This is a genomic window from Clostridium hominis (genome assembly GCF_014287825.1).
Taxonomy (GTDB): domain Bacteria; phylum Bacillota; class Clostridia; order Clostridiales; family Clostridiaceae; genus Clostridium; species Clostridium hominis.
The window spans coordinates 57,672-115,342 of record NZ_JACOOO010000004.1; the positions used below are offsets into that span (position 1 = coordinate 57,672).

The following is a 57,671-nucleotide window of genomic DNA, read 5'->3' on the forward strand; positions in this document are numbered from 1 at the left end:
TCTTAACTTTTCATCAAGTAATATTCTTGTGCCTGATCCCTTTTCCCTATTTATAATAGATACATTCTTATTAATTAAGTCTTCCCAAGTCTTTATATTATGAGGATTCCCTTTTGCTACATAAAATCCCTGCATTCTATAAGCTAAGTTTATAAGTACACAAGATATTCCCGGTAATAACCTTCTAACATACTCATAATTGTAAGTATTGCTATCTCCATCCCATAGATGTGATGAACATAAAGAAATTCTATCGTTATATAGATCATATAGATTTGTATAGCTACCTACATTATTTCTTAGTACTCTTATATCACTTATATTGGCCTTAATATATTCACTTAAAATATCTAATATTTGATCTTGCCCTGCTATAATTATATCTTTGCTACTACTAATTACATTTTCCGATTTTACTTGGACTATCTCCTTAACTCTCCTTACAGCCTTATTGTTATACCCTGTCTTTTGACTTTCTATATATTGATTTACATCAGCTTTATCTATTCTTAATTTTTTACCTACTTTATATCCAGGTAATTCTCCTCTTTTAACTAACTCATATACAGTGTTTTTAGTTATATTTAGAAGTTCTGCTACCTCCATAGCATTTAGAGATTCCTTAGAATTCATACAATCACTCCTCACTTCTATAATATTTTACCATCAAAACTACAACTGATACAATTACTTAACTCCTTATTTATCCATTTAAAAACCAAACATAACAAAACAATACAAAACATTATAAAACATATCATTATTAATTGTATTTAGCTTTATTAAATGATAAAATACTACTTGTACACATTTTATAAATAAGTAAAGCTTTCTAACTCTTTATAATAAATGTAAATAATTAAAATACTATAAAGAAAATATAGATATAAAGGAGATTCTATTATGAAAAAATTCACCAAAATCTTATCTTTACTACTAACATCATCTTTAGTATTATCATCAGTAGGATGTAGTTCTACATCAAGAGATTCTAACAATGATAATAAAACACCTGTTGAGCTTACTATCTCAGCAGCAGCAAGCTTAAAAGAAGCAATGTCCGAACTTGAACCACTATTTACAGAAAAAAATCCTAATATTTCATTAACATTCAACTTTGGAGCATCAGGGTCACTACAACAGCAAATAGAGCAAGGAGCTCCATGTGATTTATTTATATCTGCAGGTAAAAAACAAATGACTGCACTTACTGATAAAGATTTATTAGTTTCTGATACAAACAAAGACTTAGTAAAAAATAGATTAGTTTTAATCAGTACTGATAACACTGAAGTTACTACTTTAGATGATTTAACTACAGACAAGGTTAAAACAATAGCTGTAGGTGAACCTAGTTCAGTTCCCGCTGGTAAATATGCTGATGAAGTTTTAGAAAACTTAAAAATAAAATCTGAAATAGAATCAAAGCTTGTTTTTGCTAAGGATGTAAAAGAAGTTCTAGCTTGGTCTACTTCAGAAAATGCTGATGTAGGTTTTGTATATTTAAGCGATGCTTTAAGCAATGATACTGCTAAAATAATAGAAACAATTCGAGAAGATCTTCATTCTCCTATCACTTATCCAGTTGCTGTAATAAAGAATAGCAAAAATGTTGATGCTGCAAAAACTTTTGAAGACTTTTTATTCTCAGATCAAGCTCAACAAGTATTTGAAAAATACGGATATAATAAAGTTCAATAAATCAACCTTGGAGGAATTAATATGAGTACAAACCTTTCCCCTTTATGGATATCAATTAAAACAGCCTTTTTAGCAACAATAATAACATTTATACTTGGTGTAGCTGCAGCTTACTGGATCGCTAACTCCAAGAATAAACTTAAAGGACTAATTGATGGTTTGTTTACTCTTCCATTAATTCTTCCTCCAACTGTTATAGGATTTTTCTTATTGCTTTTATGCGGTAAAAATGGTCCTGTAGGTAAATTTTTATTAAACTTTGACGTTACTTTAATATTTTCATGGACTGCTACAGTTATTGCAGCTACAGTAGTTTCATTTCCAATGATGTATAGGACTAGTCGGGCTGCTTTTGAGCAAATTGATATAAATGTAGTTTCTGCCGCTAGAACCTTAGGTTTAAGTGAAATGAAGATATTCTTTAAAATTGCTCTTCCATTAGCTTGGCCTGGAATTATAGGGGGACTAGTCCTTTCCTTTGCAAGAGCTATGGGAGAATTTGGAGCTACATTAATGTTAGCAGGAAATATCCCTGGTAGGACGCAAACTATGCCTCTTGCAATATTCTTTGCCGTTGAAGGTGGAGATATGAAAACTGCTATGCTTTGGGTTCTTATAATAGTTGCGATTTCACTATTTATGATAATAATATTAAATTACTGGTCTGATATCCAATTAAAGCTTATGGGAAGGAGAAAGAGATAATATGTCATTATTAATAGATATTGAAAAACACCTTCCTACCTTTGATTTAAAAGTTAAAGTAAATCAAGATAAAGGAGTTATTGGTTTCTTAGGGGCTTCCGGTTCAGGAAAGAGTCTTACCTTAAAAACTATGGCCGGATTAGATAAGCCCACCAAAGGTAAAATCATAGTTGATGGTACTGAATTTTATAATTCTGGCTCAAAAATAAACTTATCTCCTCAAAAAAGACAAGTAGGATTTTTATTTCAAAACTATGCATTATTCCCTAACATGAGTGTGTCAGAAAATATTCAAATAGGATTAGGAAGCTTAAATAAATCTGAAAAAATTAAATTATCTAAAGAATATATAGAACGACTTGACTTAGGTGGTTTAGAAAAGCATTATCCATGGCAATTATCTGGTGGTCAACAACAACGAGTTGCTTTAGCTAGAGCATTAGTAATATCACCAAAAATATTACTATTAGATGAACCTTTCTCTGCTTTAGATCATCATCTAAGACATTCTATGGAAAAAGAACTTATGTCTATATTAAAAGACTATAGTGGAAATGTAATCTTTGTTACTCATGACATAGAAGAGGCCTTTAGGGTATGTGATAATATAGTAGTTTTTGATAAAGGAACTGCTTTAAACAATAGAAATAAAATAGATTTATTTAAATCGCCTAAATCTTATGCAGAAGCTAAATTAACAGGCTGCAAAAATATATCTCCTGCAAAACTTAGTTCTTCTAATAAGATTTATGCAGAAAGCTGGGGATATGAATATACTATTAACGCTTTACATACTGATAATATTAATTACGTAGGTATAAGAGCTCATCATATTAAATTAGCTAATTCTGATGACGAAATTAATTCTTACTCATTCATTGTAGAAAATATAATTGAAAACCCCTTCGATTATACAATTTACATAAAGAACCCTATTCTACCTAATGGAGACTTAATAGGATTTTCACTTGATAAAAAGAAGCTTACCTTTAAAATATCTGATACTATAAATGTAAAGTTCCCAATTGAAAGTTTATTTTGTTTTTAATAAATTTAAGCCAATGATATTTAAGTTGTCATTGGCTTATTTAAATATCTATTTAAATCCAACATTAATTATATAGTTATTTCTATTTAATTATTATACTTGTTACTATGACTAAAATAATCTTTTTTTGATATAATATTACAAGGAAATATATAAGGAGGAAAACTATGAATATAATTGTTTGTTTAGATGATAAAAATGGAATGATGTTTAATAAACGACGTCAAAGTCAAGATAAGCTTTTAAGAGCTGATATAAGTGACTCTATTGGCAATTCAAATCTTTTTATGAACCACTATTCTTATAAATTATATAAAGATATTGATAACGGAAAAGTTCAAGTTTGTGATGACTTTTTAAACAAATGCGGGTCTAATGATTTTTGTTTAATAGAAGATAAATCATTATTTAATTATGCAAATAATATTGATACTTTAATAGTTTACAAATGGAATAGAGTTTATCCAGCTGATTTATACTTTGATATAGATTTACAAAATTCAAATTGGAAGCTAATTGAAAGCACTGAATTTCAAGGATCTTCACACGATAAAATAACAAAAGAAATTTATAGGAGAATACACTAATGAAAACCTTATTTAAACTTAAAAATTCACTAATCATTTCGCTAGGAATTTTACTATGTTTAAGTGGATTTATCAGTTGCTCTACAACTGATCCTACTTCTAGCAAGAATAACAGACAAGTAGTTGAAGATTCTGGCTCTAATAATATAGTTTTAACTAATCCCGACTCTAATAATAACAAAGATTCAAATAATACTAATATTACTACAACTAATGATATTCCAAAATATTCTGGTGAAGACTACATCATTTTAAATGATAATATTCCAAACTTTACTGCATCAGATCTTACAACTAATTCTTTTGAAGAATATAGCCCACTAGATAGCTTAGGCAGATGTGGAGTTGCATATGCAAATATAGGTTCTGATATAATGCCAACTGAAAAAAGAGAATCTATAAGTTCTGTTAAACCAAGTGGTTGGCAATCAATTAAATACGATATAGTTGAAGGGAAATACTTATATAACAGATCACACTTAATTGGTTATCAATTAACTGCTGAAAATGCAAATGAGAAAAATTTAATTACTGGAACAAGATATTTTAATGCTACTTTAATGCTTCCATACGAAAATATGGTTGCCGACTATATAAAAGAAACAAATAACCATGTTTTATATAGAGTAACTCCAGTATATGAAGGTGATAATCTTGTGGCAACTGGCGTTCAAATGGAAGCAAAATCAGTAGAAGATGATGGCGAAGGTATTGAATTTAATGTATTTGTTTATAATGTACAGCCTGGTATTGCGATAGATTATTCAAATGGAAATAGTGCCCTTTCTGGTGAAGAAATCAAAAATAATACTACTAACAATAATACTAGTAGTGATAATAATAGTTCTAATGATGGTAACAATAATAATACCTCTACTAATACTAATGATAATACCAATACAGGTAATACCCCTAAAGAGGAAACAGTAATAAGAGGAAATTCAAAATCAAAAATTTATCATTGCCCTGGTCAAAGAGATTATGAAAATATGTCAGACTCTGAACATCTTGTTAACTTCAATAGCGAATCAGATGCTATAGCTGCAGGATACAGAAAAGCTAAACGATAAATTTAAGGCAATACACAGTATTTACACATTACTGTATATTGCCTTTTTTATATTATTAAATAATTATCTTTAAAACTACGCTCATCAACACTATTTTTTCTTTACTGGAATCCAAATTTCGCTATAATAATTTTTATCCAATATTCCTTTTTCATAGTTACTTGGATCATTATACATTTCTATATTATATCCTGCTGAGATAGTATATTCCCTTTCATTTGGTAACCACTCTGAAAATATTTTTTTATTAATTTCTTGAATCGCTTGTGGACTTGGCCCATAACAAGGAAAAATAGCCCATGTATACTTAGGAATTGTCTTAACTATATATCCTTCCATTCCATCTTTCTCTTTAGAGTAATCCTCAGCAATAAGATATTCGAACTCATTACCACCCATTTCTTCATCAATGTTTATACCATACATTCCACAAATATCTTTTAATTTTCCTTGTGAAATATGCTCATTCCAGAATGAAGGAACCTCCATAAACGCAGACTCATACTTAAACTTTTTAGATGCTCCTATAACCTTAAATTCATCTTTTTCAACAATTTTATAATCCATAACATATCCACCTTCCAATGAAAATTTAATTCTAAGGGCAACAAATGACTTTATCATTGCTCCCTCTTTACGAACAGCAGACGGTGTAACTCCATGAAATCCTGACTTTTTCAGCTTTCTTTTGTCTTATTATTCTTTATAGTAAAAAGTGAATCTTTTATTTATCTTCTCTACATATAAGATTAATTTTCTACAATTCTATAGCTAACTTACAAGTTCACTTTCTCCTTCTATAGTATATAAATCATAAAATTCCTTTTTATTATTTATAAGCTCATCAAATGATCCTTTTTCAACAACATTACCATTATCCATAACTATAATCTCATCATATCTTTTTAAAATACTATCAATTAACTTATGTGTTACAGTAATTACAGTTAAATCTTCAATATTTAACAATGTATCCTCAATTTCAAAGGCTGTTTTACTATCAAGCGCTGATGTACCTTCATCAAGTAAAAGTATTGGTGTATTTTGAATCAGCGATCTAGCTATTGCAACTCTTTGCTTTTGTCCACCTGATAAATTATTGCCATTTTCACCAATTTCAGAATCTACACCTTTAGGTAAAACCCTTAAAAACTCGCTAACTCCACTATTTTCTAGTGCTTTTTCTAATACTTTATCATTAAAATCTTTACCTAAAATAATATTTTCCTTTAAGGTCTTATCAAACATATAAACATTTTGATGAATTATAGACATATGATTATTTATAGAATTTTTATCTAGCTTATCATAATTATATCCATCTAAAGCTATCTCTCCATCAAAATCATCATAATAACCTAGTAACAATTTTAATAAGGTTGATTTACCACTACCACTACGACCAACAATTGCATATTTTTTATCTTTTTCAAAGCTTACTGATAATCCATCTAATGCATTCCTATCTTCATTGTAAGCAAAAGTAATATCTTTTAGCTCTATTTCTTTTTTAAAACTTTCAAGTTTTACAGTATCTATCTTTTTTTTACTTTCATTGATTATTGATAAAAGTTTAAAATTTACTTCTTTCATACCTTTAACTAAAGTAACCTTACTTACTATCCAAGTTATTGGCCAACATATTCCATTAGCTAATTGCACTACAGCAAATAATGTCCCTACAGTTAGTTGTCCCTTTATTAAGAAATATCCACCTAGTGCTATAGTTGAAATCTGAGACATTACACCTAAGAACATTGACAAAGCTTGCGATATACCTTGAATATGATTAGATTTAAACTTTAAGTTTTCTACTGTACTATTTTCATCAAGAAATTCTTCTGTCATATTATCAACAATATTATAGGATTTAATTACTTCATACCCTGAAAAAATGTCTTTAATTCTGGTTGTGAATATACTATTTTGTTTACTTACGTCATCTTGTCTTTTAGCAGTTGGTGCTCCAAGTATTGCTGGTATTAAAAATAATAATGCTGAAGTTGCACATACAACTAAAGTCACCCATGGATTGATCCATAAAAGAAGAGCTGTAGTTCCTACGAAAATTACTACATCGCCAATCATCTCAAGATATGGAACTAAGTATTTAGTTTCAACCATATTAATATCATTAGTTAGTTGTGATATATACTCTGCTGTATTTTCACTATTAAAATCTTTATAATTTTTTCTTAATATACCCCTAAAAATATCTTCCTTGAAATCTGTTAAAGTCTTCTTAATATAAATAAATTGAGTTGTCTTATTTAAATAATCATTAATACCCATTATCATAAAGAAAATAATTGAAAATATTATCATATCAATAAATCCATTAACATCCTTATTCATAGCAGTATCTACTATCTGTTGAATTATTAGTGCAATTAAAACTTGCATAATAGCTCCAAAAGCTCTAAATAATACAGTGGTTGCAAGCCACCCTTTATACCTTAAAATATACTTCGTCATAAACTTCCTACTCCTTCTTATAAATATAATCATTCTTTTAATAATTAAAAGTTCTTGTTCTTTATATTGTCATTATATCAACTTAACCCTCATTATAAACCCAATTATTGTAAGTGGTTAATATACTATTGTAAGTGGTTAATATAATTAGCTAAAATGCTTGAAATAAAAAAAACTAAATACTAATTTCTTAGTATCTAGCTCTTTATTTGACCTACTATTTTCCTACGTTTCCCTTTACTAACTCCAATTAATTCTAATCGAATTTTCTTTTATACTTTGCTAGTATATTTTAAGCATCTTCCTTTTCTATGCCACTACTCTGATCATTAGTTGGTATATTTTCACTTGGAGACATATTATTCATATTAGGAGGAAACATTTGATTATTTCCACCATTCATTTCACCTGGTATATTGTTCATATCAAACTTTCCATCTTTATTTCCACCCATGCCCATTTGCTCTTGACCACCTAATATAGATAAATCTACAGCTGTTTCAACAGTTCCATATTCTGTAGAAGATTGTTCTCCATTAAGTTGTGATATCACACTTGATGATCTATCTTGCATAAATGCTCTCAACTCAGAAACTGCACTTTCGTACTCATCATAAGTATAAAAAGCCGTAACATCCTCTTTAACATACACATCCCCTTCTTTTTCTCTTTTAATTCTAGTACTTAATCCTTAACATTTACTTAACAATAATTAACAACAAAAAAAAATCTCTACATAGAAAACTGTAGAGATTTTTCATTTATTATTTTATAATTCTAGGGATTAACAAATTAAATTCTGTTCCTTCAGCAATTTTTGAAGTCAACTTAACTTTTATATCTAAAGTCTTTGCAATAGATTTTAATAAACTTAAACCTATCCCACTTCCACTAATACTCTTAACTCTTACGTCAGCACTTCTAAAGAATCTATCAAAAATACGCTCTTGTTCTTCTTCTTTTATTCCAATTCCATTATCTTTCACTGTTACTTTTATATTTTTACCTAGATCTTCAAATATAAGCTGTATATTTCCATCTTCCTTCGTATATTTAAATGCATTTTCGATTAATATTATAATCATTCTCTTAATTTTATTATAATCCCAATTTACCTTTGTATTATCATCTAATTTTCTTATAATATCAAAAGATTTTTCTTGTATTTCTGCTAAATCCACATAAAACTCACTTACATCTGTTATAAATTCATCTAAAGAAAACTCTGTAATATTAACACTTCCATCTACATCTTCTTTGGATAACAATAATAAGTCACTATTTAACTTCTCTAATCCTCTTACTTCACTCATCATCTTAGATATATGATCAAAGTTATTATCTATTGTATCTCCCCACTTATTAGCTAAAAGTTCAAGCTTTCCTCTTATAACAGCTAATGGCGTCCTCATCTCATGAGATGCATCTTGAACAAAAAATACTTGCTTATCATAAGCTTCCTTTACAGGCTTCATTATTTTTGATGAAAGATAATAAGATAATATAAGAGCTATAATAATTAAAATAATAAAACTTAAAACTATAGAGCTCATAAGTTGATTTACTGATTGTATCTCTGAGTCCACATTTATTATGAGAGATATTTTCAAGTCATTGAAGTGAAATTTTATTCCCCTAAAAGTATAATCTCCAGATGTGAAAGTAACTATCTTATCTTCTGTGTTTTCCGGAAAATCTGGTAAATTTTCCGAATCAAAATAGTAATTTTGATTCACTAAAGCAACACCATTTCCACCTTGTACCACCATAATAATATTAGGTGGTAGCTTAGGTATTCCTCTCCAATCCCGGCCATCTATACCCCTACTTAACACATTTGTATATACATTTCTTTCGTCCATAAGCTGCTTATCTATATGACTAAATACTATAGAAGTATATAAAGTTTTAGTTATTATTGCGAAGATTAAAAGACATAGAAAAACTATAACTGTACTTAAAACTGTTACTTTTCTTTTAGTCTTAAAAAATATATCCTTTTTCCTCATAATTAATCCTCAATACTTTCGTCCATTAAATACCCCATACCTCTTTTAGTTACTATATATTTATCATAATCATACTTGCTTAAATTCTTTCTAAGTCTACTCATATAAACCTCTATTATCTCGGTAGAAGCATCGCTATTATATCCACAAATATTATCAAAAATTTGTTCTTTAAATAGAAGAACACCTTTATTCATAATTAGATATTCTAAAAGATTATATAATTTTTCATTTAATTCTATTTCAACATCTTTAATATATACTCTTTTAGTTTTCATATTAACTTCCATATCTTTAAACTGAAGTAAGTTAGAGCTTTTAATTTTTCCTATACTTTTTAAAATAGCTATAATTCTAGCTTTTAGTTCCTCCATATAAAAAGGTTTTGTAAGGTAATCATTTGCTCCTAAATTAAAAGCCTTAAGCTTATCTCCCAGTTCTTCTTTTGCTGTTAAAACTATTACAGCTGTATCTATTCCCTTCTTTGACATATGATTAAGTACGCCCATTCCATCAATTTCAGGAAGCATTAAATCCAAAATGATAATATCAAAATCATACAACTCTAAATAATCTATAGCATCTCTTCCATTATATACATTTTTAATATCCATCTCATTTTCAAAATACTCTAATATATTCTCACTAATCTTTTCATTATCTTCTACTAATAATACCTTTATCATCGCTAATTCCTCCATAATAAGCTATAGTTTTCCTTATTATTTTTTATAAGAGTAATTATAGCTTACATTTCTGTACACTACCTTAACTAATATGTACAGAAATTTTTTCTAAAGTCTACCTAAATTCTAAATGAATATTTTTTTATATTCATCCTCAAGTATGGACATTATATATACATCTTTATACTCATTTTCTATAAAGATGCCGTCTCTTTTTAATCCTTCAACCTTAAAACCTGCCTTTTCATACATCCTTTTAGCTCTTGGATTATAATCAAAAACTTCTAACTCTACTCTATGTAGCTTCAACTCTTCAAATGCAACTCTTAATACTTCTAAAGTTGCCTTATATCCTATTCCTTGACCACATAAATCTTTATTGAATATAGCTATTCTAAAACCACAACTCCTATTATCATAATCTATATCATTTAATACTACTTCCCCTAAAATATTATTATCTAAATCACAAATAATAAAATCTTCTCTTGAATCATCTTCTACTATTCTTTCAATATAGCTATATACTTGTTCTTTTATCGGATTGTTTATTGTCCCTGTATAGTACATAACCTCTTTATCAGGGTTTTTAAAGCCACTATTCCAATACTTTTCTTTATCTTCTATTGATAATTTTCCTAATTTTATCTCCATAATAATCTCCACCATTTTTATATTTGGTTTTATTTTACCATATAAAGTAATCTAAACAAATAAATAAAGGATGTCCAATTATATCTTTTCTAATATCTCATCAACTATTTCTCTTATAGTTTTCCTTCTATCCATAGCCTGTTTTTGAATATATCTAAAAGCTTCTTCTTCACTAAAAGATTCTCTTTCCATTAATTTACCTTTTGCTTTATCTATAAATTTCCTATCTGCAATCTTCTGCTCTAAAGTGTTAATTTTTTTCTTATATAACCCAAATCTTCTTTCACTTTGTATAATCATATCTATAGAATTAAGAAGTATTAAATTATTTATAGGGCTTGTTATGCAAAAAATATCAGTTTGTTCCTGTATATAAGCTTTATGTTGCTCATTAACTATAGCTAAAAAACTAGTTAATTCTCCTATATTATTGTAGACATCCATAATTGTCATATCTATTAGCTTATATCCAATTAAAACAATGCTTATATCATTAATTCTAACTATTCTTATAAGCTCATTTCCCGATTTTGTAGTAGCAACTATATAATATCCTTCGTTAGCTAAAATATTTCTCAATTTTTCTGAAACCTCTAAATTATTAATGGCTATTACAATTCTTTCTTGCATATTTCCCCTCCAATCAAACAGATATTAGAAATAATATTAAGTAAAAATTCTTTCAGCTTAAATATATGTTATACCTTTAGTTGATAGACGTTAAGTATTCGCTACACTCATAAGAGAAATGTGCACTTTATGCAGAGAAATATAAGTCTTTGACATAGTCAAACATTTCTCTGTGTGCTAACACGTATTTCTCTTTAGAGCGTAGCTCCAACTCTAATATTGTTCTAAATAATTATCGATTTCCCATGGAGTTACTTTAGTTCTATACTCATCCCATTCTATCTTTTTAGCTTTAATATAGTTGTAAAAAGTATGATCACCTAAAGTTTTTCTTATTAATTCGCTTTCTTCCATATATTTAACAGATTCTTCTAAGCTTCCTGGTAAATTCTCTATACCATCTTCATGTCTTTCTTCAACACTCATACCAAATATATTCTTTTCTATTGATGCTGGTGGTGTTAAATTATTTTTAATACCATCTAATCCTGCTGCTAAAAGACAAGCTAAAGCTAAATACGGGTTTGCACTTGGATCTGGACATCTTAATTCTATTCTTGTACCTGCTCCCCTAGTTGCTGGAACTCTTATAAGTGGACTTCTATTTTTAGCAGACCATGCAATATAAACTGGAGCTTCATAATCAGGTACTAATCTCTTATAAGAATTAACTAATGGATTGGTTATAGCAGCTAATTCTTTTACATGCTTCATAAGTCCAGCTATAAAGCTATATGCATCTTTGCTTAAAGCTAATCTATCACCTTCATCATAAAATGCATTCTTACCACCTTTCATAAGCGACATATTTACATGCATTCCTGATCCATTTATTCCAAAGAAAGGCTTAGGCATAAATGTTGCATATACTCCATGTCTTTGAGCTACTGATTTAACTACTAACTTAAATGTCATAATACTATCTGCTGTAGTTAATGCATCAGCATATTTAAAATCTATTTCATTTTGTCCATAAGCTACTTCATGGTGAGAAGCTTCTATTTCAAAGCCCATATCTTCTAACATCATACACATATCTCTTCTTGCATTTTCTGCACCTTCTAATGGACTTAAATCAAAATATCCTGTTTTATCTTGAGTTTCTAACTTTGGTCTTCCCTTTTCATCAGTTTCTAATAAGAAGAATTCACATTCTGGACCTACATTAAAGCTATATCCCATATCCGCTGCTTCTTTTAATACTTTCTTTAAGATATTTCTTGGATCCCCTTCAAAAGCATGTCCTTCTGGAGTATAAATATCACAAATTAATCTAGCTACTCTTCCATGTTGTGGTCTCCATGGTAATATAGAAAATGTATCTAAGTCTGGTCTTAAATACATGTCTGATTCTTCAATTCTTACAAATCCTGAAATAGATGAACCATCAAACATTATATTATTATCTAAAGCCTTCTCTAATTGTCTATCGGTAATAGCTACATTTTTTAAAAATCCAAATATATCTGTGAATTGTAGTCTTATAAACTTAACATCATTCTCCTCTACTAATCTTAAAATATCTTTCCTTGTATACTTTGCCATAATATCTTCCCCCTTTATAATAAAAAAGACGCCAATAGAATAGGGCTTATCCCTCTATCGAACGTCTTTGTTCACTCAAAATATTAATTTAATATATTGATATTATATAACCATTTTATAGAAAACGGAACAATTTTTTATAATTTTTATTTAAAGTTTTTTATTTTTATAGAACCATTCAACTAATCTCACCCTTATATTATTTAATAATTAAATAATTATCTTATTAAATAGATTCATTTCGTGAAAGTCATGAACCACTTTGTGAGCATAGTGAACAACTTATTTATTATTTTCCCTTTTCTATAAACTCTTCTATTTTCTTCTTAGGATTAAAGCCTATCATTCTACGAATGAATTCTCCATCCTTCAATAAAACTAAAGTTGGTATTGATTGTATTTGATAATATGATGCTATCCTTCTTGAATCATCTATATTTACTTTAACAACCTTAACATCTTTATTTTCTTTATTTATTTGCTCTAAAACTGGAGAAAGCATCTTGCATGGACCACACCATTCTGCATAAAAATCTACTAAAACTAAACCATATTTAACTTCATTTACAAATTCGGATTCATTTATAACCTTCATCATTTACACTCCTATTAATTATTAACATGATAAATTGATTATCACTTAATAAATTATATTCACGCTAGCATTAATTGTTATACTTTATAGAACCCTCATGTGATTTTGTCACATAAAAAAGCTAGTTTAATTGGAATAGACCTATATCCTACCTTAAACTAGCTTTAAATTTACTTTATCTTTCTAAATATTCCTCTAAAGTGATTCCTTTACTCATTATTTCTTCTGCTACATCAACACCAACATATCTTAAATGCCATGGTTCATAGTCATATCCAGTTATATCTTCCTTCCCTTTAGGATATCTAAGTATAAATCCATAATTAGTCATATTATCCATAATCCATTGGAAGGCCATTGTATTTTCAAAACCTTCATCTAGACTTAAATATTCATCAGATAGCAAGTCCATTACTAACCCTGTCTGATGTTCACTTGTTCCTGGTATAGCAACATAATTATTAGTATATTCTTGCCCTTCTGTTGCTACACTTCTATCATATACAACCTTTTGATAATCATATGATCTATATCCAGAGATTGCAATTAAGTTTATTCCATCTTCCTCAGCATCATTAAACATATTTTCTAAAGCATTTGCTGCATCTAATCTCATTTCTCTACACATATCATCAGCTACTCTAAATTTCACATTTGGTATTACTAAATCTGGTGGAATATAATTTTCATTTATACCACTATTTTTATTAATAAGCATTAAATAATCATTTGATTCTTCTTTAATATTATCAGATTTTACTTTCGTATTTTCTGAAGTATTATTTTCTTGTGTATTACTATTGCTTCTAGTGTTATCTTCACTATTACTTAAACCGTTTTTCTCCTCAATTATTGCACCTGCTACAGTCTGTTGTTTACATAAATTATCTATTTTATAAATTCCAAAAGTTGTTATAATAATTGTGCCTATTATTATATAACTTCTATTTCTTTTTCTAATTTTATTTTTTTTAATTCTATTACCAACCTTATCCTTAGTCTCTATCGGCATCTAATTAGTTCTCCTCCATATTTACTTTTCTGATTTTTTAAAGTATAAACTTTCATATTGATTTTATAATATAATTATTACAAATAGATGTCAAAGCCAATTTATTGTTAATACTCTAACTCGTTTGCAATCTCTGGTACAATAATTGCCAGTTCTAAAACCGCTATACATAATCCAACCCATAGAGTCGCAAATAAATATGCGGCAATTACTCCACTAGCGTTTTGAATTTTTAAATATATATCACTTATCCCTACGAATGCACAAACTGTTATAAGTATAGTAATAGTTATAGCCTTAATAAATTTATTCTCACTTTGCCTTAATATATAATATGTAATAATCCCTAACAAAATAGAAACTATAAATACATCTTTACTGGGAAAACTATTATTTATATTACCTATAACTACAATAGCCGAACTCCTCTTTAATATATAATTTGAAATATTAACAAATATTTCTCCTCCTAGGATTGTGAAAATTATAAATAATACATTTTTAACTTTATGATTTTTCTTTAATGTTATCCATCTGACTATTAATACACTTATCAATATTACAATATAATCAGACGAAATATATTTAAAGCCACTTATAGATTCTATAAAAGTCCTATACATAGTATTCTCTAACACTATATATACAAAATTATCAAAGATACTCATTTCATTTGATAAAAATTCGCCTATTAATTTGAAAGTAAATATTACTAATGCTATATAGGTCATAGCTACAATAAATATACCAACTTCAATTCTCCTAATTGAATTATAAATTAGGACCGCATTATTTATAACTAAATATAAATGTTTCTTTATACTTTCTTTATATTTTTTATAGATATATATTGATATGGCTACAATTCCTAATAATATTGCTCCTATAATTAAATATTTAGTAGCATATTTATGAAGGGAATCCCAACTTGACCCTAACGCTTTTCCTATAGTAATAAATGTTGCTGACCAAATAAGTGCACCTATATACCCATGAGCTGCAAATTTTACATATGATACATTAGTTATTCCTGAAACATAACCTGTTATATGTCTTACCCCTGGTATAAAATAAGCTATAGTTAATAACTTATTTCCAAATCTATCAAACCATCCAGATATTTTTTCTAACTTTTCTGGTGTTAGTCCAACATACTTACCATACTTATGAAAAAATGGCATCCCTAAAGATTTCCCAATAAAATAAGATGTTGTTATTCCAGAAACAACTCCTAATGTTGCTACTAGGATAGTAAAAAAATAATTTAACCTTCCTTGATAAATTAGAAATCCACAATATCCCATCATTATCTCCCCCGGCAATGGTAACGCTATTAACTCTAAAAATAATGATATAAAAATAATGATATAGCCATAGCTATTTAATAGCTCTTTAAACTTATCCATTAATAATCTCCTAAATAATATATTTATCTCTATATTATCTTCTCTTTATTTAAATAATTAATTCTAGATTGCATAAAAAAGAAGATGCCTTTAAATTGACATCTTCTTCATTATAAATTAACTATAAATTTGAATCTTTATTCTTCCGGTAAAGTTATTGTAAACTTACTTCCTTTGTTCTCTTCACTTTCTAATGAAACCCTACCATTATGAAGTTCTACTATATACTTAACTAACGTTAATCCTATACCACTACTACTTACTTTAGTTGAATCAGACCCTTTTCCTTGCTCAAATCTCTTAAATATAAACTCTTGGTCATCTTTTGATATGCCAAGCCCAGTATCTTCAACAGAAATGCTTACAAGGTTATCATCTTCATTAATTAAAACTTTAATAGTTCCACCACTTTCAGTGAATTTAACCGCATTTCCAATAAGATTAATAATACACCTTTCTATTTCTTTGGGATCGCAGCATATTATTTTTTCTTCTATTTCTGGGTCAATTATTAATTCAATCCCTTTTTCTTTTATATAATCGCTCATATTAAGAGCTGTTTCTTCTACTAAATAAACTATATCTACATTGTCTTGTTTCTTTATTTTATACGCTCCAGACTCTATCTTTGAACTATCTATAATATCATTTATAATTTTTAATAAATTATTTGAACTTTTCTTTATTACTTCCATATAATGTTTTGTTTTCTCTTTAGTAACATTCCCACTATCCTCTAAAGAATTTAATAACTGTAAAACAGATAATATTATATTTATAGGAGTTCTTAACTCGTGAGAAAGATTTACAAAGTAATCATTTTTAAATTTCTCATTTTTTAGACTTCTCTCATATAATTTTTCATTTTTCTCCATCTGACGATTTATTTCCTTAGTCTGTTTTTTAACTAGAGCCTTTAATAATTTGACTCTATTCCATATAAAATAGATTATAACTAAAATAATAAATATATAGAAACAATATGCCATTTTAGTTTTCCAAAAAGGGCTATTAATTGTAAACTTTAAAGTACTCTCTTCAGTAATATCACCACTATTATTCATTGCTTTTACTTTAAAAGCATAACTACCTGGTTCTAACAATGTATAGTTTGCTCCTATGCCTCTATTAGCATATTTCCACTCATCATCCACTCCCTCAAGTTTATATAAGTAGGTTACCTCTCTCACTCCCCCGTATTCCGGAAGGAAATATTGGAACATTATGTTGTTTTCATTATAATCTAAATCTATTTCTTCATCTCCAAATTCAATTAATTCACCATTTACTCTTACCTTCCCTATCACAACATTTTTACTTTCATAAACTACTTCATTAATGTCTTTAGGATCAAATGATACAACTCCCGTAGATGTACCAAATAGTATTTGACCACACTCCATCTTTACACTTGTATTTCTATTAAAATGGTTTCCTTGAATTCCATCTATTTCAGAAAAATTCATAAATTTATTGTCTTCAACATTAAATTTACTTAATCCATTATTTGTTCCTAACCATAAGTTACCATAATCATCTATTTCAATTGAATTTATATAATCACTAGCCAATCCATCTTTTTCCGAATACCTTACAAATCTTTCAGTTTCTATATCAAATTTATTTAATCCTGATTTTGTTCCTATCCATAAAGCTCCATTACCATTACCTTTTATACAATTTACAAAATCATAGCTAATGGAATTAGCTTCTTCAGCTGTTGTATAATTTTTTATAACGCCATAAGTTTTATGAAATTTTATAAGTCCACTATATCTTTCTCCAGCTAACCATAATATATCTTTATCTCTCTCATCTTGAAAGATATCTACAATCCTATAATTGTCAATTCCTTTCTCTTTGAAATTCTCATTATAATTTACTAATTCATATGTTTCATTTTCACTTTTATAAAATCCTTCATTAGTTCCTATCCACAAAGAATCTCCATCATTAAAAATAGTTAATATTTCATGAGCATACTTTTCTCTTAGTTCCTTAGCTACGTTACGTTCTATTTCTCCTGTATCTTTATATAAAACATCTACCCCTCTATCTGTAGATATTACAAATTCATTTTTTTTAATCTCGAAGATATTATTTACCTTATTGCTAGATAATGAGTTACTATCATTCTCATCATATATATACCTAACACTCTCTTCAGTCTCTACAATAAAATTGATTACTCCGTTACTCTTAGTCCCTATCCATAAGTCATTATTACTATCCTCAACTATAGATGTTATACTACTATCTGGTATGTCTATTCTCCTTAAAACGTCATTTATTATATTATTAAACTGTTGAGTTGTATTTAATATACTTATCCCATTATCAGTTCCTATCCATAAAACTCCATTTCTATCTTGAAGTAAACAAGTGATAGAATTACTAATTAGGCTATTATTAAATGATACATCTTTTTTATAAGTGTTGACGGTATTGTTTTTTTCATTATATTTTATCAATCCATCTGATGTTCCAAACCATACACTTCCTTCGTTATCACATAATATTGTAACAATACTATTTTCTATACTTTTGTCAAAGTTAACTTTATAAATATCCGTATCTTTATTAAATACATTATGCTTAAATACCCCACTTTTAGTTGCAATCAACATATCTCCATTTATATCTCTATCAATTGAATATATTTGATTAGAATTTTCCTTATTAAAATTCTTTTTATAGTGATCTAACTCATTTAAATTTTTTCCACCTATCCCATGCTTAGTACCTATCCATAAAAATCCATTTTTATCTTCATTTATATCAGTGATGTAATTATCAGCAACTTCATTCTCACCATTATACCAGTAATATTTAACAAATTTATCACTTTTCGAATCATATCTATTTAACCCTGAAGCTGTTCCTACCCACATAATATTATTACTATCTTTGTAAATATCTGTTATATAAGGGTTGCTTAAGTTATTTTTATCACTATATTTAATTATCTTTTCTGTTTCACTATCAATGATATTTAAACCTCCATAAGTTCCAACCCATATATCTCCATCCTCATCCTCTGCAATACTTGTTATATATGTAGAACTTAAGCTATCTTCAGTACTATTTTTATAGTTGTACCCTTTTACCATATTACCATCATATTGATTTAATCCATCTTCAGTTCCTATCCATATATACCCCTTAGAGTCTTGAAAGATACAAGTTATAACATTACTAGACAAACCATTTTTCATAGTTATATTTTGAAAGTTAATTTTATCACTTTCCAAACTTTCTTTATTTGAAAAATTAATTTCATCAGCAAATGCTATTTGGTTATTACAAATTGTCATAAAAAATATTGTTAACATTATCGCAGTTTTTCTTATATATTTAGTCATTTTTCTCCTCACCCATTATAATAATCTTATTATTCCACACTACGATTTTAACATTTTTTACTATTTTTCTCAATATTTCCTGATTCGTTTTTCTCTAATATCTTTAATTTTCAGTATCTAAATTTATCTAAATCCTAAAATAGCTTGTAAGCTATCTCTATCATATAACCCATTTGCGGCTTTAATGCAGTATATTCCTGCAGTTATATTTAAAATATTGGCAGTAAGTAAGTCTATATTAGGTTGAATTGAATAATTAGACCCATTCCTTATATCTTCGTATGATATGTTATAATTTATTATTGCAAGTTGAGCTGATATCAATCCTGCTATGAAAAATATATTAACTGCTTGTTTTACCAAACCGTCTGCTTGTACTATAAGTTCATTATTAGTAAAATGTGTCTTAACAAACTCAACCCCTAATAACGTTGATTTATATAACAATACTTGCCCATATATATTAAGTATTATTGTTAATTGTTGTGCAGCAAGGAGCTGTAACTTATTACTTTCTTTATCATTATAATAAGACGACTTTTTTTTATTATTTCTATTATTTTTTTTATATTTAGAATGTTTTTTCCTCATAATATAAGTCCTTAATCTATGCTCATATTCTATACTATTTAATATATTTTTTATTTGCGCCTAATTTTATAGATAATAAAAAAAGACCATATTAAAATAATTCTTTTATATGAGTTATTTTTAATATGGTCTTATTTTACCTATTTTGAATTTTTAACTATTCCTTTATATCCTGTATATGTTACATAGAAATATCCACCATAAACTACTATAAGAATTCCTAATGTCAATAATGATGTAGGCACTATATTAGACTTACCATACATACTTAAGAATTTATTTACTACATTTATTCCAACTACAGAACTTATTATTGCTAATATAAGTGGCATAGCAAAATAAATTACTGTCTGCTTAAATATAGTTTTATTTATCATCTTTTCTGTCGCACCAATTTTTTTTAACGCTTTATATCTATCAGAACTATCACTTGCTTCTGATAACTGCTGAAGTGCAAGTACAGCTGCACTTGAAATTAAGAATACTATTCCTAAATATAAAGCTACATAAAGTATTATTGTAGTCATTCCTTTATTATCTGCATATACTGACTGTTTTGTAGTATTAATCGAAGGTAGCATGCTAAGGTCTTCACTATCTCTATCTGAATTAAAGTTTCCCATTTGACTTGCTCTACCATTTATAGCATCGAATGTAGCAATCATATTTGCTTCCTCTTTAGGATCATTTGGATTACTGTAGTTTACATCCATATATGCACAGGCTAGCTCCATATTTTCTTTTAGATTATCTGGCACTATAAGTGTTAATGTATTATTTGCAATAGATGAATTATAAATTGCTTCGCTTAAATATTCAGTATTTGCTACTTTATACTCTTTTCCATTTATATCTACAATTCCTTGAGCCTTTATTAAGTTTTTTACTGACTCCTTAGCACCCTCATAATTAGAAAGAACTAATACTTCATCATCATTTATAGTTAACGGTCTCTCTCCATATAAATCTCTTATTTTGTTATAATCAGAAATTTTAATAGCATCAACATAACCCCATCTTTCCTTACCAGCATCTATTCTTTTTTTCATCTCGCCAACTGCATAAGGTTTTAATATATCTGCAATCTCTACTCCATTTAAATTATATCCATTAAAAAATATATATTTATCATCGTTAAAATTATGATTTACCTTCTTCATAATATCTTCTACACTTTGATACTTGCTACTTTCATCAGTAAAAAGCTTTGTTGATGCATCAAAAGGTGCTACAATACCGGCTTCCACTGCATTTTTGAATCCAAGTCCTGTTGATAATGTAACTATAGTAACAAATAGCATAAGTGAAATTACAGCCATTGAAATAAAGTTAGTATTTACTTTGCTACTTAGCTGTCTAGTAACAAAAATATTCAACTTCTTAAAGTATATACTTTTGCTCTTTTGGATAATACCTAATAAGAATCCTGATACTCCAAAGAAAACTCCTACTGTTCCTATTATCCCCAATACTATAGATGCTTTAAATTTAAAATCTGTTGGATTTAATCCACTCTTCGTTACTAAATAATAAGCTATTATTAAGATTGATGCTGAAAAAACAAATATTATTGATGATACTATCGGGCTCTTAATTTTAATTTCTTCATTTTTACGTCCTGCATTTAGCATATCTATAAGCTTGTATTTAGAAACAATTCTTGTATTAAATATCATTAAAATACCAAAAATTAATGTGAAATATAAAATTGTTTTTAAAATTGCAGCTCCTGATACTATAAACTTAAACTCTGCCATATCAGCCTCAAATAGCTTAGCTGTAAATACTGATAAGCCTTGAGACGCTAAAAGTCCTAATAATAAACCAACAACTAAAGATAAAATTCCAACTATTAAAGTTTCAAATAACAATATCTTAGATATTTTACCTTTGCTCATCCCTAGAGTCATGTAAATACCAAGTTCTTTTTTTCTCTTCTTTATTAGAAAATTATTAGCATAAAGTATTAATCCACCTAAAATAAATGATACAAATACTGATAATACTGACATTAACGTCTGTATCAAACCTATATAATCTTCTGTACTATTATTAATTTTTATTACTGCCTGTTGAGCCCCTATTGAATTAAAGCTATAAAATATACTTACTGCAAAAGCTATAGTCAAAAAGTATATAGTATAATCTTTAAAGCTCTTTTTTACGTTATTTATAGCTATCTTAGAATACATTTTCTACATCCCCTCCAAGCAATGTCACAACTTCGATTATTCTATTAAAAAATTCTCTTCTTGAATCATTTCCTCTTACCAATTCATTAAACACCTTACCATCTTTAATAAATAAAATTCTGTGAGCATAGCTCGCTGTAAAGGCATCATGAGTAACCATTAATATAGTAGCTTCTAATTCCCTGTTCAATTTTTCAAAGGAATCTAAAAGAAGTCTTGATGACTTGGAATCTAAAGCCCCTGTAGGTTCATCAGCTAAAATAAGAGAAGGATTAGTAACTATAGCTCTTGCTGATGCTACTCTTTGCTTTTGACCTCCTGACATTTGGTATGGATATTTATTTAATACTTCAATTATCCCAAGATTCTCGGCTACATTTTTGATTTTGCTATCTACCTCACTTGGCTTAACCCCTTGTATAGTCAATGCTAATGCTATATTTTCATAAGCAGTTAATGTATCTAAAAGATTAAAATCTTGAAATATAAATCCAAGCTCATCTTTTCTAAAGTCTTCTAGTTGCTTTGATTTCATTTTAGTAATATCTTTATTATTTATTATTATGTTACCTGTTGTTACAGTATCTATAGTTGAGATACAATTAAGCAGTGTAGTTTTTCCACTACCTGATGGTCCCATTATTCCAACAAACTCACCTTTATCAACTCTGAAACTAATATTATCTATAGCCTTTGTTATATTATCTTTATTTCCATAATATTTTTCTATTTTTTCAACCTTTAATATATTTTTCATTCAAATTTACCTCCATCTATTCTATTTATTAAAAATTCTAAACTCAACTTATTATTAATTTGAATTTTACTTAAGTTTTTTATTATGGCTTTCATCATTATTTATTTTATCCTGTTATGAACAAAGTACATATTGAATTACATTTCACTATTCTTACAAAATTGTAACTTTATAAAACTAATAAATTCTAAATTAAAAAACGTCTTTTTTACTAAAAGACGTTTTTTTATAATAATCTTATTTTGTTGCTAAAAATCAGTAAATCTTCCTTGCGGAAATATTATATTTACTTTTGTTCCTTCATTTTCTTTAGAATCTAAGCTTATTCCAATTCCTAATTTTTCACAAAGCTTTTTGCATAAATAAAGACCAATTCCTGTTGATTTTCCAAACTTTCTCCCGTTATCTCCTGTGAACCCTTTTTCAAAAACTCTATCAATATCTTTCTCATTAATTCCAACTCCGTTATCTTCAATAGTTAAAATTATATTATTTTCATTTACCTTTGAATATATTGAAACTTCTCCGCTTCCAGATTTTGAAAACTTAACTGCATTTATTATAATCTGATTTACTATAAACTCTACCCATTTTGCATCACTAAATATAGTACCATCAATATCTTTAATATTTAATTTAATTTTTCTATTTATAAAATCTCTACTATTTGATTTTACAGCTTTCATAACTACACTTCTTAAGTCAAACTCCTTTATTATGTAATCCTTACTTACATCATTACTTCTAGCATAATATAATGCCTGCTCAATAAATCCCTCTACTCTCTTCATTTCATAACTAATTTTTTCGCCTGAATTACTATCGTCATTATCTAAAATAAGCTTTGCTGATGCTATTGGAGTTTTTATTTCATGTACCCATGTTTCTATATACTCTCTATACTCTATCTGCTCATCCTTGTAATACTTCACCTTCTCATGCATTGCCTTATTACACTCTTTTAAGGCACTATTTATTATTTTTGCTTCCTGAAAATTCGCTTCCTCAATAACTTCTGGAAGTAAATACTTTTTATCTAAATTATCCAGTGTGTTAATTAAATTATCTAAGTATCTTTTAAATTTAATAATCTCTAAAACCATATATATTACTAATGGTCCAAACCATATTATAAATACTAATACTATTATATTTATAGGTACTAATGCTATTCTCATCAATATTGTAACTAATAAAAACATAAGAAAATTTATTATTAGAAATACCATTCTCTCTTTTAAATACAACATTATACTCATGATATTATATACCCAAGTCCTCTTCTAGTTTCTATTACATTTTTAAGCCCTATTTCCTCAAGCTTTTTTCTTATTCTTGTAACATTAACTGATAATGTATTATCGTCTATAAACATTTCACAATCCCAAAGATAATTCATTAATTTTTCTCTTGAAACTATTCTACCCTTATTTTTTATTAAATAAGATAGAATTTTTAATTCATTTTTAGTTATCTCTATAGTCTTACTATCATATATTACAGTTCCATTAGATAAATTCAATTTCATATCTTTATACTCCAATACATCTTGAACGACAGAACTTTTATAAGCTCTTTTTAAAATAGATTCTATTCTTGCTAATAATATTTGTGTATTATACGGCTTAGTTACAAAGTCGTCTGCACCTAAATTCATGCTCATAAGCTCATCTACATCACTATCTCTACTAGTTACTATAATTATAGGAACATCTGAAAATTTTCTTATTTCTCTACATATATAATATCCATCAAATATAGGCAAGTTTATATCTAATAATATAAGATTAGGTGCTTCTTCTTTTATTAAATCAATAATATTCTGAAATTCATTTGGTGCACTTATTTCATATCCGTATCTATTTAAAAATATCTTTAACTCTTCTCTAATAGTTATATCATCTTCTATAATCATAATCTTAGTCATTCTTATTACACCTCTTTATATATTTAAATATATTTTACAACAAATTTATCTAAAATATATTAAAGTCTTCTTAATATTTGCTTAAACTATCATAACTTTTTATTCTAAAAAAGTAAAACACCTACGCTCATATATAAGTAGGTGTTTACTTTGCTATTCTAAATTAAATAATTGCATATATATCCGAAAACTCAATCATACATTTTTCAAAAATTGTTTGATTACAAATATTAAACTTAAGCTGTTCATTTTTTACGACTTTTTTTGCTGGCAATGTAATAGTAAATTCTGACCCCTTACCTAATTCACTTTTTACTCTAACACTTCCATTATGCATTTCCACCAATGATTTTACTAATGCCAAGCCTAATCCACTGCCTTCTTGTTTTCTTGATAAACTTTTATCCTCTTGTACAAATCTATCAAAAATATTATTGATTTTATCTGGTGATATACCTATTCCATTATCTTTAACAGAGATTTCAATATCATTTTCATAAGATTTTATATTAACAAATATCTTACCATTGTCCTTTCCATACTTAACCGCATTAGATAATAAATTAAGGATAATCTTTTCTACCTTTTCTTGATCAAAAGCTATTATTTCTTCTTCAACATCTGTATCAAAAATAATTTCACTATTAATGTTACCTATATAATCGCAGGCTGTTAATACTACATTTTCTACTATAGATACAATATCATTATTTTCTAATCTCACTTTACATTCACCAATATCTATCTTAGTAATATCTATAAGATTGTCTGTTAGCCTTAATAACCTATAAGAATTATTTTCAATCATCTCTATATAATTTTTAATCTTATCTTTACTTATAGTAATTATATCTTTATCCTTTATATATCTTCCTATTAACTGTGTTGTAGATAGAATAACATTTAAAGGTGTCTTAAATTCATGAGATATGTTATTAAAAAACTCATTTCTTATCCTTTCTTCTTCAATCTCTTTTTCTAGTTTTCTTCTGTCATCTTCCAACCTTCTATTTTCTGTTATATCATAAGCCATTCCAAAAGAACGCTTAGCATTTTCTTTTTCGTCTAATATAACATCCTTAACAACAAAAAATAATTTCAATTTATTACTTAACCTAATATTTTCCTTTTCCATTATATTGCATTTTTGATCTATTAATCTTCTATCTTCCTCTTCTATAACAATAGCATCTTCTTCACAGAAAATATCTCTATCATGTTTCCCTATTATTTCTTCTTTACTTAAACCAACTTTATTACAATAAGCTCTATTTACATAAATATATTTACCTTGTAAATCTTTAATCCATGCTAGTAGTGGTATATTTTCTAATATTAATTCTAAATCTGTTTTACTATAACCCTCTTCTTTTAAAACTAAAATCTTTGCACTATTACCTTTCCAAGTATCAGTGTTTATTTTATATGTAAACTTAATAGAATTATTTTTATTATCATAAAAAACTATTTCTCCATCATTATCTAAATTAATAATATCTTTCACAAAATTAATTAAGTTCTTTTTTACTAATTCATCTGATTTATAATTTAATCGCTTTAACAGACTATTATTGCAGAATTCTATTGTATTTGATTCATCTAGAACCATTATGCATTCATCAATACAATTAAAAATAGATTCCATCTTTCATCCCCCGTATCCCATAAATAGTACTAGTTAAATAGTACTTATTAATTCTATCACAAGCAAAATTATTATACAAATATTATATTTAGAGTATTTTTTCACCTTTTCGACATTTTATTTTTCTTTAATTTCGTTATAAATCTACAAATTTTATTTATATACAAGTCAATAAAACAAAGGACCCATCTGCATTACAAATAGGTCCTTTTTACTAAAACATCACATAATTATATCTTTTCTTTATTTGTTAACTTTTTTATAGTTTCTTTAATTCTTTTATCGAAAGTCTCTTCTTTCTTCGCGGAATTTATCCATTCAACATATTTTTTCTTTTGAGAGTACGATAAACTTTCATAAAATTCACAAGCATCTTTATTATCATTAAACATTACATTTAACTTCTCTGGAACTTCTATATTCCTATCTTCAACATCTTTTTCTATTACTACCTTAATAGTATCTCCATAAGTTTTACTTATTTTGTTACGTATATCTTTAGTAACTCCTATAATGTAACAAGGTAATCCCATCTTTACAATAGATCCCCTATATTCTACTCCATCAAATAAGGCTTTAACCTTTACTCTTTTAACATCAAATTCCTCTTCAACATCAAATGGAATCTCAATATATGAAGCTTCTTTCCCTTCTACCTTCTTTAACTCTGCCTCAAAATTATATTTTTTCATAGTTTTAATTCTTCTCCTACGGTTTGATTAATATTCACATTAATCATCTTTTTTACATGTATTTTATCTAGATCTACCTTTGGTTGAACGCTTGGATTTAGTGGATACCTACCATCTTGATTTTTCAAAACTGTATGGAATCCATTCTTAACGCCACCACCAGTAACATATACTATTATATCATTAAATCCATTTGTTTTTGAATTGCTTATTATTATTGGCATATTAACAATTGTAGTTTTAGATATAAAGCTATATTCTTCATTATCTTCACTAAAAATTAATAAAGTATCTCCACCAGTACTACTAAAGTCTGGTCCCCATAAATAAACTAACACTTCAGTATTAGTTCCACCATTTATATCTTCATAAAATGCTATATATCTATTTCCGTTGTTTGTTACCTTTACACTACTAACTATTGCTTTTTCAAGATCAACATTACTCTTAATATTTTCAGCATTTGTGTATGAAGTAATTATAAATGTTAAAATTACTACGAAAATTGTACTAATAACTATCTTTTTCATAAAAAAACTCCTTATAACTATAATAATTATTCTTATTATTTGTTATAAAAGGAGTTTTAATACATAATATTTACCTTTTCTTGGAGTTATATGAAATTTGGTCCATAACATCCATATAAGTTTTAATATCTTGCTTAGCAATTCCTTCTGTAATAATATCAATAAAATCACTTTGCATCTTTAACAATATATCAAGTAATGGATCTGCTTTTTCGGTAAGACTTAAATGCTGACATCTTCTATCTTCCTTATCAACTTCAATCTTTATTAATTCTTTATCTAATAAAGGCTCAATAGCTTTAGATACATATGCTTTTGAAAATCCTCTAAGTTTAACCATATCTGTTGCAGTATTATGTTTTGGATTATTTTTAATAAATATTAAAATATCTGCTTCTGGTTTAGTTAAATTACATTCCTCTGCTGCCTTAGAAGAAAGTTTGTGATATAAATCCCCCATATGCTTCATATTATATAAAATCTTAGTAATTTTAAAATCTATGTCCATTCTTCACCTCTAAATAGTTGACTTGTAAACTGTTTCTGTATAAACTATATTATATTGAATGTAAATCAATGTCAATCATATTTTATGAAAATTTAAAAGGAGACTGATATTATGCAACACAATCAAACTGAAGAACTAGGAATTTGTAGTGTTGGAAAGCTACTTTTCAAATTAGCAGTACCAGCTATTGCTGCACAAATTATCAATTTACTTTATAACTTAGTTGACCGTATGTATATTGGTCATATTGCTGATGTAGGTAAGCTTGCTTTAACTGGTGTTGGTGTATGCTTACCATTAATAATGATTATATCTGCTTTCGCCGCACTTGTTAGTATGGGTGGTGCTCCAAGAGCTTCTATATTTCTTGGAAAAGGTGAAAAAGATAATGCTGAAAAAACTCTTGGTAACTCCTTTACTTTACTTGTAATGATATCTATTACTCTTACTATAATATTTTTATTATTTTCTAAGGATTTACTTTTATTATTCGGTGCAAGTGAAAATACAATAGAATACGCAACAAGCTATATGAAAATTTACAGTCTAGGTACTATATTTGTTCAATTAACTCTTGGGCTTAACGCTTTTATAAGTGCACAAGGCTTTGCAAAAACTAGTATGCTTACTGTTCTAATTGGAGCTATAACTAATATAATTCTAGATCCTATTCTTATATTTGGTCTTAATATGGGAGTAGCTGGTGCAGCTCTTGCAACTATAATATCTCAATCTTTATCAATGATTTGGATTTTATTCTTCTTAACTGGAAAGAAAACTACACTAAAAATACGTAAAAAACATTTACGTTTATCAACAGAAATTATTCTTCCTTCAATAGAACTTGGACTTTCTCCATTTATTATGCAATCTACTGAAAGTTTAATTGCTGTTTGCTTTAATTCATCATTATTAAAATACGGCGGAGATATAGCTGTTGGTGCAATGACAATACTTACAAGTGTTATGCAATTTTCTATGCTTCCACTAACTGGATTAACTCAAGGTGGACAACCAATTATAAGCTATAACTTTGGTGCCAAAAATGCAGACCGTGTAAAGAAAACATTTAAGCTTTTACTTATTTCTTGCTTAACTTATTCAACTATACTTTGGGCTGCTGCAATGATTTCTCCTCAATTATTTGTTTTAATATTTAATAACGATCCAGAACTTGTAGATTTTGCAAGTCATGCTCTTAGAATATATATGGCTGTATCTTGCATTTTTGGTATTCAAATAGCATGTCAGCAAACATTTATTGCCTTAGGTAACGCAAAGGCATCTTTATTCTTAGCATTACTTAGAAAAGTAATTTTGCTAATACCTTTAATTTATATTATACCAATATTTATGGCTGATAAAACAACAGCAGTATTTATGTCTGAACCTGTTGCTGATATATTGGCTGTTACAACTACATCAATATTATTCATCGTTCAATTTAAAAAATCTATGAAAGAAATTTCTACTCCATTAGATAATACTACTCCAATTAATGCCTAACTAAAAACTGCTAGCACCTAAAATTAAGTGCTAGCAGTTTTTATTTATTTATTTATTTATTTATTTATTATCTCTATCAGATTTTATTATATCTCTAATAGCTTCTATAGCTACTTCTATTGCTAATTCTGTATCATAAACTTTAGTATTTTCAAGTCCAGCCTTTTCTCTTTCTTGATTAGCAACTGTTAAGAAAATTGCTCCAGTACGTACTCTTAAATAACTGCCTACTATAAATAATGCTGCTGATTCCATTTCTGAAGCAAGGCATCCACAATTAATCCATGCATTCCATTTATTAATTAGGTCATAACTTACTGGTTTACTTTCTGGAGAGTGTTGTCCATAAAATGAATCCTTAGATTGTACAACACCCACATGATAAGACCTATTTAATTTTTTAGAAGCCTGCACTAAAGCATTTGTAACTTCTAAATTTGCTACAGCTGGAAACTCAATTGGAGCATATTCCCTAGTAGTGCCCTCCATTCTAATAGAGCCTGTTGCTATTACCACATCTCCACCTTTAACATTCAAATCCATACCACCACAAGTTCCAACTCTTATAAATGTATCTGCACCGCATTTAACTAACTCCTCTAGCGCAATAGATGCTGATGGACCTCCGATACCTGTAGATGTGACACTTACTTTTTCACCATCTAAGTATCCTGTATATGTAACAAATTCCCTACTATCTGCAACTAGCTCTGCATTATCAAAATAACTTGCTATCTTTTCGCATCTTTTAGGATCACCTGGCATAATTACATATTTACCAACTTCCCCTTTTGCTACATTTATGTGATGTTGTCTCTCTATCTCTTTTAAAGAATTCATCATATCCCCACCTCATTTAAGTATTTTCTTATTAACCTTCATTACTTATATCATCCAAATATTAGCACCTACATTTTATATATGTCAAGTTAATCCATATAAGTATTTTATTTATATATTCTAAACTTATATTCCTCAGGCTTTCTATACTAAGTAATATATACCTTAAAAGATAATTCTTACTCATTAATTTTGCAAACATCTACCCATTCTAAGGAGTTTGAATATTTATAAAGCTCATCGCAAGTTAGTTCAATAGCGCTATTACTACTTCCACATGCAGGGAAAATAGTGTTAAATCTCTTTAGTGATTCATCTAAATATACTGGTATATTAGTATTTATAGCAAAAGGGCATACCCCACCTACACTATGACCTACAATTCTATCTACCTCTTCTAATGTTAACATTTTTGCTTTCATATGAAATTTCTTTTTAAATTTAGAATTATCTATTCTTGCATCACCAGCTGTAACTACTAAAATACAACTATCATCCTTTTTAAAAGATAATGTTTTTGCGATTCTTTCTGCCTCAACATCTAAAGCTTTTGCAGCTAATTCTACCGTAGCACTTGATACATCAAACTCCTGTATTCTATCATCTATACCTAAATCCTTAAAATACTCTCTAACTAATTTAATAGACATTTAATTTTCTCCTCTCCAAATTATACATAACTTAATTATATACATAATTTTTTTCCTTATACACTTATAAAATTTATAATAAATATTTCTAAGTCTAAAACATATATTTAATATTATCAATAATCTTACTTTAGGAGTCTTAATTATGAATATCTTAAATAAAATAAATAATTTAGAAAAGCTAATAGGAAACACTCCACTAGTAGAAATTTCATTTAAATATAAAGGAAGAGAACTTAAGATATGTTCTAAAATTGAACATTATAACTTAACAGGAAGTATAAAAGATAGAATTGCAATTTATATGATAAAAAAAGCTTATTTAGATAAGCGTTTAAAAGAAAAGGATATTATTGTAGAAGCTACTAGTGGTAATACCGGCATATCATTTGCAGCTATAGGAACTTACCTAGGACACGAAGTTCATATTTATATGCCAAATTGGCTTAGTACAGAAAGAATTAAACTATTAGAAAGTTATAATGCAAAACTTCATTTAGTATCAAAAGAAGATGGTGGATTTTTAAAATGTGTGTCACTAGCAGAAGATTGCTCTACAAATTGTCCTGATGTATTCCTTCCTGGACAATTCTCTAATATAGATAACACTTATGCACATTATTATTCTACAGGTCCTGAGATATACAAAACTTTAAAAAAGCATAATCTAAAAGCTGATTTATTTATTGCTGGAGTAGGTACTGGTGGAACTATAATGGGTATTGGTAAGTACTTAAAAGAAAAAAATCATAACTTAAAGATCTATCCACTTGAACCATCTAATTCTCCTACTTTATCAACCGGTAAACATACTACTGTTAACCATCGTATACAAGGAATATCAGATGAATTTATTCCTCCTATTTTAGATTTGGCAATGCTAAATGAGGTTATTGGAGTTGATGACGGAGACTCAATAATTATGGCTCAGATGATATGTAAAAAGTTCGGATTAGGTGTTGGTATATCTTCTGGGGCAAACTTTATCGGAGCAATAAAATCACTTGAATTAAATAATTTCAAAGGTAATATAGTCACTGTATTTGCAGATGATAATAAGAAATATTTATCTACCGATCTTATGAATGTTGAACCTGTTAAAGAAGGGTTTATATCTTCTAATGTAGATCTTATAGATTTAAAAGTTCTTTAGTTATTTGATTGTATTTTTTATTGTAGTTTTCTACTTTCAAATCTGTCCACTTTAGCATATACTATTATAAAATTCTTTTATGGAGGCATCTTTTGAAAAAAAATAAAAATAATACAAGTTCTAATACAAGCACTTCTTCATCTGATGCTCGTGACTCCTACTTAAAAGGCTGGGAACTAGCTTTAGCTGATTTAGAAAAAGTTGGTGCATTATTTGCCTCTGTTGGATACTTAACCTTTTTCTTTGCTGCAAATTTAGATACACTTACTATATTAGATATAAATAATACCGGTCGTACATCAGAAGAAACATTTGTGAATGGACAAGAGTTAATCTCTATTGGCTATACATTATTGTGGATAGTATCAATTAGTAGGTATTCTGAAGCTATATTTAAAATCAATAATACAGAAGAAACTGTTGATTTACCAGCTTTTCAGCAACTTAAAGATTCTTATCTAATAAGTCTATTTGCTAACTTATACAGACTTGATGCATTTATTCAGTTATATAAAGATAGCCTTGAAGAAACTTCTAATTCTACCACTACTAATGCTACCGAAGAAAGCACCCAAGAAGCAAAAACAAATAACTATATTTTCTAATAAATATTTAAGCCTTATATAAATTAAATAAGCCGTATTACTAAATTTAGTAATACGGCCCTCATATAACTTTTAGTTATAAGTTTTATATCAAGGATTTTGAGACTTTAAATGATAGACTCATAACATCTGTATTGACTATAACTAATTCTATGTTTATTGAGAAATCTCTTACTGAACATGAACATAAATCCATCCAAATAAGCCTATTCTTTTTTCCTATAATTTTATAATATGAAATTTTGTTCTTTTTGTTACAATCAAATACTATCTTTAAAGTCTTTCTAAGTTAGGATAAATGTAAAAAAGTATTCCTACCTTCTTTTTTTGCTTCATATAACGCCTTATCTGCCTTCTTAATATAATCGTCGTAATCTTTATTACTTCCAATATATGCAGTGCTTATTCCTACACTTATTGTTACTCTATCCTCTACTTCAGAAAAATCATGCTTTATATTTAAATTATAAACATTCTCCTTTATTCTACTCACTACATTTATAGCTTCCTGCTTATCTGTATTTAACATAATTATGATAAACTCTTCTCCACCATATCTTGCTACAAAATCAGAATTTCGGCAGGAGTTCTTTATTTCATTTGATACCTTTTCTAATACCTTATCTCCTTTAGGATGTCCATAATTATCATTATAATTTTTAAAGTAATCTATATCTATCATAACAAAAGATATTGGCATCTTAGACTTTCTATACAAGGACCAATTACCTGATAAATATTCATCTAACGCTCTTCTATTAGCAATTCCTGTTAAACTATCAGTAACACTTAAATTTTTAAATAACATATTTAATTTATTTATCTCCCTATTCTTTTTATAAATATAAGCAGCCATAGTTGTTATTATAATAATAACAACTAGAGAAACTACAATTATTGTTTGCATTATCTTTTTTGAATACTTTAAGTTAGATATTACCTGATGATTATTTTCTGTTTCAAATTGCTTATGTAAGTACTTAAGGTATTGTTCATCAAATTTATCTTTCAGATCACTTTGTAACTTTATGTACTCGTCCATATATTTAATTGCATTTTTATAATCTTCAAGTGCCAAGTAATCTAAATATAATAATTTTAAGTGAGATGCTTCATAATATGTAGTTCCTTTTTCATTTGCTATTCTTTGAGCTTCTTTATGACATTCTAATGCTTTGTCATACTGACCAATACCATAGTATATATCTCCACATATTTCTTCAAGCAATATATCAAAATCTATATATAAAAATGGGCCTATATTTTCCTTATGCCTATATTTTGCTAACTCTATTAATTCCCTTGCTTCTTTAAAATATTTATTTTTTAATGCTATCTGTGCCTCTAAGGCATATACAAATGTAGCTGTGTCATCCTTCATATTCTCATCTAATATATCTAATATATTTTTTAGTTCAGTTATACAGTTTTGTGCTTCATTTACTTTATCTACTTTTAAATAAGCTCCACATAAATTTACCAGTGCATAAGACTTTAAAAATGCATCCTCATTTTTATCATCTACAGTATAATCCAAAGTTGCTGATAAATACTTTATTGCCTCTTCATAACATTGTAGATCAATATAATTTACACCTACCTCTATATAATTTCTTATCTCAAGATTTGTTAATCCATCTTTCTTACAAATATCTATTGCATCTAGTTGATATTGTATCGATTGAATTAACTCATTAGCTATTGCATATGCACAGCCTGCACTTGAATATACTTTAGCCAAATTATAATTGTTTTTTTTGGATAACTCTAAAGATTTATCAATTAAAATTAATGCTCTCTGTAATCCTCCTGGCATATCAATTATTTTCATAGCTCTTTCCCTATAAAAATCTACTAACATATTTTCTAAAGATTCTCTTTCACATATATTAATTGCATCTTCAAACAACTCTTCTGACTTTTCGTAGTAGTTATCATAAAGATATGCTGTAGATAAATAAAAACTTATAGCTGCCTTTATAGTAGGTTTTGAATCATTATCAATAAGATTTAATGCTTCATTAAATCTATTAATAGACTCATCAACATCATTATCCTTAAGTTTTAAATATCCTAATATAAAATTTGTATTTATTATTTCTTCATTAATATTAGAATTGATAGCTACTTCTTCACTATATCTTTTAATATCCTCTATAGTCTTCTTATCTAGCTCTTCAAAACTATTAGAAATAATCAAATCTACTATTTTATCACTCACTCTGTTATCTATTAATTTTTCACTTTTTATATTCTTTTTTATAATTATTCCAAGGAAAGTTAATCCAATAAAAACTAACCCTATTATTAATATAATAGTTCTCTTTCCACTCTTCATGATCTCTCCTAACACTTTCAATTAAACTTCAAATATTCTCATATAAATAAGCTTTTATATTTATACTAAAATTTTATCTTTTATAGTAGTATATTATACCATTTTATTCCTTATAGTGGTTTAAAATGTTATATTTTTTATATTTTATAATAATTTACCACTTCCTTGTACTATAATTACATAAAAGAACGAATAAAATACCATAAGTAAGAACTCATGGTATTTTCAAGTCATATTATCAAATATTTCATAGAAGTTTATTATTCCATATCCCAGATGTGGATTTGGATATGAATCCCCTTTCCTCCTAACAGTTCCTCTATTCAGAAAAGTTTTTATACTTTCAGTATACATATACGGATAATTCCCATCTACTATCCCCCATTGAAATAGAAGTACACAGGCCCCAGCACCAATTGCTGCAGATAAACTTGTACCGTTAATTGTTGTTACTGTATTATTTAATCCAACAGTTAATGTATTTACTCCACCAGCTGCAAAATCTATCTTATCCTCAATATCATTTTTAAAAGCAGTTCCAGAGTAAGCTAACAAATTATTGTTATTTTGATTATACGCAGCTACAGTTATAACAAAAGTCGAATCTCCCGGAATTGTTACCGTTCCATAAGGATTACTCGGGCTAAATCTTGTTCCTGGCCAAATGAGATTTTTTTGCATCATCCACATATTGTATGTTGCAAACTCTCCTAATTTTAATTTCAATGCAATTCTCCATATTCCCGGAGTTATGCTATCAAAATGAATCCTTATTAATTCATCTCCTGAGTATCTTTCCGGAATATAATAATATATAACTGCTTTAGTTTTCTCAAAAGTAAAGGCATAACCAGACTCAACATTTAAGGCTACCTGTATAAAGTCTGTTGATTGACCTGATGGAGAAATCAAACTTACCTCTGCTATATTAGGCAAATCAACCCAAACCTCCATAAAAAAATCTTTTTGCTCTTTTGCTATTATAACATCTATAACTTCTTCCTCATCTTTATTTTGAATTATTCCAGAAACATGCCCATTTTCTATAGCTTCATTTCCTGTTCCGCTAACTAGTGCTATCCCAATATTACTAGTGATACTCTGTATATAATCATCTAACATATGCTCACCTTTATGATTTCCCGAATTAGTTCCTAAGGGTAATAAAACTACTAATGGTTTTTTTTGGGCCTTTAAATATTCCTCTAATATACCAATAGCTGAAAATATAACTGGTGATCCATAAATAATCCTATCATCCCCATATCCATTTCTTGCTTTGAAACTTATCGCTTGTGCCAATTTTATAATTGCAAATTCACATTCTGGTGCTATACCTTTTATTTCATGATTTTTTCCTCTTGCACCTACAATTCCTGCCATACTTGTCCCATGGCCAACTACATCTTTGCTAGGAACAATATCATATGGGTTTTCTCCATTTCTCTTAGCAGCTATAGCTTTATTTATATCATCTGATATATATAGTTCTCCAAAAGGAACTCGACTACCTTTAGTAACATTTGTATCTATTGTCTGGTCCCATATAAAGTTTATTCTTGTATTTCCTTCATCATCCATAAACTCTTCATTTAGGTAGTCTATCCCAGTATCTATTATTCCAACAACAACACCTTTCCCTGTTAAGCCCAAATCCTTCTGTTCATCTAATAAATATGCTCCAGATGCTTCAATTGCAGAGATTTCTTGTAAAGTATATAATTCAGCTGGTTGTATATACACAACATAGAAATTGCTCTTATTTTCTCTATTATTTATTAATTTTGCTAATTCATTTACATCGGCATAATTTACTAATTCAGAAGAATTTACTGACAAAATAGCATAACTTTCATCTATTATAGTTAAATATACTCCACGTATATTTACTGGTTCTTTATAAGTACCTTCATATTGAACCATAAAATGAATATAATCTATATCCACAAAAATATTTTTTGTATATGTTGTTTTATATTTAAAATCACTAAACTCCATTCTATTTCCTCCTTTCTTTTATTAATGTATTTTTAGGTACTCTTATATACATATTGTTTACATAATACTCTTCATATTTATCTCTTATGCTTCTATAGTTTCCTGATAAGACATTAAATACTTCTGCAAAATCAAGTTCTCCATATCCACTTTCTTCATTAGGATAACTTACATTTTTTTCTCTTTTAGCCGCATATATAAGCAAACTCCTCATTTTCGTTGAATTAATTGTGATATCATTTTCATCTACCACTGCCCATTGTAATAATAAAGCACAAACCCCTGCTACTATAGCTGTCGCTACTGAACTACCACTATCTGTAACAGTACTATTCCCATCTGGAGATATAGTTAAAACATTAGTTCCTACAGTTGATATATCAGGATTAATTAAATAATTTGTATTAAACCCCTTCCCTGATTCTGCTAAAATAGTTTTTGTTAATTCACCAAAATATGATACTGTTATTACCTTTCTTGCCGTGGCTGGTATAGTTAAAGTATTTAATGGATTGGGCTCCAAAAACTTTGTTCCTTCCGGTAATAAATTTTTGTCTTGTAGCCAAATATCATAACGGCCATTTATTATATAATCTCCTTGTAGCTTAAGTTTCCATATTCCTGCCTTAATACTTTTAAACTTCAAGTTATATACTTGATGTCCAGTAAAATTCTCAGGATCATATCCCTTTACTTCTATTTCTGTATTTGATAAATAAAACTTTCTTTTCTCATTAAGTATTACTTTAGATGGAAAAAATCCTACCTCTTCCCCAGATGGTGATGCTATACTTAATGACATTCTATTAGGCTTTTGAACCCATATGTAAAACTCAAAGAGTTCAATGGTTCTAGGTATTCTAAGTTCTACAGTATCTATATCCCCTACATTCTTTATATACTTTGTAACATGGCCTTCACTATCCCCTAAATTCCCTGTTCCTACAACAAATATTACCCCACTTTTATTTGCTATGGCTGTAATAAATCTTGCTGTAATATTATATCCATCATGACTTCCTTGTGTACTTCCTACACCTAAATATATCACAATAGGCCGCTCTAACTCTTGAGCCTTTCTCTCTAAATATGCTATAGCAGCTAAAACTTCTGAGTTATTATATACTGGTACAATAGGGAGGTTATTTTTTCTTAAAATCATTTTATAATTAGGTGATTCAAAAAGTTTTACTACTAAAAAATCACAATTATTAGCTATTCCAACCATTTTTCCATTATATCCCCGAGCTCCAATTATACCAGCCATTTTAGTTCCATGTCCTACATCATCTTTGCTCGGCACAATTGCATATGGATCTTGTCCATTTTTTTGAGCTTTAATAGCAGTATTTATTTCTTCGTTTGAATAAGTCCTTCCTATATATAAGCCGGGTTCTCCATCTCTTTCAATACTTTGATCCCATAAACTTATTATCCTTGATGTATCATCCTCTCTTATAAATTCCCTATTTAAATAATTAACTCCAGTATCTATTAGCCCAACTAAAACACCCTTACCATTTAGTCCTAAATAGGGATTACTTTTTATCTGATATATATTATCTACATCACTTGGTGATATATCTTGTAGTGTATATACGCTTCTTGCTTCAATAAATATTATCGCTGGTACATCTTTTCGTAACCTATCTAGATTATCTTCATTTATAGCTACTACTGCTAATGTATCTGTAATGATATCTCCACAAGCATAATCTACCTTTTCCATCTGCGACTTAAAATCTCCCCTATATTCCACTACATATCCAGGAGCATTTTCGTCTAAATAATACTTACATGCGCTAACTCTCATTATTTTCTCCCAACCATTACTTACATTATAAGTTTATGATTTAATATAAGATAATAATCTAATAATATATAATTCGCATTAATATTCTTCTAGACAATCCAATTAATAAACACACTGTAATAATATTAGGAACTAGTGAAATCGCCTTTACATTTGAAAGTTAATTTTTTATATTTAATAGTTATTTCTCATAAAAAAAAGTGGATTCTATCGAATCCACTTTAACTTAAAGATATATTCAAAAATATATACTTTAAAATAGTTTATTATATAAGCTTGTCTGATTTATTAACTTACTACTTCAGTCCCCTGATTTCTATTATCTACTTCAAGCTCACCAGCCATCTTAAATGCTTGTTTTGCTAATAACACAGCTATAATTTCATTTATTACGGCAGCTGCTGCAATTGTACCTTGTATCATAGTTGCATATTCAGGTGCAATTGGTGTTAAAGTTGTTACTGCTATTCCTGTGAATAGAAGTGATACACCTGAATGAGGAAGTAATGAAAGTCCTAAATACTTACATACATTTTTATCAGCCTTTGATACTTTACCTCCAAGGTATGCTCCTAATAATTTACCTATAGCACGAGCTATTATATATACAGCTGTAAGAACTCCAGCTCCTAATATTAGATGATAATCAAGTGGTGCTCCTAACGCTACTATCATAAGCATTAATGCCACACCAATAATAGGATTCATAGCTCCCATTATTTCTTTTAATCTCTCTTCTGAAACCATATTAGCTATAACAGCTGAGAATGCTATACCTACTAATAATAAGTTAATCTCTAATATATTTTGACTTATATATCTACCAATCATAGCTGTAACAATTATAAGTAACATATTCTTTATAATTGTTTCTTTCTTATCACAGCTCTTCTTTAAAACTTTACCACTTACAAATCCAGTTATTGCTCCTACTGCTATTGGTAAAATTACCATCATTAATATAGGAATTATTTGAATTTTTCCTCCAGTATACATACTTGAAACTCCACCAATAACTAGGAAGAATACTACTACTGCTAATACGTCATCTAATGCTGCAAGCGGTATTAAAGTCTTTGCAACTGGCCCATTAGCCTTATATTCTCTAACTATTGATAAAGATGGTGCTGGAGCTGTAGCTAATGCGATTGCTCCAAACACTAATGCTATTGACATTGGAATATCTTCAACAAAGAAGAATGCAATTGCAACTATTATAAATGTAACTATTCCTTCAAAGATAGTAATAGTTACTATTTGCTTACCAGACTTTTTAATCTCTCTTAAAATTAACTCAGTACCTATTAACATACCTGCAGTTACCTCTGCAATGTTACTTAATACATGGAACCAAGTTGAATCCATTAACCCTTGAGTCATCCAATTTAATGCATGAGGTCCTATAATCATACCTGTTAATAACCACCCAAGGATAGATGGTAAATGAATCTTGGAAACTAATTTTCCAACGACTGTTGCTATAACAACAAATAAACATAATAAAATAATACCTTTAATCATTTTATACTCCTCCTTTTATTTATCTATACCTTCAAATACCATTTCTATCATAAGTTTATGATCTTTTCTAAACTCTTCGATAGCGGTATCCTTCTGCTTATTTTCAATATCTTTCATATGCTTTTCTTCTAGCTTCTCACCTATCATAAGTACTAATTCAAAAGCCTTTTCTCTATTAAACTTTGGATTTATATCTATACTTTTTATAATTTCAAATATTAGACTATTGTTATACCTTTGAAATTCTTCCCCTAATTTTTTAGCCTCTTCAGTATTATCATTTAATAATGAATTAATAATTAGCTTAGAATAAAGAGGATTTTCTCTAAAAAATTTAAATTTTGTATCAAAATATTCACTTATATAATTAATACCATTTTTACTATTATCATTAATTTGTATAGTTACATTTTCCTTAAATTCATCTATAGCAAATTTAAGCGCATTTAAATAAATCTCTTCTTTAGACTTGAAATAATAATAAATTAAGCCTTTTGATACCTTAGCTTTTTTACAAATACTATTTGTAGATGCAGCTTTATATCCATTTTCAGCAAATTCTTCTATAGCAGCTTTTATTATTTTTTCTTTTACTTCTGCATTTTGAATATCTTTATCACTCATCTCCAAACTCCTTTAACATTATTTCCTTTATTATTTTAAATAATATCACCAACTGACCACTTGGTCAATACCTTTCTTATATCATAGTACACCTTATTATTTCAATATGTACCACCTTTCATTAATTTTTTTATAAAATAAAAGATGTATCAAATCGATACATCTTTTAAGACTAACTTCATAATAATTAATAATTTTTCAAAATGTAATAAACTAATTAATTATTTCTTATATGGCTTATTATTAAAGCCTTTTAAATAGACTTTATTTTTAAAGCCCGAACTTATCCATCCAAAATTTCCAGCTTGGATATATAATGTTTTATTCATATTTGCTTCGGCAAATAAATCTTTATTCATTGACTCTCCATTACTTATTGCTTGAATAAGATTATCTACCTTCTCTTTTACTGATGCTTTAATCTTTGCTTCCCATGGAATATTAGCACTACCATAAATAAAAGGGCCAGTTCCAACACCTATTCCTCCACAATACTTTAGCTTATCAATATGCTGCGTAAAGTTTTTAACTACCTTAAGTGCTTGCCTATTCTGTATACCTTCATAAAATCCGCAGTTAACTATACAATATAACCTTGAATCACATTTTATCTTATTATCTTTAGTATATTTTTCAAAGCCCTCTAAGAACTTAATCACCGTAGCCGGAAGACAATCTACATAAAGTGGTAAAGCAATAACTATATTATCGCAATTAGATATAATATGAAACTTGTCTTCATCTTTTATTCTTTTATCTAATATGGCAACTTCATAAACATTATTTTCTTTCTCAAACTCACTTTTAAATATTTCTAATAAATAGTTACTGCAAGACTTTTCCCCTTTAGGACTTCCATTAATCAATACCATATTCATAACTTAACTCTCCTTACACAAATTATCTAATCTACTAGTTATTTTAATCTGTAGGTTATTATTGTCCTCAAGGATTAAAAATTCATTTTGTGTGCAATGGAAATTAATCATATTTCTATTAAATAATTCTTTAAATGTTTTAACTTCGCCACTATATAATTTAGTACTATATCCAATTACAAACATTTTAAAATCTTTTTTATATCTCTTTTTATGATGCATCTCACCATTTACTAATTGAAAGAATGGTGAAATATTAGGTATTATTCTATCAAGAGCAACTTTAAATGTTGGTGAGTACATTCCATACAATATTCTTGAAACTAAAACTATGTAATCACATTCTATAAATAATCTATTCTTAAGTTCATTATCATCATTTATGATACATTTACCAGGAGTTTTTACCCAACAATTAAAACATCCTAAACAGGGATTTATCTTCATATCGTCTAAATACAAAAAATACTTTTCTGCCTTACCTTCTAGATGACTGTCTATTTTCTTTATTATTTCATCCCTCAACTCCTTATCCCTATCTTCAGTATCAGCTATTATTAAAATACTTTTCATACAAAGCCTCTAAAACTTACAACCATGTTATTTAACATAATTATAAGTACTTAGGTTTTATCCCCCCTTTTAACTAAACTAATTTTAATACTTAAAAATATAAATTTTCTGCCTTATATAATTATATTTACTACATATACTGTTTAATTCCTATTCCTTTAATAATATTTTTAAATATTTCTCAGGATTATTTAAAAAACTTCTTGTTATGTTAAAAGGATAAGTCTCTGTATAATGTTTTTCTTCTATTTTATCGCTTATTTCATACAATACTGACTCTGGATAACTCATTAAAATTGGTGAGTGAGTTGCTATAATAAATTGCGCCCCTTCTTTTACTAATCCATCTATCCTCGAAATCATAGCTAGCTGTCTTGATGGTGATAATGCTGATTCTGGCTCATCTAAAATATATAATCCTCTTCCGGAAAATCTATTCATTATAGTAGAAAAGAAGGCCTCTCCATGAGATTGTTCATGAAGAGAAACTCCTCCATAAGAATCTATTACTCTATTCCCCATACCCTCACTATCAAGCTTATCTATATTAGATGCTACATTATAAAAGCTTTCTGCCCTTAGAAAATACCCTGTTTCAGGCATCTTTATTCCTTTAGTTAGCTTAATATACTTATGAAGACTTGAGTGAGTATCATTAGTTGAGAAATTAAAATTTTTAGTACCACCTTCAGGATTAAACCCATAATTTACAGCTATAGCTTCAAGTAAAGTAGATTTACCTGAACCGTTTTCCCCTATTATAAAAGTAACAGAAGGATGCAACTCTAATACATCAAGCTCCTTTATTGCAGGAAGACAAAATGGATATTCATCATAACTACTAACTTTATTTTTATTCATTTTTACATCTCTTATATATTGATTAACTTTTAATATATCCACCTTACTCCACCCCTTATTATTTCAAGATTATTTAAAATATAACCGTATATATCTAATACTATCTCAAACAATTAATAATTAATAATAAAAAACTTGTAATTATTTATATAATAAAATAGTGATGTATCATATCCCCCTTAATGATACATCACATAATAGATTAGTATGCCATACACTTTTGTATAGTAAAGTAGAACCTTACACTATTTGATGTACTTTCTACTCCAAATTTACTATTATGAATTTCTAATATTCTTTTTACAATAGATAATCCAAGCCCTGTTCCTCCGAACTTTTTATTTCTTGATTTCTCTTTTCTATAAAATGGATCCCATATCTTTTCTATCTCTTCTGTAGTTAATGATATTCCAAAGTTCTCTATAGAAAATACATATCTATCCTCATCTTGGTTTAATTCTATATTAATATCTATTTTTTCACCATCTGGAGTATATTTAATAGCATTAGTTAAAAGGTTTGTTACTACTTGATTTATTCTTTTTTCATCTCCAAAAACTATAGATTCATCATAATCATTGAATACTATATTTAAATTTTTCTCTTTTATAATTGATTTAAGCTTATCTTTCTCTTTTAAGAATACACTTGTTAAATCAAAAGCTTCTTTCTTTAAAACAAATGTTGTAGACTCTAATTTTGATATTTCTAGCATTTCTTTTACTAGTTCATTCATCTTATTTGTTTCTTCTAATATGTCTTCATACATATCTTCAGTATACATTCCACTTTTCACACCATTTATACTTCCTTGAATTATAGTAATAGGTGTTTTTAACTCATGAGAAATATTCGCTATAAGCTCCTTACGTTTCTCTTCTTGAATCTTTTTTATATCCATCTCTTCTTTAAGCTTTTTATTAGCTTCTTGTAATTCACTTAAGCTTTTTTCTAAGTTATTTGAGATTAAATTTAACGAATTTCCTAATACTCCAATTTCATCTTCACTTTTAACATCATATTTATATTGGAAATCACACTCTGATATTTTCTTAGCTACATTACTCATCTCAGCTAAAGGCTTAGTCATAAACTTTGAATAGATTAAAGATATAACAATTACTAATAAAAAGGCTACTATAAATACAATCAAATAATAGCTATTCATTGTACCAATAACATCATTTACCTCTGATAATGGAGTTATAGCAATTATATATCCGCTACCAAATCTTTCACTAGAAACTAAAATTTCATCTACACTATTTATATTACCAGTTTTCGCTACATACTTATCATTTAATACTATATTTCCTTTATCCTGTGTACTTAAATATAAATCCGAATTACCAAGAAGCGTATAAGTATTATCCTCTTGCACTATACTATCAGCTTTTCCTTCAACATATATATTCTCTCCACTTGGTATAACTAAAGCTGGAGAAGTTATAGCACTACTCTCACTCTGCCAAATTTCACTTGGGATAATATTATAATAGGATTGAAGTTCTACTCCATTGATAAAAATTCTTTGCGGAAAAAGGTATCCATATTGATCAACACTTCCAAATGCCTGTACTATATCACCTTTTTTGATGTCTACCTTAGGAAACTGCTCTCCTAAAATTATCTTATAACTTATATTAGCCCTACTATCATTCATAACAATATGTCTACTACCCATGTATGCTTCAAGACCGATTCCACCACTAAAATCTGAATTTCTAAAAGATAAAGCTACATTCTCTTTCTTTTTTATATCTTGTATAAAGTCCATTACTTTCTCTTTACTATATTCATCTTCTAAAAAATATTTAAACTCTTCCAAGTTTTTTTCTAACTTGTTCTTTTTTTGATTTATGTAATATTCTTCAAAGTATAATACTTGAAAAACTAACTGTGATACTATAATACAAATTAAAATAAGCAAATTCATTAAAAATAATTTTGAAGCAACACTTTTCTTTATAAATCTATTCAACATCGAACTTGTACCCTGATCCAAAAATAGTTTTTATACAATAGGATTTATGTTTAAGATTTTTTCTAAGCTTCTTTATCTGAGCATCTACTACCCTTGTATTTCCATAATAATCATATCCCCACTTTGTCTCTAAAAGCTTTTCTCTAGATATAACTATATTCTTATTTTCCATTAAGTACTCTAACACCTCAAACTGCTTAGGCTCAATTTCAATTTGCTCATCATCTATATATACTTCCATCTTTAATTTATCTAGCTTTACACCATTGTATTCTAGTATATCTTCTTGTATATTTTCTTTACCATTCAATGTCATTGCTTCAATCCTACTTAAAAGAACTTTAGCCTTTGCTAATAAAATCTCTGAATTAAATGGTTTTGTTACATAATCATCAACATTTAATTCATAGCCCATCAACACATCCTCTTCATCAGCTCTAGCAGTAACCATAATCACAGGAACATCTGATTTTTTTCTTATTCTTCTAAGAACTGTAAATCCATCTAGCTTAGGTAACATAACATCTAATATTATTAAATCTATAGAATCATTAAACTTTTCTACTGCCTCTAACCCATCGTTAGCACTAATTACATTAAATTCATTAAATTTAAAATAATCACAAAGCATCTTATTTATTTTTTCTTCATCTTCTACTATCAAAACAGTTTTATTCTTCATATCTCACCTCTACATTGCTATATAATATATATTACCCTAAAAACTATTTGACTTGTAATAATAATTAACAAAATATACAAAATTGAAGTTATAAAAGTCACAGCTATCCGAAAATATCTAACAAAGCTTTATAAAAAAGTTGTAGACATCAGTACTAGACAACACTTAAGGAAAAACTCTTTTAATTGAGTTTTGAAATTTACTCCTAAACTAAAGTCTATAACCAATGTCCACAACTATAATCTACAACTACCGTCTATAACTTATTTCAATAACTAACTCTTTAACGCTGCTACTATCTCTGTTTTAACTAATTTATTGTTTATAAATCCTGATAGACCTATTGTTAATCCTAAATTTATAACTACTAGAATTGCAATACTAACAAAATTAACCTCTATACCATATCCAAACTGCATTTTATAAATTAAATCAAAAACGAATATTGATGCAAAGGCAATAATAGTTGAAAGTCCTGCAAAGTAAACACTTTCTCTAAATATAATCTTATTTATATTTGATTTAGTATATCCTAGCGCTCCAAGAGTTCCAATTTCAGTATACCTTTCAATAGTTACCCTGTATAGAATTATTGCACTGATAACTAATCCAACTATTAAAATTAAATAAGATAATACTGTGTATAGCTTTAATAAGCTAGTAAATGACTTTTGGAAGGCTTCAACTTCATTAGCTTTTGTAAATACTCCAATATCATTGCTCTTTAACTCTTTTTCAACATCAGGAATTTTCTCAAAATCCTTTACTGTAAATGAAATTGCTGTTGGATTCTCTTTATCTATTTGTGCATTTTCATAAATCTTTCCCTCTAGGTCATCACTTAAAATAAAATCTTGATATATAGAATTAGTTAATCCAGAAACAATTACCTTAACCTCTTCACTTTCACCATCTTTATTGATGTACTCAAATATAACTTCTTTACCAATTAGTCCTTTTATATCATCTGTAATTCTATTTGCAACATTAGATGATATAGCTATTTCATTCTTATTAGTCATTGGTATATTTCCATAAGCCATAGTTTCTTTTGCTATTGCTGTTGGAACCTTAACTGGTATATCAATACTCTTATCGCCATTTTTTATTTTTAGATTTTCTAAATCATATTGGTAATATACATTTTCTAAATTTTCATTAGCTTTTATATCATCATAAAGCTCACTTATATCCTCTGTTACCTTTTCACCATTAATTAAAGTAGGCACAGTACCTATATTATAGAAAAAGTTCTTTGTCTTAAAATCATTAATAATATTATTTGTAATCTTTTTAGTTGAAAGTGATGCCACAAAGGCTGAAGACCCAAAGGCTATTATTACAGCAGCTAAAATAAATTTAAACATGTGTATTTTAAAGTTTTTTAAACTAATACTCTTTGCTGTTTTATTATCTAGTTTAGGCTCTTTTTTAATTTTACCATCGCCTACTTCATAAGCTATAGCCACTTCTTCATGATCTTTTTCCTTTTTAAATATAACTTTGATTTTATTATCATCTAATTCTATTACTTCGTCCGCATACTCTAATACATCTTCATCATGGGAAATCATAATTACTTGCTTAGTCTTAGATATATCTTTCAATATTTCCATTATAGCTTTTGTTGATTCACTATCTAATGCTCCTGTTGGTTCGTCTGCTAAGATAAGATTAGGTTCATTAATAAGTGCTCTTGCAATAGATACTCTTTGTTTCTGTCCACCACTTAAAGTTTCTATTTTTTGATTTTTCTGTTCCTCTAAACCTAAAGAGTTTAGCAAATCTAATGCTCTTTTTAATTTTTCACCTTCAGTTATATCACTTTCTAAATGAATTCCCATTAATACATTTTCTAATGCAGTATATCCCTTAAAAAGATTATAGTTTTGGAATATAAATCCAATATTGTTGAATCTATATTTACATAAATCTTCTATGCTTAACCCATTAAGCTTACTATCATTTACCTCAATTTCACCTTTATAGCTTCTATCAAATCCAGCTATTAAATTAAATATTGTAGTTTTTCCACTACCACTTGGTCCAAAGAAACAAGTTAAGCCTTTTTCTCTAAAAGTATAATTTACGTCATCACATATTTTTACTTCTCCAAAGCTTTTAAATAAATTCTTTAAAATAACCATTATCTATCACCTGTCATTATATTATTTTCAATCTTTATACCTGATGTTATAAGAGCTGATATTATTCCCATAACAATACCTTGTACTAAAATAATTGCTACTCCAGTTATCATAGATTTCCCCCCAGATACTGACATACTAAATATTTTGTTAGATAAGCTATTAATTACTGGTGATGCTGCTACAAATATTACTATAGATGCTATTGCAATTAATAAATTCTCAACAACATTTAAATTAAATATACTTCCCTTTGAATATCCATTTATCTTTAAAATTGCAAATTCTCTTTTTCTTAATATTGCATTAATCAATACTACTGCTATTGTAACTACTACTGCTATTGCTGAAATTATTACAGTTATTGCCCCTGATTGTTCCTTTGTTGTATCATTTATTCTTAAAATATCACTTACGCTTTCAAACTGACCCATTGGAGTTATTCCAACTTTGTTTAATTCATCTACTATCGGCATAATATCTTTAATATCTTTAACTCTCATCATAAATGAAACATTTTCTTGGCTTGCATTTTTTTGCACTCTTAATTCTTTAGCTGAATCTAAACCATATATAAAGGAATCTTCAAACTCAAATTCCATCTTTCCATAGTTAGGATCTGAATAAGATGCCTTTGTGTCTATTACACCTACTATAGTTAAGTTATCTAATTTTACTTTAACCTCTTGAGGTTGGCCACTTGACCAATCATATGCCATCCCTTCAATATTTATAGTTTTTCCTATAACATCACTTGGTTTCAATCCCGCTTTTTCTACAAATAATTTTGGCACTGCCACTTCTCTACCATCTGATTTAGGAACTCTTCCCTCTATAATTTCATTAATAATCGGTGCATTATTAGAATTTTCAACCTTATAATCTTTTACAAGCCCATCTATATTAACTGTCATATTATTAACTACATCCATTGGGGCAAAAAACTCTACTCTTGGATCATCCTGATATTTCTTTAAAACCTCAGATACATCTTGTTCTATATCTAAATTAGGTTTATTAGTATCATTTCCATCTGTTCCACCAGCACCCATTACACTACTAAATATATTTATATCTCTTAAACTATTACCTTTAGCTTCAACTAACTCATTTAGTATATTTTCTTGCTCATTAACTACAGTTCCACTTATATTTAATAGTAAAAAGTATGATGACAACATTAAAATTAACGCACTCATACCAAACTTCATAAATAATCCTTTAAAGTTCTTTCCTCCTAATGAAAAAGCACTGCCAAATGATAACTTTGGATTGACTAATTTATTTTTAGTTGCTACAACCTTCCCACTAGCTCCACTAGCTGTTTGAACTATCTTTCCACCATTTAGCGTGAAACAGTTACTCTCATTATCTATTAAAGATTTATCATGTGTTACAACTATTACTAATCTTTCTTTAGCTATTCTCTTTAAAGCATTCATTATTAAAGCTGAAGATTTTTTATCTAATGCACCAGTAGGCTCATCAGCAATTATTATTTCTGGATCCTTTACTAAAGCTCTTGCTATGGCAACTCTTTGTTTTTGGCCTCCTGATAATTGAGCTACATTCTTCTTTGCTAATCCATCTATAGCCAGCCTTTTTAAAATAGCAGTTACTTTTTTATTTTTCTCTTCATTACTTAAGTCTGATAACTCTAATACTACCTTAACGTTATCTTCAACAGAAAGATGGTTTATAAGTTGGAAGTCTTGCCATATGAATCCTACTGTATTGTAATAATAATCATTTAGCTCTTTTTCACTAAATTCTTTTAAAGAATTTCCTCTATAAAATACTTGCCCTTCATATCCTTTATCCATTCCACTTATAATTTTTAATAATGTAGACTTACCACTTCCTGATGGACCAACAATAAAATTTAATCCACTTTTAAACTCAACATTTAAATCTTTAAGTACCTTTACATTATTAAACTGTCTAGAAACATTTTTTAAAACCAACATCATTTTATTCTCCTTGCACTATTTTAGTAGCTTTATTATTCCATATAGTTGTGATTTACAAATTGTGATTTTATGACCTTTTTATGACTTTTTTAAATTATTGCACTTAAAGTTATGACCTCTCCATTTCTTTGAACATTTAATTCAATACTATCTCCACTTTGTAGTAAACTTAACTGAGCCTTTAATTCATTAGCTGAAGTAATTTGAACTCCTTTTATTCCAACTATTATGTCATTTACTTGTATTCCAGTTCTTTCTGCAACACTGCCTCCTTCAACTCCAACTACAACTATCTGATTTTCTTTTTCTACTATTTGAATTCCTAACTTAATTCCACTAGAATTCTGTTCTCCTCTATATTGCTCTTCATTTGAATAACCACCATATGGATATTGTCCTGAGTTTCCTCCATATGGGTAATCCCCTGAGTAATCTCCTGCTTGACCACCAAATGGATAACCTCCTTGTTGATCCCCGTATGGATAATCTCCTCCTTGATATCCACCACCTGGTTGCTCTCCATACTGATAGTTATCTGGATATTGCACTAGTGAATTCTGTCCCTCCTCATTTATATAATTTTCAGGATTTTCTAAAATTGCTCTAACATACTTAATTGATACTGCAAAACCTATTCCTTCAACATTCTCTCCACTTTGCTTTGCTGTATTTACACCAATAATCTCACCTTTTAAATTAATTAATGGACCTCCACTATTTCCCGGATTTATAGCTGCATCAATCTGTATAAATTCCTTCTCAACACCATCCATTGTAATTCTTCTAGTAGGAGCACTTATTATCCCTCTAGTAACTGTACCAGAAAATTCTTTTCCTAACGGATTTCCTATAGCAACTATCTCTTGCCCTGCATTTAACTCATCATCCTGAGATAATTCAGCTATCCCTGGCACTTCAACTTCTTCTACGATATCCAAAATTGCTAAATCATCTTTTTTACTTGTTGCTATTACTTTTCCAGTTACTTCTGTTCCGTCCTTAAATGTAATAACTATACTAGTAGCCCCTTCTATAACATGATAATTTGTAACTACAGTTCCATTTTCATCTACAATAAATCCTGTTCCTACGCCACTCTTTGGTTGTGTAAACATATTTCCTTGTGAAGTTACAGTTATAGTAACTACTGATGGTGATACTAATTTAACTACCTCTTCTATAGATAAATTCTCTTTCTTTTCAACTTTATCTTCTTTATTATTTAACTCTTCATCTCTTAATAGCTTATCCTTATCTTGGTTGTTATCCTTATTATTTAATTCATACTTCATATCTTGAGTACTAGCTAATACTCTATTATTTAAGTGGTTATTAGCAATAAGCCCACATGAAAAAGCGAATAAAGATGCACAAGTAACTGCAGTAAACAATATCTTATTCTTTTTCCTGTTTTTCTTATTTAAATCACTTACAACCTCTTCTATTACTTTCTTATAATATTCATCATAATCTCTTCTATAGTCGATATTGTCATCATGTAAATCATCCTCATCTATAAGTATCTCATCACCATTTAAGTTGTTATCTATATTTTTATCTTCAAAGCCATTATGATCAAACTTCTTTTCCATATCAAACATCTCCTTATCTCTTTTCTATGATTTAATTGTAAAAAGAATATGTGTACATGAAATGTTTAACTTATGACTTTTAAATGACTAATAAATAAAAAAATTGAATATAACTTTATAAAGAATAAAAAAAAGCAGTACGTACTAAATACATACTGCTTCTAATAATTATATTATTCTAAATCTTCACCATTTGATGCTATAACTTTCTTATACCAATCAAATGATTTCTTTTTACTACGTTTTAATGTTCCGTTACCTTCATTATCTCTATCTACATATATAAATCCATAACGCTTCTTCATTTCACCTGTTCCAGCACTTACTAAGTCAATTGGTCCCCATGTTGTATATCCAAGTAAATCTACACCATCTTCTACAACTGCATCTCTCATTGCTTTTATGTGTGCTCTTAAATAATCAATTCTATAATCATCTTTAACATATCCGTTTTCATCTGGAGTATCTATTGCTCCTAATCCATTTTCAACTATGAATAATGGCTTTTGATAACGATCATATAATGTATTCATTGTTATTCTTAATCCTAGTGGATCTATTTGCCATCCCCATTCACTTGCATCTAAATATGGGTTCTTTAATGAAGCAAATATATTTCCTTCAGTTAATTTATTAACTTCTGGATCAGCACTTGCACATCTGCTTGAGTAATATGAGAATGAAATAAAGTCTACTGTATGATTCTTAAGAAGCTCTAAATCTCCTTCTTCCATTACAGGCATTATACCCTTTCTTTCCATTTCCTTAATTGCATATTTTGGGTATTGCCCTCTTGATTGAACATCTATAAAGAAATAGTTTTCTCTATCTGCATTCATTCCCTTCCAAACATCATTTGGATGACAAGAATATGGATAAGTTTGTCCTGCTGCAAGCATACAACCTACCATGTTGTTTGGATCTACTTCATGAGCTATCTTAGTTGCAATAGCACTTGCTACTAATTCATGGTGAGCTGCTTGATATTTAATCTTCTCTTCATCTTCACCTTCTTCAAAGTAAAGACCTGCACCCATAAATGGAGCATGTAAGATCATGTTAATTTCATTAAATGTTAGCCAGTATTTTACTAACCCTTTATATCTTCTAAAGATTACATTACATAAATTTTCGTAGAAACCTACTAACTTTCTGTTTCTCCATGCACCGTATTCTGTAACTAAGTGCATAGGACAATCAAAGTGAGTAATAGTAACTAATGGTTCTATTCCATACTTATGACACTCTTTAAATAACTCTTCATAGAATTTTAATCCTTCTTCGTTTGGCTCAGTTTCATCTCCATTAGGGAAAATACGTGACCAAGCTATTGAACAACGATAAGTCTTGAATCCCATTTCTGCAAATAATTTTATATCTTCTCTAAAATGGTGATACATATCTATTGCTTCTTTTGCTGGATAAAAATGTTCATCATCAAAATCAAACATCTTCATTTTACCTGCTATTACAGCAAATCTATCTTTTCCAACTGGAGAAACGTCTACATTAGCAAGACCTCTTCCACCTTCATTATATCCACCTTCACATTGGTTTGCAGCTGTTGCTCCACCCCATAAAAAATCTTTTCTAAAACCCATCTTTATTCCTCCTAAAAAGTTCAACGTTTCATAATCTAAATAACTTTACTTACTTTTATTATATTTCTACTGATGAAGAAATATTTTCAATTTTTGAAAATTACATAACTAAACCAACACTCAATTGTTCATTTCATGAAACATATAGTTCATATCATAAAAACCAACTTTTCAAATATCTATTTCTGCTAATAACTAAATTTATCTATTTAAATATACTATCGTAAATAATAGAAAAACGGTATGAGTTTATCACTCTTTCATACCGCCTATACCCCAATCTTATTTACCTCTTATCATGCAATACTTTTAACTTCATATAAAATAACCCTCAAACAATTATCATTTAGCGCATTGAGCTTTCTTAATAAGCTTAAAGCATCCTAATATCAACATACTAATAGTTACTAAATATAGTATTGCTACTGAAAAACCAGACCAAGTTAACATCTTAATTTTACCTAAAATATCAAATTTGTTACCTATACTAAGCCATATCCATATTGAAGCTACCCACATAAACGAAAATCCAAGCTGAGCCTTTTCACTGCATCTACATGAAATTACGCCTGGTATTAATCCAATAGCATAAGCTAAGCAGTAAAGTGCAAAAGAAAATAATATTGATCCTACAATTGCACCAAGACTTCCATCTTGAATCCAGTTAAACCTCTCTTGTACACTTGAAAGATTCCTTCCACTTGTAAAAATCATATCATAAACTGTAGGTGCTTTAATAAATACATTCACTGCCCTATTTATTGCAAAATCTACTACTGCCATAATTATTGATATAGGTACTATAGATACTACTATTCCTTTAACAAATGTATTTCTTGATATATTATTGCTTTGTGTAAAGTAAAATTTTTTCTTAAAAGTATTACTTGCACATTCAATTAAAAACATAAATGTCATTATATCCATTACTGCCGGCAGAAGAATATCTCCATATTGCCCTATATTAGCAAAAAACATTAGGACAACTGATATAACTAAATAAAACATTATCATTCTTCTTATCATATCTTTAATATTAAGCTTAGCTACCTTTAAAACTTTATCCATAACATCATTTCCCCTTAACTTCTGCATTTTTAACTAATAAAAATATTATCCCTACTAAAAATATGAAAATTCCTATATCACTTAATAACCCTATATAAAAATTACCGAACTGTGTCTCAAATATAGGTGTATCAAATACAAAGGAAAGTAAATTTAATATCATTATACCTATAACAGAAACTAATATTTTCATAATTGTATTACATCTAAAGTAAAGCATACTTATTGCTAATCCCAATACATAAGCTAAGCAATATAAAATAAAGCAAATTAATACACTGTTAAATATAACCAATATACTATTATCTTGAACCCACGCTGTTGAATTATTTAAAAGATCTATAGATGCATAACTTCCACAAATCATATCATAAATAGTAGGCATTTCCGTAAAAATATTTACTACTCTATTTATTACAATATCAATAATAGACATAACTATAGCTATTGGAAATATTGATCCTATAACACCTTTAACAAATGATTTTCTTGATATATTATTTCCTTGTGCAAAGTAAAAATTTTCTTTAAAGGAGTTTAGTCCGCATACAAAAAGGAATATTGCCGTTGCTAATTCTAATTCTTTTGTCATAAGATGAATATTACTATTTACCAAAGCTAGGTTTAAAATTAATGATGCTACTACAATGCAATAAAATATTATAATTGGCTTTATCATATCATTTGTATTGATCTTTGCTATTTTTAAACTCTTATTCACCTTGCTCCTCCCCCTTATTTGTCAAGTATATAAATAACTTCTGAAGCTCTACCTTTGAAAATTCTAATCCTAATCTCTCTGCGTTAATCCTATCTATGCTATTTATTTCACCTAAAACTGTTACAGATTTAAAATTACTTAAAGTTTCAATATTTACTATCTCTTTAGCCTCTATATATTTATCGACATTTTGACTTAATCCTGATACTGTGTAAACCTTATTTAATAATTCTTCTGCTTCATCTGTACTAACTATTTTTTTATCATTTAATATAACTACATTTTCTAAAAGACCAGACACCTCTTCAATAATATGAGTTGATAAGATTACAGTCTTTGGATTTTCAATATAATCCTTCATTAATTCCTTATAAAATAACTCTCTATGATTTGCATCTAATCCAAGTACTGGTTCATCATAAATTATAATATCAGCCTGTGATGACATTGCAGTTATAATCTTAGCTATTGAACTATAGCCAGTTGAAAGACTCTTTATCTTCTTACTTATATCAAGTTTAAATTTCTTAGAAAGCTCTAAAGCATATTCCATATTAAACTTTGAATAAAATTCTGCTGTCCATTTAAATATATCCTTTACCTTATAACCTTCTGGAAATAAATTCTTCTCTGTCATAAAGTATATCTTCTCTAAAGCATTATCATTCTCACGAATATTTTCCCCATCAACTTCAACTGTTCCATCATCTTGAAAAATTCTATTTGTCATTATATTTAAAAGGGTAGTTTTACCTGCTCCATTTCTTCCTAATAACCCGTAAATCTTATTTTCATCAAAAGTAATGTCTATATTATCTAAAACTAAGTTATCTCCATATTTTTTCTTTAAATTTTTAACCTCTATCTTTGCCATCTCTTATACCCCTCTCTCAATCATATTTATAATATCCTCTTTAGAAATATTAAGCTTTTTTGCTTCTTCAATTAAAGCTATTATATAATCCTTAAAAAACCTCTCTTTTCTCTTATTCATAAGTAAGGCTTTGCTACCTTCTGATACAAACATACCTATACCTCTCTTTTTATAAATAATCCCTTCATCAACAAGGATATTAAATCCCTTCCCAACAGTAGCTGGATTAATCTTATATCTCACTGCTATCTCTGTAGTTGATGGAATCATCTCATTTTCTTTAAAAATATCTTTTAATATATTATCTTCAATAGCCTGCGCAATCTGAATATATATAGGTACATCATTTGTAAATACTAAATTCATACTACACCTCCTAAATCTTTATATTTCATATCCTTAGTTCATCTATTTCCCACTCTCTTTACCTATTAGTTGCCAACTTTCACTTGTCACTTACTTCAGTATATTCAATTTTAGTTAATTGGTTCATTACTTATATAACTAACTATAGTACTAACGAAGTCCATTGTAAATATTTAACTGGTAATTCCTTCAATAAATCGTTCTTCATTTTTAGACATTATTTGCGGATTCACAAAATTCACCTAATCTATTTCCTAATATGCCCTTAACCTATTTTTTTAGATAAACTAAGTTAAAGCAAAAGAAAAAGCCATATCAGAATAAATCTGATATAGCTTTAATTAAATATATTTTACATTGCTTATAATTTTCTCAAGCCTCTACTCCATATTTTGCTACCTTGCTCCATTGTTTTCCTAACTTTTTTCTATATGCGATAACTCCTAACAAATCTGCTAGTGCCCATCCTATAGGAATAGACCACCATATCCCTCTTGCTCCTAGTGCTGTTTCTGATAATACATATGCTAAAATAACTCTAGTTCCTAATGATACTATTGTAAGTATTATTGACATATTTAGCATTCCAATTCCTCTATATAGCCCATAAAACATAAATAAGAATCCTATCAATACATAAAATATAGAAACTACTGATATATATTCTACTCCTAAGGCTATAACTTCTACCTCGCTCTTATCTACAAATAACAACATAATATATCTTGAGAAAATCAATATTAAAGTCGATGTCACAAGACAGAAAATAATTATAGTTTTTATTGTAGATTTAACACCTTCTTTTATTCTATCAAGCTTCTCTGCACCTTTATTTTGAGCTACATAAGTTGCAAAAGCATTACCAAAATCCTGTACTGGCATATATGCAATTGAATCTATTTTTACTCCTGCTGCAAAGGCTGCCATTACAGTAACTCCAAACTTATTTACCAAGCCTTGGACCATCAATATTCCAAAG

General features: G+C 28.2%; 50 protein-coding genes and 1 pseudogene (2 of these 51 cut by a window edge). 8 read left to right on the plus strand and 43 right to left on the minus strand.

Features of this window, described 5'->3' with window-relative positions:
- A protein-coding gene (locus tag H8S20_RS02125; RefSeq protein ID WP_186859205.1) for a helix-turn-helix transcriptional regulator crosses the window boundary here: on the minus strand, nucleotides 1-633 show its 5' portion. It extends 318 nt beyond the left edge of the window; 633 of the gene's 951 nt are visible here — the first part of the coding sequence; it begins with the start codon at nucleotides 631-633; its stop codon lies beyond the left edge, outside the window.
- A 270-nt stretch (nucleotides 634-903) separates the two neighbouring features.
- Here H8S20_RS02125 and modA point away from each other — a divergent pair, with 270 nt between their 5' ends.
- The 5 genes from modA (at nucleotide 904) to H8S20_RS02150 (ending at nucleotide 5,111) form a co-directional block, all read left to right on the plus strand.
- Nucleotides 904-1,701: a molybdate ABC transporter substrate-binding protein gene (gene modA, locus H8S20_RS02130; RefSeq protein ID WP_186859206.1), complete on the plus strand. Its 798-nt coding sequence runs from the start codon at nucleotides 904-906 to the stop codon at nucleotides 1,699-1,701.
- 21 nt (nucleotides 1,702-1,722) lie between these two features.
- A complete protein-coding gene (modB, locus tag H8S20_RS02135; protein WP_186859207.1) occupies nucleotides 1,723-2,406 on the plus strand; it encodes a molybdate ABC transporter permease subunit in 684 nt (227 codons plus the stop codon).
- Nucleotide 2,407: 1 nt separating this feature from the next.
- The gene (locus H8S20_RS02140) at nucleotides 2,408-3,454 is read left to right on the plus strand and encodes a sulfate/molybdate ABC transporter ATP-binding protein (protein ID WP_186859208.1); all 1,047 of its coding nucleotides are present in this window, start codon (nucleotides 2,408-2,410) and stop codon (nucleotides 3,452-3,454) included.
- Between the two features lie 167 nt (nucleotides 3,455-3,621).
- Nucleotides 3,622-4,041, plus strand: coding sequence for a hypothetical protein (locus H8S20_RS02145; RefSeq protein ID WP_032119680.1), 420 nt, complete (start codon nucleotides 3,622-3,624; stop codon nucleotides 4,039-4,041).
- On the plus strand, nucleotides 4,041-5,111 hold the full coding sequence (locus tag H8S20_RS02150) for a DNA/RNA non-specific endonuclease (RefSeq protein ID WP_186859209.1): 1,071 nt from the start codon (nucleotides 4,041-4,043) through the stop codon (nucleotides 5,109-5,111). The genes H8S20_RS02145 and H8S20_RS02150 overlap by 1 nt, the downstream gene beginning before the upstream one ends.
- Before the next feature lie 90 nt (nucleotides 5,112-5,201).
- On the opposite strand, the pseudogene H8S20_RS02155 reads toward H8S20_RS02150, so the two are convergent.
- From H8S20_RS02155 to H8S20_RS02255, 21 genes and pseudogenes are all read right to left on the minus strand, one after another.
- Nucleotides 5,202-5,777, minus strand: a pseudogene (locus H8S20_RS02155) (GyrI-like domain-containing protein); the annotation flags it as partial.
- Nucleotides 5,778-5,882: 105 nt separating this feature from the next.
- The gene (locus tag H8S20_RS02160; protein WP_032119683.1) at nucleotides 5,883-7,586 is read right to left on the minus strand and encodes an ABC transporter ATP-binding protein; all 1,704 of its coding nucleotides are present in this window, start codon (nucleotides 7,584-7,586) and stop codon (nucleotides 5,883-5,885) included.
- 292 nt (nucleotides 7,587-7,878) lie between these two features.
- Entirely contained in the window at nucleotides 7,879-8,238 is a 360-nt protein-coding gene (locus H8S20_RS02165) for a hypothetical protein (RefSeq protein WP_032119684.1), read from the minus strand.
- A gap of 112 nt (nucleotides 8,239-8,350) precedes the next feature.
- Complete coding sequence (locus H8S20_RS02170) at nucleotides 8,351-9,595, minus strand: sensor histidine kinase (protein ID WP_032119685.1); 1,245 nt, start codon at nucleotides 9,593-9,595, stop codon at nucleotides 8,351-8,353.
- A 2-nt stretch (nucleotides 9,596-9,597) separates the two neighbouring features.
- Nucleotides 9,598-10,281 carry a response regulator transcription factor gene (locus tag H8S20_RS02175; protein WP_032119686.1) on the minus strand — a complete coding sequence of 228 codons (684 nt, stop codon included), beginning with the start codon at nucleotides 10,279-10,281 and terminating at the stop codon, nucleotides 9,598-9,600.
- A gap of 126 nt (nucleotides 10,282-10,407) precedes the next feature.
- Entirely contained in the window at nucleotides 10,408-10,935 is a 528-nt protein-coding gene (locus tag H8S20_RS02180; protein ID WP_032119687.1) for a GNAT family N-acetyltransferase, read from the minus strand.
- Between the two features lie 78 nt (nucleotides 10,936-11,013).
- Complete coding sequence (locus H8S20_RS02185) at nucleotides 11,014-11,565, minus strand: ANTAR domain-containing response regulator (RefSeq protein WP_032119688.1); 552 nt, start codon at nucleotides 11,563-11,565, stop codon at nucleotides 11,014-11,016.
- 213 nt (nucleotides 11,566-11,778) lie between these two features.
- Nucleotides 11,779-13,110 (minus strand): type I glutamate--ammonia ligase, encoded by a 1,332-nt coding sequence (gene glnA, locus H8S20_RS02190; RefSeq protein WP_032119689.1) that lies wholly within the window; start codon nucleotides 13,108-13,110, stop codon nucleotides 11,779-11,781.
- Nucleotides 13,111-13,399: 289 nt separating this feature from the next.
- Complete coding sequence (trxA, locus tag H8S20_RS02195; protein WP_243177479.1) at nucleotides 13,400-13,708, minus strand: thioredoxin; 309 nt, start codon at nucleotides 13,706-13,708, stop codon at nucleotides 13,400-13,402.
- 172 nt (nucleotides 13,709-13,880) lie between these two features.
- Nucleotides 13,881-14,717 (minus strand): D-Ala-D-Ala carboxypeptidase VanY, encoded by an 837-nt coding sequence (locus tag H8S20_RS02200; RefSeq protein WP_032119691.1) that lies wholly within the window; start codon nucleotides 14,715-14,717, stop codon nucleotides 13,881-13,883.
- Nucleotides 14,718-14,824: 107 nt separating this feature from the next.
- Nucleotides 14,825-16,123 carry a VTT domain-containing protein gene (locus H8S20_RS02205; RefSeq protein WP_186859210.1) on the minus strand — a complete coding sequence of 433 codons (1,299 nt, stop codon included), beginning with the start codon at nucleotides 16,121-16,123 and terminating at the stop codon, nucleotides 14,825-14,827.
- Nucleotides 16,124-16,260: 137 nt separating this feature from the next.
- The gene (locus tag H8S20_RS02210; RefSeq protein WP_186859211.1) at nucleotides 16,261-19,485 is read right to left on the minus strand and encodes a ligand-binding sensor domain-containing protein; all 3,225 of its coding nucleotides are present in this window, start codon (nucleotides 19,483-19,485) and stop codon (nucleotides 16,261-16,263) included.
- Nucleotides 19,486-19,608: 123 nt separating this feature from the next.
- Nucleotides 19,609-20,076 (minus strand): hypothetical protein, encoded by a 468-nt coding sequence (locus H8S20_RS02215; RefSeq protein ID WP_032119693.1) that lies wholly within the window; start codon nucleotides 20,074-20,076, stop codon nucleotides 19,609-19,611.
- 140 nt (nucleotides 20,077-20,216) lie between these two features.
- Nucleotides 20,217-22,268 (minus strand): ABC transporter permease, encoded by a 2,052-nt coding sequence (locus H8S20_RS02220; RefSeq protein ID WP_032119694.1) that lies wholly within the window; start codon nucleotides 22,266-22,268, stop codon nucleotides 20,217-20,219.
- Nucleotides 22,258-23,025, minus strand: coding sequence for an ABC transporter ATP-binding protein (locus H8S20_RS02225; RefSeq protein ID WP_032119695.1), 768 nt, complete (start codon nucleotides 23,023-23,025; stop codon nucleotides 22,258-22,260). Before H8S20_RS02225 ends, H8S20_RS02220 begins: the two co-directional genes overlap by 11 nt.
- Before the next feature lie 248 nt (nucleotides 23,026-23,273).
- On the minus strand, nucleotides 23,274-24,284 hold the full coding sequence (locus H8S20_RS02230) for a sensor histidine kinase (protein WP_032119696.1): 1,011 nt from the start codon (nucleotides 24,282-24,284) through the stop codon (nucleotides 23,274-23,276).
- Complete coding sequence (locus H8S20_RS02235; RefSeq protein WP_032119697.1) at nucleotides 24,281-24,952, minus strand: response regulator transcription factor; 672 nt, start codon at nucleotides 24,950-24,952, stop codon at nucleotides 24,281-24,283. The genes H8S20_RS02230 and H8S20_RS02235 overlap by 4 nt, the downstream gene beginning before the upstream one ends.
- Nucleotides 24,953-25,115: 163 nt before the next feature.
- Complete coding sequence (locus H8S20_RS02240; RefSeq protein WP_081921798.1) at nucleotides 25,116-26,597, minus strand: sensor histidine kinase; 1,482 nt, start codon at nucleotides 26,595-26,597, stop codon at nucleotides 25,116-25,118.
- Between the two features lie 230 nt (nucleotides 26,598-26,827).
- The gene (locus H8S20_RS02245; protein WP_032119698.1) at nucleotides 26,828-27,289 is read right to left on the minus strand and encodes a YdeI/OmpD-associated family protein; all 462 of its coding nucleotides are present in this window, start codon (nucleotides 27,287-27,289) and stop codon (nucleotides 26,828-26,830) included.
- A complete protein-coding gene (locus H8S20_RS02250) occupies nucleotides 27,286-27,819 on the minus strand; it encodes a COG3650 family protein (RefSeq protein WP_032119699.1) in 534 nt (177 codons plus the stop codon). Before H8S20_RS02250 ends, H8S20_RS02245 begins: the two co-directional genes overlap by 4 nt.
- Nucleotides 27,820-27,889: 70 nt before the next feature.
- Nucleotides 27,890-28,327 carry a MarR family winged helix-turn-helix transcriptional regulator gene (locus tag H8S20_RS02255; protein WP_186859212.1) on the minus strand — a complete coding sequence of 146 codons (438 nt, stop codon included), beginning with the start codon at nucleotides 28,325-28,327 and terminating at the stop codon, nucleotides 27,890-27,892.
- Nucleotides 28,328-28,438: 111 nt separating this feature from the next.
- On the opposite strand from H8S20_RS02255, the gene H8S20_RS02260 reads away from it, so the two are divergent.
- On the plus strand, nucleotides 28,439-29,833 hold the full coding sequence (locus tag H8S20_RS02260) for an MATE family efflux transporter (RefSeq protein ID WP_032119700.1): 1,395 nt from the start codon (nucleotides 28,439-28,441) through the stop codon (nucleotides 29,831-29,833).
- 60 nt (nucleotides 29,834-29,893) lie between these two features.
- Here H8S20_RS02260 and udp read toward each other — a convergent pair whose 3' ends face one another.
- Both udp and H8S20_RS02270 read right to left on the minus strand, forming a co-directional pair.
- On the minus strand, nucleotides 29,894-30,673 hold the full coding sequence (gene udp, locus H8S20_RS02265) for a uridine phosphorylase (RefSeq protein ID WP_032119701.1): 780 nt from the start codon (nucleotides 30,671-30,673) through the stop codon (nucleotides 29,894-29,896).
- A gap of 179 nt (nucleotides 30,674-30,852) precedes the next feature.
- Nucleotides 30,853-31,323, minus strand: a complete 471-nt coding sequence (locus tag H8S20_RS02270) for a YbaK/EbsC family protein (RefSeq protein ID WP_032119702.1) — start codon at nucleotides 31,321-31,323, stop codon at nucleotides 30,853-30,855.
- A 142-nt stretch (nucleotides 31,324-31,465) separates the two neighbouring features.
- Here H8S20_RS02270 and H8S20_RS02275 point away from each other — a divergent pair, with 142 nt between their 5' ends.
- Together H8S20_RS02275 and H8S20_RS02280 are read left to right on the plus strand one after the other, a co-directional pair.
- Nucleotides 31,466-32,476, plus strand: coding sequence for a PLP-dependent cysteine synthase family protein (locus tag H8S20_RS02275; RefSeq protein WP_032119703.1), 1,011 nt, complete (start codon nucleotides 31,466-31,468; stop codon nucleotides 32,474-32,476).
- A gap of 92 nt (nucleotides 32,477-32,568) precedes the next feature.
- Nucleotides 32,569-33,081 carry a hypothetical protein gene (locus H8S20_RS02280; protein ID WP_042282076.1) on the plus strand — a complete coding sequence of 171 codons (513 nt, stop codon included), beginning with the start codon at nucleotides 32,569-32,571 and terminating at the stop codon, nucleotides 33,079-33,081.
- Between the two features lie 289 nt (nucleotides 33,082-33,370).
- Here the strand turns inward: H8S20_RS02280 and H8S20_RS02285 are convergent, their stop codons facing one another.
- The 19 genes from H8S20_RS02285 to H8S20_RS02375 form a co-directional block, all read right to left on the minus strand.
- Nucleotides 33,371-35,419 (minus strand): tetratricopeptide repeat-containing diguanylate cyclase, encoded by a 2,049-nt coding sequence (locus H8S20_RS02285; RefSeq protein WP_186859213.1) that lies wholly within the window; start codon nucleotides 35,417-35,419, stop codon nucleotides 33,371-33,373.
- 225 nt (nucleotides 35,420-35,644) lie between these two features.
- Nucleotides 35,645-37,417 (minus strand): S8 family peptidase, encoded by a 1,773-nt coding sequence (locus tag H8S20_RS02290; protein WP_042282079.1) that lies wholly within the window; start codon nucleotides 37,415-37,417, stop codon nucleotides 35,645-35,647.
- A 1-nt stretch (nucleotide 37,418) separates the two neighbouring features.
- Nucleotides 37,419-39,230 carry a S8 family peptidase gene (locus H8S20_RS02295; RefSeq protein WP_186859214.1) on the minus strand — a complete coding sequence of 604 codons (1,812 nt, stop codon included), beginning with the start codon at nucleotides 39,228-39,230 and terminating at the stop codon, nucleotides 37,419-37,421.
- A 288-nt stretch (nucleotides 39,231-39,518) separates the two neighbouring features.
- Nucleotides 39,519-40,751 carry a cation:proton antiporter gene (locus H8S20_RS02300; RefSeq protein WP_032119705.1) on the minus strand — a complete coding sequence of 411 codons (1,233 nt, stop codon included), beginning with the start codon at nucleotides 40,749-40,751 and terminating at the stop codon, nucleotides 39,519-39,521.
- Between the two features lie 15 nt (nucleotides 40,752-40,766).
- Nucleotides 40,767-41,375: a TetR/AcrR family transcriptional regulator gene (locus H8S20_RS02305; protein WP_051986954.1), complete on the minus strand. Its 609-nt coding sequence runs from the start codon at nucleotides 41,373-41,375 to the stop codon at nucleotides 40,767-40,769.
- A 221-nt stretch (nucleotides 41,376-41,596) separates the two neighbouring features.
- The gene (locus tag H8S20_RS02310; RefSeq protein ID WP_051986955.1) at nucleotides 41,597-42,253 is read right to left on the minus strand and encodes a hypothetical protein; all 657 of its coding nucleotides are present in this window, start codon (nucleotides 42,251-42,253) and stop codon (nucleotides 41,597-41,599) included.
- A 3-nt stretch (nucleotides 42,254-42,256) separates the two neighbouring features.
- Nucleotides 42,257-42,826, minus strand: coding sequence for a flavodoxin family protein (locus H8S20_RS02315; RefSeq protein ID WP_051986956.1), 570 nt, complete (start codon nucleotides 42,824-42,826; stop codon nucleotides 42,257-42,259).
- Nucleotides 42,827-42,976: 150 nt separating this feature from the next.
- A complete protein-coding gene (locus H8S20_RS02320; RefSeq protein ID WP_032119706.1) occupies nucleotides 42,977-43,729 on the minus strand; it encodes an AAA family ATPase in 753 nt (250 codons plus the stop codon).
- Between the two features lie 160 nt (nucleotides 43,730-43,889).
- Complete coding sequence (locus tag H8S20_RS02325; protein WP_051986957.1) at nucleotides 43,890-45,671, minus strand: HAMP domain-containing sensor histidine kinase; 1,782 nt, start codon at nucleotides 45,669-45,671, stop codon at nucleotides 43,890-43,892.
- On the minus strand, nucleotides 45,661-46,353 hold the full coding sequence (locus tag H8S20_RS02330) for a response regulator transcription factor (protein WP_032119707.1): 693 nt from the start codon (nucleotides 46,351-46,353) through the stop codon (nucleotides 45,661-45,663). Before H8S20_RS02330 ends, H8S20_RS02325 begins: the two co-directional genes overlap by 11 nt.
- 275 nt (nucleotides 46,354-46,628) lie before the next feature.
- Nucleotides 46,629-48,500, minus strand: a complete 1,872-nt coding sequence (locus H8S20_RS02335) for an ABC transporter ATP-binding protein/permease (RefSeq protein ID WP_032119708.1) — start codon at nucleotides 48,498-48,500, stop codon at nucleotides 46,629-46,631.
- On the minus strand, nucleotides 48,500-50,470 hold the full coding sequence (locus tag H8S20_RS02340; protein ID WP_081921799.1) for an ABC transporter ATP-binding protein/permease: 1,971 nt from the start codon (nucleotides 50,468-50,470) through the stop codon (nucleotides 48,500-48,502). The genes H8S20_RS02335 and H8S20_RS02340 overlap by 1 nt, the downstream gene beginning before the upstream one ends.
- Nucleotides 50,471-50,559: 89 nt before the next feature.
- On the minus strand, nucleotides 50,560-52,062 hold the full coding sequence (locus H8S20_RS02345; RefSeq protein ID WP_051986959.1) for a S1C family serine protease: 1,503 nt from the start codon (nucleotides 52,060-52,062) through the stop codon (nucleotides 50,560-50,562).
- Nucleotides 52,063-52,235: 173 nt separating this feature from the next.
- On the minus strand, nucleotides 52,236-53,663 hold the full coding sequence (locus H8S20_RS02350; RefSeq protein ID WP_032119709.1) for a 6-phospho-beta-glucosidase: 1,428 nt from the start codon (nucleotides 53,661-53,663) through the stop codon (nucleotides 52,236-52,238).
- Between the two features lie 342 nt (nucleotides 53,664-54,005).
- Nucleotides 54,006-54,731, minus strand: coding sequence for a hypothetical protein (locus tag H8S20_RS02355; RefSeq protein ID WP_032119710.1), 726 nt, complete (start codon nucleotides 54,729-54,731; stop codon nucleotides 54,006-54,008).
- A gap of 4 nt (nucleotides 54,732-54,735) precedes the next feature.
- Complete coding sequence (locus tag H8S20_RS02360; protein WP_051986960.1) at nucleotides 54,736-55,452, minus strand: hypothetical protein; 717 nt, start codon at nucleotides 55,450-55,452, stop codon at nucleotides 54,736-54,738.
- Nucleotides 55,445-56,326 (minus strand): ABC transporter ATP-binding protein, encoded by an 882-nt coding sequence (locus H8S20_RS02365; RefSeq protein WP_032119711.1) that lies wholly within the window; start codon nucleotides 56,324-56,326, stop codon nucleotides 55,445-55,447. Before H8S20_RS02365 ends, H8S20_RS02360 begins: the two co-directional genes overlap by 8 nt.
- Nucleotides 56,327-56,329: 3 nt before the next feature.
- Complete coding sequence (locus H8S20_RS02370) at nucleotides 56,330-56,692, minus strand: GntR family transcriptional regulator (protein ID WP_032119712.1); 363 nt, start codon at nucleotides 56,690-56,692, stop codon at nucleotides 56,330-56,332.
- 372 nt (nucleotides 56,693-57,064) lie between these two features.
- Nucleotides 57,065-57,671: the 3' end of an MATE family efflux transporter gene (locus tag H8S20_RS02375; RefSeq protein ID WP_186859412.1), read on the minus strand. It continues 740 nt past the right edge of the window; 607 of the gene's 1,347 nt are visible here — the last part of the coding sequence; its start codon lies off the right edge, out of view; its stop codon occupies nucleotides 57,065-57,067.

What these genes read in the sequence shown, in the direction of transcription:
- modA (WP_186859206.1), top strand. Translation starts at nt 904, where the DNA reads ATGAAAAAATTCACCAAAATCTTATCTTTACTACTAACATCATCTTTA.
- modB (WP_186859207.1), top strand. Translation starts at nt 1,723, where the DNA reads ATGAGTACAAACCTTTCCCCTTTATGGATATCAATTAAAACAGCCTTT.
- H8S20_RS02140 (WP_186859208.1), top strand. Translation starts at nt 2,408, where the DNA reads ATGTCATTATTAATAGATATTGAAAAACACCTTCCTACCTTTGATTTA.
- H8S20_RS02145 (WP_032119680.1), top strand. Translation starts at nt 3,622, where the DNA reads ATGAATATAATTGTTTGTTTAGATGATAAAAATGGAATGATGTTTAAT.
- H8S20_RS02150 (WP_186859209.1), top strand. Translation starts at nt 4,041, where the DNA reads ATGAAAACCTTATTTAAACTTAAAAATTCACTAATCATTTCGCTAGGA.
- H8S20_RS02160 (WP_032119683.1), bottom strand. Translation starts at nt 7,586, where the DNA reads ATGACGAAGTATATTTTAAGGTATAAAGGGTGGCTTGCAACCACTGTA.
- H8S20_RS02170 (WP_032119685.1), bottom strand. Translation starts at nt 9,595, where the DNA reads ATGAGGAAAAAGGATATATTTTTTAAGACTAAAAGAAAAGTAACAGTT.
- H8S20_RS02175 (WP_032119686.1), bottom strand. Translation starts at nt 10,281, where the DNA reads ATGATAAAGGTATTATTAGTAGAAGATAATGAAAAGATTAGTGAGAAT.
- H8S20_RS02180 (WP_032119687.1), bottom strand. Translation starts at nt 10,935, where the DNA reads ATGGAGATAAAATTAGGAAAATTATCAATAGAAGATAAAGAAAAGTAT.
- H8S20_RS02185 (WP_032119688.1), bottom strand. Translation starts at nt 11,565, where the DNA reads ATGCAAGAAAGAATTGTAATAGCCATTAATAATTTAGAGGTTTCAGAA.
- glnA (WP_032119689.1), bottom strand. Translation starts at nt 13,110, where the DNA reads ATGGCAAAGTATACAAGGAAAGATATTTTAAGATTAGTAGAGGAGAAT.
- trxA (WP_243177479.1), bottom strand. Translation starts at nt 13,708, where the DNA reads ATGATGAAGGTTATAAATGAATCCGAATTTGTAAATGAAGTTAAATAT.
- H8S20_RS02200 (WP_032119691.1), bottom strand. Translation starts at nt 14,717, where the DNA reads ATGCCGATAGAGACTAAGGATAAGGTTGGTAATAGAATTAAAAAAAAT.
- H8S20_RS02205 (WP_186859210.1), bottom strand. Translation starts at nt 16,123, where the DNA reads ATGGATAAGTTTAAAGAGCTATTAAATAGCTATGGCTATATCATTATT.
- H8S20_RS02210 (WP_186859211.1), bottom strand. Translation starts at nt 19,485, where the DNA reads ATGACTAAATATATAAGAAAAACTGCGATAATGTTAACAATATTTTTT.
- H8S20_RS02215 (WP_032119693.1), bottom strand. Translation starts at nt 20,076, where the DNA reads ATGAGGAAAAAACATTCTAAATATAAAAAAAATAATAGAAATAATAAA.
- H8S20_RS02220 (WP_032119694.1), bottom strand. Translation starts at nt 22,268, where the DNA reads ATGTATTCTAAGATAGCTATAAATAACGTAAAAAAGAGCTTTAAAGAT.
- H8S20_RS02225 (WP_032119695.1), bottom strand. Translation starts at nt 23,025, where the DNA reads ATGAAAAATATATTAAAGGTTGAAAAAATAGAAAAATATTATGGAAAT.
- H8S20_RS02230 (WP_032119696.1), bottom strand. Translation starts at nt 24,284, where the DNA reads ATGAGTATAATGTTGTATTTAAAAGAGAGAATGGTATTTCTAATAATA.
- H8S20_RS02235 (WP_032119697.1), bottom strand. Translation starts at nt 24,952, where the DNA reads ATGACTAAGATTATGATTATAGAAGATGATATAACTATTAGAGAAGAG.
- H8S20_RS02240 (WP_081921798.1), bottom strand. Translation starts at nt 26,597, where the DNA reads ATGGAATCTATTTTTAATTGTATTGATGAATGCATAATGGTTCTAGAT.
- H8S20_RS02245 (WP_032119698.1), bottom strand. Translation starts at nt 27,289, where the DNA reads ATGAAAAAATATAATTTTGAGGCAGAGTTAAAGAAGGTAGAAGGGAAA.
- H8S20_RS02250 (WP_032119699.1), bottom strand. Translation starts at nt 27,819, where the DNA reads ATGAAAAAGATAGTTATTAGTACAATTTTCGTAGTAATTTTAACATTT.
- H8S20_RS02255 (WP_186859212.1), bottom strand. Translation starts at nt 28,327, where the DNA reads ATGGACATAGATTTTAAAATTACTAAGATTTTATATAATATGAAGCAT.
- H8S20_RS02260 (WP_032119700.1), top strand. Translation starts at nt 28,439, where the DNA reads ATGCAACACAATCAAACTGAAGAACTAGGAATTTGTAGTGTTGGAAAG.
- udp (WP_032119701.1), bottom strand. Translation starts at nt 30,673, where the DNA reads ATGAATTCTTTAAAAGAGATAGAGAGACAACATCACATAAATGTAGCA.
- H8S20_RS02270 (WP_032119702.1), bottom strand. Translation starts at nt 31,323, where the DNA reads ATGTCTATTAAATTAGTTAGAGAGTATTTTAAGGATTTAGGTATAGAT.
- H8S20_RS02285 (WP_186859213.1), bottom strand. Translation starts at nt 35,419, where the DNA reads ATGAAGAGTGGAAAGAGAACTATTATATTAATAATAGGGTTAGTTTTT.
- H8S20_RS02290 (WP_042282079.1), bottom strand. Translation starts at nt 37,417, where the DNA reads ATGGAGTTTAGTGATTTTAAATATAAAACAACATATACAAAAAATATT.
- H8S20_RS02295 (WP_186859214.1), bottom strand. Translation starts at nt 39,230, where the DNA reads ATGAGAGTTAGCGCATGTAAGTATTATTTAGACGAAAATGCTCCTGGA.
- H8S20_RS02300 (WP_032119705.1), bottom strand. Translation starts at nt 40,751, where the DNA reads ATGATTAAAGGTATTATTTTATTATGTTTATTTGTTGTTATAGCAACA.
- H8S20_RS02305 (WP_051986954.1), bottom strand. Translation starts at nt 41,375, where the DNA reads ATGAGTGATAAAGATATTCAAAATGCAGAAGTAAAAGAAAAAATAATA.
- H8S20_RS02310 (WP_051986955.1), bottom strand. Translation starts at nt 42,253, where the DNA reads ATGAATATGGTATTGATTAATGGAAGTCCTAAAGGGGAAAAGTCTTGC.
- H8S20_RS02315 (WP_051986956.1), bottom strand. Translation starts at nt 42,826, where the DNA reads ATGAAAAGTATTTTAATAATAGCTGATACTGAAGATAGGGATAAGGAG.
- H8S20_RS02325 (WP_051986957.1), bottom strand. Translation starts at nt 45,671, where the DNA reads ATGTTGAATAGATTTATAAAGAAAAGTGTTGCTTCAAAATTATTTTTA.
- H8S20_RS02330 (WP_032119707.1), bottom strand. Translation starts at nt 46,353, where the DNA reads ATGAAGAATAAAACTGTTTTGATAGTAGAAGATGAAGAAAAAATAAAT.
- H8S20_RS02335 (WP_032119708.1), bottom strand. Translation starts at nt 48,500, where the DNA reads ATGGTTATTTTAAAGAATTTATTTAAAAGCTTTGGAGAAGTAAAAATA.
- H8S20_RS02340 (WP_081921799.1), bottom strand. Translation starts at nt 50,470, where the DNA reads ATGATGTTGGTTTTAAAAAATGTTTCTAGACAGTTTAATAATGTAAAG.
- H8S20_RS02345 (WP_051986959.1), bottom strand. Translation starts at nt 52,062, where the DNA reads ATGGAAAAGAAGTTTGATCATAATGGCTTTGAAGATAAAAATATAGAT.
- H8S20_RS02350 (WP_032119709.1), bottom strand. Translation starts at nt 53,663, where the DNA reads ATGGGTTTTAGAAAAGATTTTTTATGGGGTGGAGCAACAGCTGCAAAC.
- H8S20_RS02355 (WP_032119710.1), bottom strand. Translation starts at nt 54,731, where the DNA reads ATGGATAAAGTTTTAAAGGTAGCTAAGCTTAATATTAAAGATATGATA.
- H8S20_RS02365 (WP_032119711.1), bottom strand. Translation starts at nt 56,326, where the DNA reads ATGGCAAAGATAGAGGTTAAAAATTTAAAGAAAAAATATGGAGATAAC.
- H8S20_RS02370 (WP_032119712.1), bottom strand. Translation starts at nt 56,692, where the DNA reads ATGAATTTAGTATTTACAAATGATGTACCTATATATATTCAGATTGCG.